Raw genomic sequence first — 44,717 nt, 5'->3', positions numbered from 1 at the left:
AACTAAAAAATAGCGAGTGCGGAAAGCAGGAAATAACTCCTGATTAAATAAAGAATTTAAAAGAATAAAAATTAAGGAGAAATTTTCAATATCCACCAAAAAAAAGCCTCCCGAAACCGGAAGGCTTTTATTCTTATTTATTGTAGTATAAGTTATTTTGAAGCAAGTACTTCTTTGTTGGTTGTTGATTTACCATGTACTTCATCTTCTTTTCCTGTTTTCAGGAAGTCGTAGGCAATTGCGGATGCCACGAAGATGGATGAATACGTACCGAAACCAATACCGATTAACATTGCAAACATAAATCCTCTAAGGTTATCTCCACCGAAAATGAAGATTGCCAGAATTACAAGAATTGTTGTAAATGAGGTGTTGAACGTTCTACCCAAAGTACTTGAAATAGAATCATCAAATAATCCTGCCAATGTTAACGATTTCTTCTCTCTTAAATATTCTCTGATTCTGTCGAAGATAATTACGGTATCGTTAATTGAGTATCCCAATACAGTAAGGATCGCAGCGATGAAATCCTGATTGATCTCCATATTGAACGGCATATATTTGTGAAGCAAGGAATACGCTCCCAAAATAATGATCGCATCGTGGAATAATGCAGCAACCGCTCCCAAAGAGAACTGCCATTTTCTGAATCTTAATAAGATGTAGATAAAGATAATTCCTAAAGCTCCTAAAACGGCGTAGATCCCGTGAATTTTGATATCATCTGCAACCGAAGGCCCTACTTTCTCAGAAGAAATAATTCCTGCATGCTCTTTATCTGCTGATTTGAAATCTTTCAATGTTGTTCCTGCAGGTAAGTTTGATTTTAGACCTTCGTATAATTTTTGCTCAATTACCTGATCCGCTTTTAAAGATTCGTCTTCGATAAGGTAATCTGTAGAGATCTTTACCTGGTTGTTGCTTCCGAAAGTTTTAGCTTCAACAGAAGAGTTCTTTCCATCTTCCGTTTTGAATAAAGCGACTAATTTGTCTTCAACATCTTCCGCTTTTACATCTTTATCAAATCTTACCACGTAGTTTCTACCACCTGTAAAGTCGATACCGTATTTGAAACCGTGTGTTGCGATTGAAATAATACAGATAACCGTTAAAACAGCCGAGAAAATGTATGCATATTTTCTTTTCCCGATAAAATCGATCCAAGTGTTTCTGAATAGATTTTTCGTTGCCGGAGTCCATACAGAAAGTCCTTTTCCTTTTGATAATCTTGAGAAGATCATTACTCTTGAAAGCAATACGGAAGTAAATAAGGTCATTGCAACCCCGATCATCAACGTCAATGCGAAACCTTTGATAGGTCCTGTTCCGAAGAAGAACAATACAACCGCCGTTAAGAATGTGGTTGTGTGACCATCGATAATCGCATTCAATGCATGTTTGAAACCATCTTTATATGCTTCAAGAATACTTTTTCCTGCGAATAATTCTTCTTTTGTTCTTTCGTAAATGATAACGTTTGTATCAACAGCAACTGCCATTGTTAAAACGATACCCGCGATACCCGGAAGCGTAAGCGTAAAGTCGCCCGAATCCATAATCCCGAAAATATAGAATAAGTTGATGATCATGGCAATTACTGCATAAACACCTGCTCCACCGTAGTAGAAAATGATGTAAACGATAATGATCGCAAAGGCAATCATGAACGACATTAACCCTGCATCAATAGATTCCTGACCTAAAGACGGCCCTACAACAGTAGCCTGAACTACTTTTGCTCCTGCAGGTAATTTACCCGCTCCTAAAACGTCAACCAGTTCTTTTGCTTCCTCCTGAGAGAAGTTTCCAGAAATCTGAGTTCTACCGTTTGGAATAGCACCTACAACGTTCGGCGCAGTGTAAACTCTGCCATCAAGCGTTACAGCAACAGGTTTTCCAACGTTTTTCTCCGTTAATGTTTTCCATTCTTTAGCACCTTTAGAATCCATCTGCATATCTACCACTACTCTGCTCAACTCATCATAGCTGATGTTGGCACTTTCTACAGCACCGTCTACCGGAGCTTTCTGGTTGATATTTCCTCTGATGGCATATAATACCAAGCTTTCTGCATCGGAAGCTTCCGGCTTGTATCCCCACATAAACTGGGTATATTTAATATTTGCAGGACGTAAAGACTTTGCAACTTTGCTGTTTAAAATTTTGTTTACAACAGCAGTATCAGACAATTTTACGCTTCCTACAGCACTTTGGCTCATAGATTTTCCACCCTGCATGATATTCATGAAGTTAACATTTTTTGCAACTCCCATAGAATCTCCTTTTGCAGCGATCATGGTAGCTAATGTCTGGAAATAAGGATAAACCTCAGGAGATTGCTGCACTTCCCAGAACTGAAGTTTTGCAGAAGTCTGAAGCATTTTCTTTACTTTATCGATATCCTTCATCCCCGGCATTTCAACAGAAATTCTTGCGGTTCCCGGAACTCTCTGAACGTTCGGCTGGATGGCTCCAAGCTTATCAATTCTGGTTCTGATTACCTCAAAAGCGGTTCCTACAGATGCATCGATCTTTCTTTTAACAATTGCTTTTACCTGATCATCAGGCGTGTTGTACTTTACTTCTGTAAGCGTTGTATTTCCGAAAAGTTCCGGATCTGCCAACTTCAGGTTTGTACCTTTTGCTTTGTTAATTGCATCGAACTGATCGAAGAAATTGTCGATGTAAGCTTTTGTAGAATTCTTCTGAACTTCATCTGTTTTGTTTAAAGCCTCAATAAGGATCGGGTTTGTAGAATACCCTGTAAGATCATTCACAAGATCTCTCTGGTTGATTTCCAAAAGAACGTTGATCCCTCCTTTAAGGTCAAGACCAAGTTTCATTTCCTTGTCTTTGGCTTTTGTGTAATAAAGTTTAGTGAATCCCAGATTCAGAGTATCCTTAGAAAGTTTTGCAATTTCTTTCTGATACTTCTCCGGATTGTCTCCTGCAATAGCAGTCGCCTGCTTTTCAATTTTGCTGGCGTACCATGTTGGTAATAGCTCATTTAAGCAAATTAACCCTAGTACAATAGCAACAATTGTAATAAGTCCTTTTCCTTGCATTTTGTTATAACTACGTTAAATTAAGTCGGCAAATATAATCATTTTCTTGTATTTTATGAATTTTTAACAACAGAAATCGTTTATTTTCAGATATATCGGCATTCTTATTTTCATTTAAGATTTAATAATTATTTCGTGGTATTTTAATGAATTTTTCAATGGTTCATTGGTATGGAATTTTCATTCAGATTTAATACACTAAATATCAAAATATTATGAAAAAACTACTTTTTTACGCAGGTATTTTTTCTTCCCTCATCCTGAATGCCCAAAGCATTACTCTGGAAGAATTTGCGACCGGGTTTACAGCACCCGTAGAAATTGCCCACGCGAACGACAGCCGGATGTTTGTTGTTCAGCAAAACGGAATCATTAAAATCTTACAATCGGACGGAACAGTAAACTCTGCTAATTTTTTAAACATCAGCTCAAAAATCACGTATGGAGGCGAAAGAGGGCTTCTCGGACTGGCTTTTCACCCGCAATACCCTTCAAACGGGTATTTTTTTGTGTATTACAATGATACCGGCGGCAATATTACCGTAGCCAGATATACCAGAAGTTCTGCCAATCCTGATGTTGCAGATCCTGCAACTGAAAAAATTATTCTGAATCTCCCTAAACCTTTCGATAACCATAATGGCGGAAGTATTCATTTTGCACCAGATGGTTATTTGTGGGTTGTTACAGGCGATGGCGGAAGCGGCGGCGATCCGAACAATAATGCCCAGAATAAGAATTCTCTTTTGGGTAAATTACTGAGGTTGGATATCAATTCCACAGAAGCCTACAATATTCCTCCAGGAAATCCTTTTGTGGGAATTGACGGAGCCGATGAAGTCTGGGCTTACGGATTAAGAAATGCATGGAAGTTTAATTTTGATACCGTTTCCGGAAATGTAATGATTGCTGATGTGGGACAGGGGCAGATTGAAGAAATCAACAGAATGCCGTTAACACAGGCAGGAATTAATTACGGATGGCGGTGTTACGAAGGCAACAATACCTACAATACGACAGGATGCGCTGCACAATCAACGATGACTTTTCCAGTTGCAGCTTATGATCATTCCGGAGGAAAATGTTCGATTACGGGAGGTTATGTTTACAGAGGGACACAGTTTCCGGCGCTACAGGGAAGGTATTTTTTTGCAGATTACTGCTCCACGCAGATCGGCAGTCTGAATTCCGATGATTCGATCACTTGGACTTCTGCTTTTTCAGGCAATAATTTTTCAACGTTCGGAGTGAATAATCAAAATGAACTTTTTGTAGCTGCCGTCAACAGCGGTAAGATTTTCAGAATTACGACTACAACTTTAGGAGTTCAGGAAAATGAACTTTCAAATCCAATCAAGGTTTATCCGAATCCTGCTTCGAAAAAGATTTTCATCGAGGGTGTGAAAGATAAAAATACAACAGTTGAGATCATCAGCTTTGAAGGAAGAAAGGTTTTGGAACAGGGAAAAATTGAAAATGACAACAGTATAAATATTTCAGGAATTCCTGCGGGAGTTTATTTCATCAACTTAAATTCAGGAAATGAAAAATCTTACAGCAAAAAAATAATCATTAAATAAATTTTCAAACAGTTTTTTAATAGGCTTCAGTCGGTTTTCTGATTGAAGCTTTTTTTTAAAAAATAAAGAATTGAAAGAATCGGAAGGATTAAAATGAGTCTCATCCATAAAGAAAACCTTTCTGTTTCTTCATCAAATAAAAAATTGGGAATCAGGGTTACAAAAAAGAAGCAACCATAAAAAATACAATTTCGGGAACTGATATTGGCTTTATCTCATGTTCATTCTTTTCAGATCTTGAGCTTAAAATCCAGAAAATCAGGAATAAAATCATAAATGGGAAACTCCAGATTCTGTAGGTATCATAAGCAATGGCATGCAACAGCAACGGAATGAAAGAAACTGATGCCAAAAGTATGAACAACTGAATATTCTTCTGTAATTTGAATTCCTTAAACATCATCCATAAAGAAAAAAGAAACGGAATTCCGTAAAATATCGTCGCTTTAGATATAAACAGCCTTTGTATAAAATGCACATACTGATCTTTAAGATAATACGAAAAGCTTTTTGTATAGGCTCCGGAAACAGAATCTGCAACTTTTGGTGAAATTGATGAGCCTTTCAGATAGCTGAAAATTTCAGAATAATAATTTCCTCCATAAATTTCCTGAAAAAAAGAAATTGAAAACACAGCAAAAAGAGGCAGAATAATAAATACACCTAATTTCTTTAAAAGATGTTTCGAAAAAATATCTCTGAAGGAAAATCGCTGTATTGAAGTTTCATTCATAATAATGGAAAAACAACAGACAGGAAGCATCAGAAAAAGAGAAATCTCGTGAATAAAAATGCTGAAAACCGCCACCAACGAAGATAAAAATAACTTTCCCCGACCGATCAGGTAAACTGCTAAAATGGTCAATAGGAAAATAACATGATCGAAATAGCCGATTAAATGAGCAGAAAAAACGATGTATTGGGAAAGCAGAAAAATGACAAAGAATAAGATCCTGTAAAAACTTTTCTGAAAACTTAAGGTGGTTTTTAATGCAATTTTTAAAATTAAAAAGTACAGTAAACATAAGATCCCTGCTGAAAGAACGGTAATTGAAAACAGCTTCTTCTCACATAAAAAACCGAATAATTCTCCGGCTAAACCTCTTTTGATAAATCCAAATCTGTAATCCAGCAACCAATGAGATCTTGCCCATTCATTCGGAATCCTTATTGTTTTTGAAACGCTGAAAACCAGCGCATACAGATAAAGAAATATCAAAAGAAATTTTCTGTTCATGCCATTATATCGTCATCGAGAAAATTCTCGTTTCCGGCTTATTTCTCATCATTCTGAGATCGAAAACCATCGCTACATTTCTCGTAAAGGCTCTTCCTTTTTCTGTAATCTGGATATGATGACCGTTAATTTCCACCAGTTCATCATTTTCCATTTCTCTCAGCATTTCGAAAGCATTTTCAAGCTCCGGAAAAGAATTATTGATGTCAAAAGTGGTTTCCAACTGACACATCAGGTTCAGAATATGTCTTCTTACCGTAAGATCTTCATCATTCAGAATATGACCTTTCACGACAGGAATTTCTCCTTCTTCCACCATTTTCTGGTATTCTTCCACGGTTTTGATATTCTGGGCAAAAGCATACCAGGAATCTGAAATGGCAGACATTCCCAAACCAACCATTAACTGAGTTTTGCTTGAAGTATAGCCCATGAAATTTCTGTGTAATTTCTTCTGAATCAGAGATTGGTACAAATCGTCATGTTCCAGAGAAAAATGATCCATTCCTACTTCGATGTAGCCTAATTCTTCTAATAATTTTTTACCGTCTTCGTATAAACGGCGTTTTTCTTCACCACTTGGCAAATCATTTTCATCAAAACCTCTTTGTCCGACACCTTTCACCCACGGAACGTGCGCGTAAGAATAAAATGCCAATCGATCCGGTTTTAATTCCATCGTTTTGCGGATGGTACTTTCCATCGCTTCCCAAGTCTGATGCGGAAGTCCGAACACCAAATCGTGACTGATTCCTCTGTAACCGATCTCTTTCGCCCATTCCGTTACTTCTCTTACTTTTTCGAAAGACTGAATTCTGTTGATCGCTTTCTGCACTTTAGGATCGTAATCCTGAACGCCGAAACTCACTCTTCTGAATCCTAAATCGTACAAAGTCTGAAGATGCTCTTTCGTAGTATTATTCGGATGCCCTTCAAAAGAAAATTCCTGATGTTCGGCAATTTCTACCGTTTCAAAAATTCCTTCCAGTAAGGTTTTTAAGTTTTTCGGAGAGAAAAAAGTCGGAGTTCCGCCTCCCAAATGCAATTCCTTCAGTTTGGGCTTTTCGTTAAACAGTTTAAGGTAAAGCTGCCACTCTTTTAAAACACTTTCGAGATACGGAATTTCAACGCTGTGTTGTTTTGTGATCCTTTTATGACATGCGCAAAACGTACATAAAGCTTCGCAAAAAGGAAGGTGAATGTATATTGAAATCCCCTCTTCTGCGTTACTTTCTTTGAATGTTCGGATGACACTCTGCTTCCACAATTCCGGAGTGAAAGAATTTTCATCCCAATAAGGAACGGTAGGATAAGAAGTGTAACGAGGTCCGGGAATATTATATTTATCGATTAAAGAATTCATTTTCTGTTTACAATTTTAAGGTGAACCAATATCAGGTTTCACAATGCAAAATTAACTATATCTGATGAATTTTGTATCATGAAATATATTAGTCGTTTTTATGAAATTTATAATGAGTCTAAATATCGCGAATTTAAATATGTTTAATCTAATTTCGGAATTAACCACAAAAGTGGCAAAATACATCATACTGCATAATCAAAATATTCAAAGTGCTCAAAAGAATAAAAATCAAAGATTTTAAAAACTATTGTGAACTTTTTCATTTATAATCATCAGCTTTAAATAAAAGGTTAGTTATCTTTTGTACGTTTTGCGGTTAAATAAAAAGTTTAAACAGACTCCATATAAAAACATCAAAGATAAGTTCAAAAAAATAATCGTTTTTGGAATTTATGAAGTTAAATTCTATTCTTTAGATTCAGAATTTCAATTTCATGACAGAAATTTTACCATTTCCTGCAAAAACAACGGTGTCTTGATTTACCCATTCACAAACAAAAAAGCCTTTCTCCTCCGAAATTTTCTTCCATGTTTTTCCGAAATCCGAAGAATAACTGATGTGTCGATCTCCCACAGAAATAATCTCTTTTCCTTTGGAATTTGGTTTTATTTTCACGCAGGTTGTGTATCCTGCATTTTGTCCGGAAGCCTGAATTTGCCAAGTTTCTCCGCCGTCATTGGTTGTGGCGATATTGTTGATATTAGCTTCCTGTTTTGTGTAATCTCCGCCAACCGCAATCCCGAATGTATCATCTAAGAAATCGATGGAATAGATTCCCTGAGAAGATTCTCCCTGAATAACCGGAGTATTGAAAATTTTAAACTGATTATTTTTAAAATTTAATTTTAAAATTCTTGATGCTTTCCCTCCTGTTGCAATCCATAAATAGTTTTTAGTGGATGAAATATTGGTATTGCTTGCTGCAAAAGCTGCTTCTCCCTCATTCAGCACGAGATCATTTTTAAGCATAGTCCATTTTCCGTTATCAAATTTGGCAAGTTTTAATTTGCTGTCCTTATCTGCATCACTGAAAGTATAAGCCAGTTTATCATTCACAAAATGAAGCGCATCATAAAAAGCCGTTTTCACAGTATCTCTAAATACCACTTCATATTTCAAGCTTTTTTTATCGATCTTAAAAAATTCAGCGGGACTTTCGATATTGATGGCATAAAAAGCCTTTTTATCCTGTCCCAGAGTACGAAACTGCAATTTTTTTTCAGATAATTTAATCTGTTTCTGAATGTCTGTATTTTTCAGATCAACATAACCAAACTTGGAGTCCGTTCCGCTGTACCAGACTTTGTTGTCGTAGATTTCAATAGCTCTGATGCTGATTTTATCGTTTAAAATTGTTTCTGAACTTTCGATCTGTTGAGAAAAAGTAAAAATTCCGGAGAATGAAAGTAAAAGTGGCAAAAGCTTTTTCATATTCACAAAAATAAAAAATCCACAGAATTCTGTGGATTTTATTTGATCTATTTATAAAATTTTAATCTAAATCAGGTTTTTCTAACGGCTCCTGCTCTGCTTTGAACGTTTCGCCATAACCCACTTTGTGAAGTTTACTGTTTCTTAAACTATAGGTAAAGTAAATGACTACACCAAGCGCTAACCAACCCATAGAAAGGTATTTTGCTTCGTGGCTTAAGTTCCAGATCAGATAAAGGTTGATGCAGATTCCTAATGTTGCGATTACAGGAAGTGCAGGAACTTTAAATGTTCTTGGCATATTCGGTTCTTTTTTTCTTAAGATCCAAACCGCAACACAAACCATTGTAAATGCGAATAAAGTACCGAAACTCGTCATATCCGCCAGTTTACTGATTGGTGTAAACGCTGCTACAGTAGCGATAATGATTCCTAAAAGCATTAAACTTTTAGCCGGTGTTTTTCTTACAGGATGAACATCGCTGAACATTTTAGGAATAAGACCGTCTTTAGACATTCCCAGGAAAATTCTGGATTGTCCCATGATCATTACCATCAATACAGAAATCAAACCTACAGTTGCTGCAATCGTGATGATGTATCCAGCCCAACCCTGTCCTGCAATTTCGAATGCATACGCTACAGGTGCTTTAATTGCGTCCGGATATTTTCCTTGTGGATTGAAGTCTGAGTAATGCATCATCCCTGTTAAAACAAGAGATACCAAAATATATAATCCTGTACAAACCAAAAGTGAAACAATGATCGCAAACGGAACATCTTTTTTCGGGTTGATCGCTTCTCCAGCCTGTGTAGAAACGGCATCGAAACCTACATACGCGAAGAAAATTGCTGCCGCTCCGGAAATAATCCCCTGAATTCCATACGCTTCTTTAAGATTTTCTCCTTCTTTTACCATTGTAGCAGCAGGAATGAAAGGATTCCAGTTATCTGCATTAATGAAGAATGCTCCTGCAATAATCACGAAAAGAACCGCAGAAACCTTCATGATTACGATAAGGTTATTTGCTTTAGCCGCTTCTTTAGTTCCCTTGATAAGAATAGAGATTACAAAAATTACGATAAGGAATGCCGGTAAATTCATTGAAAAACCTTCTCCTGAATAACTTGCTGGATCTGAGGTAAGGTAATCCGGAAGATGAAGACCGAACATTTTTAACAACTTATTAAAATATCCCGACCAGGAAACGGCTACTGTCATAGATCCCATCGCATACTCGAGGATGAGTCCCCAACCGATGATCCATGCAAATATTTCTCCCACAGTTCCGTACGCATACGCATACGCTGAACCTTCAACAGGCAGAATAGATGCAAATTCTGAGTAACACAACGCTGCAAATACACAAGCAATTCCGGCAATAATGAAGGAAAGAGCCAATGCAGGTCCCGCATGATAATACGCTCCGGTTCCTGTAAGTACGAAAATTCCTCCACCAATAATAGCCCCGATTCCGATAGCTGTAAGACTCCATTTACCGAGTACTCTTTTGAGCTGACTGCTTTTCATATCATTTTCGAAAGCACTCATCGGTTTTTTGGTCCAAATTTTAGACATATTTTATTATTTATTAAAGATTTACGAAAATATAAAAAATTTAGAAACATTAACGTTTATTAATAATTTTTCCTTGTTAATTTTAAATTATGAAACTTAAAAATCTGATTTTCATAATATTTAAATCATTGCAAAGTAAGTGTTTTTTTATTTATTTTTGACCGCATGAATGTATACGATCTTTTCATAAAACCCTATGAAACCGCCTCTCTCACGCAGATTTTGCTGGAATTCTCAGCTACGGTATTCGGAATTTTAAGTGTTTATTTTTCAATTAAAAAAAATATCTGGGTTTATCCTACAGGAATTGTTTCAACTTTAATTTATGTGTATATTCTTTTTAATTTCGGGTTGCTCGGAGACTGTATGATTAATGTTTATTATACTGTAATGAGTGTTTACGGATGGATTCTGTGGGGAAAAAGTTCCCAGGATCACGTTCATGTGGAAGTAAGCTGGGCATCCAAAAAAGAATGGCTGTACGGAATTTTACTTTTCGTCTTAAGTTTAATCTTAGTAACGGTAGTGTATTATTTCAAGCCTTATATTGACAATAAGTTTTCCATGAAAGGTGTAGATTTAGGCTTGGATCATTTGGACTGGGGAAACTGGATGGATGTGATTACGACTTCCATTTTTCTGGTGGGGATGTGGTTTATGGCGAAAAGACGCATAGAGAACTGGATTTTCTGGATCATAGGAGATTTTATCTGCATTCCGATGATGATTTATAAGGAACTCGGAATCACTTCGGTTCAATATTTGGTATTTACATTTATGGCGATCCAGGGATACGCCAGTTGGAAAAAAAGTTATAAAGAAAAAAAGTACATTTAAAAACATGAAAAATTTATTTAAAATAGCATTCAGCTTAATTACAATGGCAAGTTTAACTTCCTGCGCGATATATTCGGATCCTTATGCCAATAATTACGGAGATCCTTATTATGACAACGGATATTATTATGCGCCTCAAGGATATTACGGAAATGGCGGATATTGGGGAAATGACGGATATTATTACAGAAACGACTACACGTATTATTATGATAACGGAATGCCTTATTATTACCAGAATTATAATAACTCCAGAAGAAAAGTATATGTTGAAAGAAGATCGGGATCGAACGGAACGACTTCTGCAAGACCTAATAACGGTTTCAGAGGCGGTGTAAACGACGGAAGTTCGAACGGAAGTTTCAGACCGAACAACGGACAGAATACCAACCAGAGACCGAATAACGGATTCAGAAATCCACAGCAGAATACAACAACTCCACGACCTCAAAACAACGGCGGTTTCCGAAATAATTCGGGGAACAGCAATTCAAACAGTGGTTTCAGAAATAATTCCGGAAGCAATACGAGTTCAAACAGCGGAGGATTCAGAAACAGTTCGGGAGCTTCGACTCCTCAACCGCAGACAACTTCTCCTCAACCAACGAGAAGCGGAGGCGGATTCAGATAAAACCATTATAAATAAGGAAACGGACAGCTAACACTGTTCGTTTTCGTTTTAATTATAGTAATTTTGCAGTTTCAATTTTTAAAACAAACATTCTATTAAGAAATATGGAATTTTATAAATATCAGGGTACAGGAAACGATTTTGTAATGATAGACAATCGTTCCGGAGAATGGGATGATCTTTCCATTGAAAATATTCAGAAACTTTGCGACCGCCGTTTCGGGATCGGAGCAGACGGACTTATCAAAATAAACACCGCGAAAGGGTATGATTTTGAAGTCGATTATTACAACTCAGACGGTTCTAAGAGCTTTTGCGGAAACGGAGCGAGATGTTCCGTAGCTTTTGCTTTTTTCCTTGATATTTTTGAAGGCAACTGCAAATTTACCGCTATCGATGGGGAACATATTGCCGAAATCCACAATGGAATTGTAAAATTAAAAATGAGCGATGTTACTACCATTTCCAATGACGGAGAGGATACGGTGATGGATACAGGTTCGCCGCATTACGTAAAATATGTAGAAGATATCATTAACTACAACGTTTTTGCGGAAGGAAACAGCATCAGAAATTCTGAAAATTATAAAGAAAAAGGCATCAACGTGAATTTTATGGAAAAAATTTCGGATGATGAGATTTTCGTAAGAACCTATGAACGAGGCGTTGAGGACGAAACATACAGTTGCGGAACCGGAGTTACAGCTTCGGCTTTAACTTTTCTGCAAAATAACCATCTAATCTCTGTAAAAGTTAAAACTTTGGGCGGAAATCTGAAAGTATATGCTGAAAAAAACGGAAACATTTTTCAGAATATCTGGCTCGAAGGTCCTGCAAAGCAGGTTTTTAGAGGTAAAATAGACCTTATTTAAAAAAGCAAAACTTTTAATCACCATTTAAATGAAGAAAGCTATTCTTATCATCATCCTGCTTGTTTTTGTAGCAGGCGGATTTTTTGGATTTAAATTTTACAGAAAATATTACGGTAATAATATCGAAAAAGACGGATATGTTTTGATTCCTCACCAAGCGAATTTTAAACAAATCCTTGATTCTGCGGCGAAATATGTTGACAATAAAGAAGCTTTTGAAGCTGTTGCGAAAGAAAAGGATCTTGACAAGTATTTCAAACCGGGACGTTATCATTTTCAGAAAGGTTTAGGGAATGCGAATTTGGTTAATATGATCAAAGCCGGAAATCAAAGTGAGAACAGTTTCAGAATTGGTGATTTTGGGGATGTTTATCAGATGATTGGAAAAGTAACAAAAAAAACAGAAGTAGATTCTTTAAAATTTGTGAATGATTTCAATTCGATTGCTGCCAAAAAAGGATATAACAATGCGGAAGATTTAAAAAAGTATTTCTTTATTGATACGTACAATTTTTTCTGGACGGTAACTCCGAAAGAATTTTTCAAAAAATTTGATGATCAGTACAATGAATTCTGGAACAACGAAAGAAAATCTAAAGAACAGCAATCCGGTTTAACAAGAGATCAGATTTATGCTTTAGCTTCTATTGTGTACAAGGAATCGGGAGGAAAAAAGGACGAACAGAAAACGATTGCAGGATTGTATCTTAACCGTTATAAAAAAGGAATGAAGCTTCAATCTGATCCCACAGTAATTTATGCAATCAATAAGCAAACGAATTTTAAGGAGCAGATCAAAAGGGTTTTTTATAAGCATCTGTCTACTCCATCGCCATACAACACGTATGCTAATAAAGGAATTCCTCCGGGACCTATTTGTGTGGTAGATAAAAATTCTGTGGATGCCGTACTGAATGCAGAAAAAAACGATTATATTTTTATGTGTGCCGATCCTGCGAGATTCGGATACCACAAGTTTACAGCGAGTGCAGAGCAACATGCTATTAATGCCAAAGCTTATCAGGACTGGCTGAATTCAAAAAATATAAAATAATAATCATATTAACTTTTTTTTAACAATTCTATAACTAACATTTGGCTTTTTAATTCGACATATACCTTACAAATAATAAATTAAACTTAATATTCTGAAATTTAAACACATTAACAATTTCATAATATTAAGCAAAATCTTTCACGATTTTACACAAAAAATACCTTATGAATCAGACGGAAATCATTAACATTTTTACAAAGAAAACCTTAGGGCTTACTTTTGTACTTTCGGCAGCGGCATTGGCTTTTGCACAGGAGAAGGTCGGTATTTCCGGGTCGGTTGTCAGCAAGAACAACCAGCCCGTTCCTTATGCTTCTGTTACCTTCAGTAACAAGGCAAACAAACAGTTCAGTGATGCTACGCTTACCGACGAAAAAGGTCAGTACAAGTTTGATCTTGTTCCGGGAGCTTATGATATTACTATTGAAGCAATCGATTACCAGAAAAGTGTAGTTAACAAACAAATTACTGCGGCAGGAAACATCGGTGCTTTATCAATCGACCCTGAAAAGAGTGCTACCAATCTGAAAACCGGAGACATTCAGGGAGTTGTGATCACCGCTCAGGCTACAAAGCCTTACAAGGTGGAACTGGATAAAAGAACATATGATCCGTCTCAGGATATTGTAAGTAAAGGTGGAAATCTTCAGGATGTCCTTTCCAACGTTCCTTCGGTTTCTGTAGACACAGACGGAACAGTTTCTATGAGAGGAAGTTCTAACGTAAAATTTTTGATCAACGGAAAACCTTCTGCCCTTCTGGGGATTGATGACGGAGCTAATGCTTTGCAGAGTATTCCGGCAGATCAGATCGAGAAAATTGAAGTAATTACCAACCCTTCATCAAAATTTGAGGCAAGCGGAACAGCAGGTATCTTAAATATTATTCTTAAGAAAAATAAGAAAACAGGCTTCAACGGAAGTGTTACCGGAACTTTAGGATATTTACCACAAACAAACCTTAATACCAATTTAAGCTGGAGAAAGGGAAGATTTACCTGGTTTCTTAATGGAGGCGGTGGCTACAGAGAATCTAAAAATACCCAAAGAAACAATGCTTATCTTTCTACAGGAGATTTCAGAGAAACGCATAACGAATCGATTTCTAAAAGCAAAAATGATAACTATAACGCAACCGGAGGTTTAGTTGTAGATCTTACCGACAAAACTTCAATCAACGCTTCGGGAACCGTAAGAACTTTTGACGGAACCAATACCGGAAATATCGATTATACCAATTATTCTTTCAGTAACGCAATTACGACAAGAAACAGAACCAGTATTGGAACCAACGATAACCTTGCGTTTCAGGGAGATTTTGGATTAGATCATAAATTTAACGATAAGGGACATAATTTATCCTTATCATTGAGTTTACAGAGTAATCGCTCCAATAATGGAAGTTATATTTACCAGACTCAAAACAGCTTTTTTGATTTAGAAAATAATATTGATCAAAAAACAAAGAATAAAACATTAATCGGTAAAGCAGATTATGAACTTCCAATAGGTGAAAACTCGAAATTAGAAGCGGGTTACAGAATAGATGTTAATAACAACAACTATCAGAACCTTGTAATGCAGAAAACATCTACATTGCCATTCATGCTTTATCTTGATGATTACACATACAATGCAAAGTATGAAGAAATGTTCAATGCAGGTTATGTTCAGTTCAAAAGCAAAATTGGTAATCTTGGTTATCAGTTAGGTCTGAGAAATGAGTATTCTACTATTGATATTGATTATCTGAATATGTCGGACGATACACAGAAAACAAAGAAGAACTACAACAATCTTTTCCCAAGTGTATTTTTGAGTTATGAAATCGCAAAAGACAATCAGTTTTTGTTAAACTATTCCCGCAGAATAGACAGACCGAGATCTTTCTTTTTGATTCCTAACCCAAGCTATAGCGATAATCAGAATATTTTTGACGGAAATATCGATCTGAATCCTTCTTATGTAGATTCTTACGAGTTAGGATACAGCATTTCAAAAAGTAAATTTACGATCAATCCAACATTGTATTTCAGACATCAGACTGATGATGTAAAGATTGTAACATACAACAAACAGGAATTAATTAATAATGTTCCGACCACGGTTTTCCATACCAAGCCTGTAAACGTTGGAAGCGATGACAGATTCGGTTTAGATTTAAACTTCAACTGGGATACTACAAAATGGCTGAAATTCTTAGGAAATGTAGATATTTTCGGATATAATACGAAAGGTGTTTTCTTTGATCCGGCTTTAATAAGCGAACCTCTTTCTTTTGAAGGAAGTGGATTAGCCGTAAGAGCAAGACTTACTTCTACCATTAAAGTTGATAAAACATTAAGCTTTCAGCTTCAGGGTTTCTACAGAGGAGGACAAAAAACACAGAGTGTTGACAGAAAAGATATGTATGCTCTGAATTTTGGAGCTTCAAAAACCATCTGGAAAGGAGACGGAACGATTTCATTCAACATTCAGGATATTTTCAATACCAGAGCAATGCAATCTACATCTTACGGACCTGGATTCAGCAGAGATTCTTATATGCAATGGCAGCCAAGACAATTTGCTTTATCTTTGACCTACAGATTCAAGCAAGGAAACGAAAAAGTAGAGCAGCCGAAACGTAAAAAAGACATCAACTCCAATGCAACCGGAGACGATCAGCAAGGAGGACCAATGTAATCCGCCTTTCATACAAACAGAAAATCCCGAAATTAAATTCGGGATTTTTTTATTTTGCAGCTTCTGCTCTTTCCAGTTTCTGAAGTTCGGCTTCGTAAATTCTTTTTCTTAAATCGCTAGAAGAAAACCTGTGATCTCTTTTATTGTAAAAAATCTCAATTCTTTTTTCTTCACAATATTTTTTTCCGGTGAAATCTCTGTCTAAATAATCGTCCCCGATAATTCTTACATCAATTACGAAAGATTTTAAAATATCCAGAAGATCTTCCTCTGTGTAATAAGGAATAATCTCATCAACAGCATTTACTGCTTTCAACTGAATATATCTTTCTACGATGGTCTGAGTCGGTTTATTTTTGGTTGGACGATCATGAGAGGGATCAATCTGCAAACCTACTATAAGGTAGTCACATACTGTTTTTGCTTCTTCAAGCATTTTAATATGTCCTGCGTGAAGCAAGTCGAATGACGAAAACGTAATGCCTATTCTTTGTGTTTTCATATAAATAAATTCTTCTTTGTACAAATTGTTAAATGTTTCTTGTCTCTAAATATTTCTGCCATTGCCAAACTGTTCTTAATGCCTCTTCCAGAGACGTTTCAGACTTCCAGTTAAGCTCTTTTTGGGCTCTATCTACGTTTGCATATGCAATGGTAATATCTCCTTCTCTTCTGTCGCAGATCTGGTAAGGAACTTTCACGTCATTTGCTGTTTCGAAAGCTTTTACTACTTCCAGAACCGATGAACCTTTTCCTGTTCCTAAGTTAAAAATATCAATCACAGCATGATCAGAATCGTCTGCCATTAATTTTTTCAATGATGCAACATGGGCTTTAGCCAAATCTACAATATAAATATAATCACGAACTGCTGTTCCGTCTTCGGTAGGATAATCATTTCCCCAAACATTTAGTTTTTCACGGATTCCTGCCGCAGTTTGCATCACGTAAGGTACTAAATTATTCGGAACTCCAATAGGTAACTCCCCGATTTTTGCTGAAGGATGCGCTCCGATTGGATTGAAATATCTTAATAAAGAAATTTTGCGGTGATATGCTTTTGCAAAATCAATCAGGATCTCCTCTCCCATCTGTTTTGTCTTTCCGTAAACGCTTTCAGGCATTTTTAACGGAGTATTTTCGTGGATCGGCATTTCATCCGCCTGTCCGTAAACCGTACAGGAAGAGCTGAAAATAAAGTTTGAAATTCCTCTTTCTTTAAATTCCTGTAGAATATTGATTAACGAAAACAAATTGTTCTCATAGTAATCAACAGGTTTTACCTGACTTTCGCCCACCGCTTTGAATGCCGCAAAGTTGATACATCCGTCAATTTCATGAGCATCAAAAACCTGCGTTAAAAGTTCTTTTCTTTTTAGATCGAAAGGATAAAAAATAGGTTTTTTTCCTGTAATTTCCTCAATATTTTTTAATATAAATCTCTCGGAGTGAGATAAATCGTCTACAATAACAACCTCAAAATTGCTATTCAGAAGCTCAACAACTGTATGCGAGCCGATATATCCTAAACCTCCTGTTACGAGTATTGCCATTTAATTATTTTTTAATCTTGATTTTCTCCTATTTGATTAATTTCTAACTGAAGATAATCAATTTTGAATCTATATTTTATTATTAAGAACTGCAGCCCGAACAATATTGAGTAAACAATTGGAGTCATAATATAATCCATATCGTTATTTCCAAAATCTCCCAAAAAGATTTTTTTAGAAATACCAAAAGTGATAATTAAAAAAATCAAAATTAGTGATATCGAAAAAGTTAAAACTGATATTTTATTCTTCTTAACTAATAAAATCAATGATTGAAAAGAAAGTATTTCAATTATGAATATCAATGCTGTATATATATCAAAAAGCAAATTACTTATTATTTTATTGTAAAGACCAAATCCAAATGCAATACAAAAAATAATATTAGTTAAAATAGCGATCCAATAAACAAATTTATATTTAAAAACCTTCTTTTCCATTTATCTCATTCCCCCATAAACTCCAACACCGCATCCGTAATATACTTCAGCTGCTCATCATCCAGTTCCGTGTGCATGGGAAGAGAAATTACCTGATCTAATAATTTATCGGTATTTACAAAATCAGCGTCGTTACTTTCCTGAAAATAGGCTTTTTGCTTTCTTAATGCTACCGGATAATAGATCATTGCCGGAATTTCCTTTTCAGCTAAGAATTTTTGCAAATCATTACGCTTTCCGTTCAGAATTCTTAAAGTATACTGGTGGAAAACGTGAGTAGAATATTCCGCTCTTTTTGGTGTTAAAATATGTTCATGTCCGGCAAAAGCTTCATCATAATAATCTGCTGCTCTTCCTCTCGCTTCATTATAATTATCCAGATGCGGAAGTTTTTTTCTCAAAATAGCAGCCTGAACACTGTCTAATCTTGAATTTACGCCAACCTCATCATGATAATATCTTTGGTACATTCCGTGGTTTACAATTCCTCTTAAACGGTGCGCCAGATCATCATTATTCGTGAAAATTGCTCCACCGTCTCCATAGCATCCTAAATTTTTAGAAGGAAAGAAAGAAGTAGTTCCCACCGTAGACATGGTTCCTGCTTTTTTTACAGTTCCGTCCGAAAAAGTGAATTCGGAACCGATTGCCTGTGCATTGTCTTCAATTACATATAAATTATGCTCTTCAGCAATTTTTAAAATTTCTTCCATATTCGAGCACTGCCCAAAAATATGTACCGGAATAATCGCTTTTGTTTTCGGAGTAATGGCTTTTTTAATCGCCTCCGTTGAAATGGTGAAAGTATCATAATCCACATCTACCAAAACCGATTTAAGTTTAAGCAAATGAATAACTTCCACCGTTGCCGCAAAAGTAAAATCTGCCGTAATGATCTCATCACCTTCCTTCAGATCAAGACCCATCAAAGCAATCTGAAGTGCATCTGTACCGTTTGCACAAGGAATAACATGTTTTACGTCCAAATAAGACTCTAATTCATTCTGGAAAGACTTTACTTCAGGACCGTTAATGAAAGCCGCTGAATCCATTACATTTAAAACTGCATTATCCACATCATTTTTTATCTTGTAATACTGACTTTGTAAGTCAACCATTTGAATCTTTTTCATAAATAAATATTTCTGTAAAAATAAGGAATTTAAAATCCCTTCAAAAATTTTATTGATTTTGTTTTATCTTTATACAAAATAAATACATGAAAAAAACTTTACTTTTTTGTCTTTTAGCAGGTTACTCTGTCAGTTTTGCACAGACATCGCTTGTTTTTGTATTTTTTAAAGACAAACCGAACAAGGCTGCATTCTATGCAAATCCGTTATCAGAATTATCTCAAAAATCCCTTAACAGACGTACTTCGTTAGGAATTACGCTGAATGATCAGGATGCTCCGATAGAACCGGCTTACATTACCAATATTCAGAATTTAGGATTCACCGTAACCGATTATTCAAAATGGCTGAATGGTGTCGCCGTGAATGCAACACCGGCTCAGATCACCATGCTTCAGGCACAGAATTATGTACTGTCTGTAGAAAGTTTTGCAAGAAATTCGTCAGGAGGAACAAAAATGAGTCATCAGAATAAATGGGACAATCCAATCAACGAGGCGAATAAAAATTTAACCACTTTTGATTATGGTTCTGGTTCTGCACAGATCGACCAGATCAATCTTCGCCCCCTCCATCTAGCAGGCTACACAGGAACCGGAGTTACCATTGCGGTAATTGATTCTGGATTTCCTTACGTAAATACAGGTTCTGCCTATTCAAGATTATGGACGAACGGACACATCAAAGGCGGATATGATTTTGTGGCTAAAGGAACAGACATTTACAATACTTCACTCAATAATCACGGTTCTGCTATTTTGGGTGCAATGGGAGGTTACATTCAGGATACTTTTGTAGGTTCCGCACCGGATGCCGATTTTTATCTTTACCGAAGTGAAAATGCTGCAATCGAAATTCCTGAAGAAGAACTGTACTGGATTGAAGCTGCAGAAGAAGCCGACCGTAAAGGAGTGGATATGATTACAACATCTCTGGGCTATGCTACTTTTGATGATCCGAAATACAACTATACTTACGCCAATATGAACGGAACAACTTCATTTATCGCAAGAGGTGCAGAAATTGCCGTCAACAAAGGAATTTTAACTTTATTCGCGGCAGGAAATTCAGGAGCTCAGACATGGCATTACATTTTAACTCCGGCAGATAATGCAAAAGTCTTTACCATCGGAGCCGTAGATTCTTCAGGAGCTTCTTCCACGTTCTCATCTTTCGGTCCGAATTCTGCGGGCGTTGTAAAACCCGATGCAAGTGCAAGAGGAACCGCTGCAACAAGTGTTATCAATAATAATTCAACCATTTCAGTTAACGGAACATCCATTGCCACTCCCATTGCTGCGGGAGGAGTCGCCTGTCTTATTCAGGCTTTTCCTACCATGAACAGAGATTTAATGAGGGATAAATTAAGACAGAACGCATCACTTTATCCGAATCATACCGATCAGATGGGATTTGGAATTTTAAATTTCGGAGGTCTTTACAATAACGTTTTAAGCACTTCGGAACTGGTAAAAAGAAATAATATTGCCATTTTTCCGAATCCTGTTAAAAATATTCTGAATGTGGCTTCGGAAAGTGATGTTTTATCTTTGGAAGTTTACGATAACTTAGGAAGATTCATTACAAAAACCAATAATCAAAAGTCTGTAAAAGTCGAAGATTTTGCAAAAGGTGTTTATTACCTGAAAATCCAGACGAAGGATAAAATTTACTACGAAAAATTCATAAAAGAATAAACTGAAAAACCTCTCAATGCGAGAGGTTTTCTTATTATTCCCGAAGGCTGAGCGAAGCCGAAGCCTGATATCTAATTGCAAATCATCATTCAGTAAAATCTAAGCAAAATGTTTATAGATTCTGCATTCCGTTTCACTGCATTCAGAATGACACACGGATTATTTATTATTAAGCCGAATTTCTGCTTGCATTAATATTTCCGAATAAAGAACGCGTCACCAGTTTTCCATATGCTTCCAGATCGCCTTCTCCTTTCTGAATTTTCATTAATGCATATTGCTGAATGCTCAGCAAAGGCAAAACGATTCTCTCGCGGATTTTCACCGATTTTCTGGAAAGCGGATCTTCTTCCTGAAGCATTTTAAAGCCAGTTAATTCCAGCATGATATTTTTGGAAAGATTGTATTCATCAAACAGAACATTCCAGAAAGCACCGAATTTCGGGTTGTTTTTAATATAATACGTCAAAGGAAAATACGTCTTGTTCATACTCATCATCGAGTTTAAAACCAACGTTTTAAAGAAATCCGAACCTTTGTACAATTCTCTTACCTCATCAAATCGTCCCTGTTCTTTAAGCTGCTGCATTGCAAAACCGAATCCGAAGAATCCCGGAACATTCTGCTTCAACTGCGACCATGATCCAACAAAAGGAATCGCTCTTAAATCTTCAAATTTAAGCTCACTTCCGCCTCCTCTTTTCGACGGACGGCTTCCGATATTTGTTTTTCCGTAATATTCGAGCGTACTCATTTCCTGCAAATAAGGAACAAACATAGGATGCGCTTTCAGATCGGAATATTTTTGATAACTGATTTCAGCCAGTTCGATAATTAACGCCCTTTCTTTTTCTGTAAGTTCTTTTTTCGCATTTTTGAAAACATCATTCTCCACACCGGCTGTTAAAAGCTGTTCGAAGTTATATTTTGCCTGTTCTTTATTTCCGAAAATACTCGTAATCGTCTGTCCCTGAATCGTTAATTCAATTTTATTATTCGCAATGGTTTTCCCCTGTGAAGCATAGAAATCGTGGGTTTTTCCGCCTCCTCTTGCGGGAGGACCGCCTCGACCGTCGAAGAACACTACTTTAATTCCGTTTTGCTCGGAAAGTTTCGTTAACACTTCTTTGGCTTTATAAATTTCCCAGTTCGCTTTCAGGTAACCGCCATCTTTAGTTCCGTCCGAGAAACCTAACATAATGGTCTGCTGATTTCCTCTTCTTTCCAGATGCCTTTTGTAAACAGGATTCTGGTACAATTCGTTCATTACATTTTCTGCGTTAGCAAGACCTTCCATTGTTTCGAAAAGCGGAACGATATCCATATTGATTTTATCTTCCTGATAACCGCAGACTTTGAAAAACGCATACACATTCATTACATCTTTTACCGCATCGGAATTGGAAATAATATACCGGTTCATTCCTCTCAATCCGTTCAGTTGCTGGATTTCTGAAATTTGGGAAACCGTAAGCAAAGTATCTTTTACAATATCTTTAAAATCATCCGGATTTACTTTTTCAGTAACCTGAATTATCTTATTGAATTTTTCTTCGTGCGTCGCATCATTGGCTCCGAATACTTTAGCAAAAACCTCATCAATCACTTTCTGATGGATTCTGCTGTCCTGTCGAACGTCCAGAGTCGCAAAATGTGTCCCGAAAATCTTCACACGGTCTTTGAAATTCACCAACTGATCAAGGAACAATGAATTGTGCTGCTCCACGAGGATTTTTTGGGCTTCTTCCAGTCTTTTGATAATATCATCTACCGTAATTTTTTCATTTCTGAAAATCGCGGAATACAGTTCGTTGCTCAGTTTTGTTAAAACCTCCGAAACACCTCTGAAACTCAATCTTCTTCGAACCGATTTCAGGTTGTTGTAATAGGCTTTTAAAATTGCAGTATGCAGTTCTTCCGCCACTCTTTTCGTGACTTCTGCTGTTACAAAAGGATTTCCGTCACGGTCTCCTCCGGGCCAGAAACCAAGCTGGATCAGATCTTCATGCAAATGAAAATGGTCGTTTTCGAATGTCGTTTTTATTTTCGTGAAAAGTTCTCCGATGGTATCGTAATATACGTATCTCAGATAATAAATGATGCTCAACGCTTCATCAATCGGAGTCGGTTTTTCTTTATTGACAAACGGTGTTTTCCCCAACTGCTGCAAAAGCATATCGATATTCGTGATAGAATCGGTTGTAATGGCATTTCTGAGATCGTGAAGAATTCTCTGTACAGAATTCGGGTAAAACTGTGTAGGATGCGCCGTAAACACGATTTTGATGGCAAAATCTTTCAGTTTTTCACGCACTTTTTCGAGTTTATGATCCTGAAGCGAACGTTCGTACATATTGGTTACCGTTCCGTTATCACTTTCGGAATGCAGGTTCGGAAATGCAGCATCCTCAATACTATCAAACAAAACTACCTGTCTTTCAATATATTGGATAATTTTGAAAAGAAGTTCTGTTTTCTGTTCTTCAGTCTGCAGATCGGTATGATTTTTAAAGAATTCTTCAACGATTTCTTCAGGCGTTTTTCCGGCTTCGTAGCCGATTTTGCTTTCTTCACAAAGGAACGGAAGCAGCATCCCGATATTCGTCATTTTATCATAAGGCAGGCTCATAAACAATGAATTGTAGATCTGGAACTTATTTTCCACGATCTGCCTGAATTTTTCTGCGCGTTGGTCGTGTATCATAATAACAAATGTAGGGGATTTTGGGTGGAATTCAAATGGGATTTTGCTTAATTTTTATAAATATTTTTTACAAAATAAAAGAGATTTAGCTTTAAAATGTATCTTCGCAAGAATTAAAAAAACACATGATAAAACAAAAATTTGGGACTGCATTATTCTGTATTTTGACAATTATTTGTTTAATAGTTGCCATCTTTTTTTCTAAGCAAGATCTTTTTTTTACAATTATTCCTTCTCTTGGCTCTTTGATATGTGCATTATGTGCTGTTTCGGAAAATATTTATCATAAAAATAGAAATGTTTTTATGGATGATAATAGTCTTCTTAGTGAAGCCAATATTAATTATTCAAAACTATCTTTGGCAATTAGTGTCATTGGATATTTGGTATTTATTATTCTCGGAATGTATTTTATTAAACTTGCAGGGTTAGACTATACAAAATATAAAAGAGGTGATTATTTTATGATTGGTATTAGCGCTTTTTTTATTATTAGCTATAGTATCAAAATTATAAAAGTAATTAAAAAATATTCGGCGAAAAACATTTTAATAATTAGCAATAATGGAATTCAACTAAATCATGAATACATGATATGGAGTAATATCAAAAATGAAAAAATACTCATCAAAAAAGAAGTTACAGAATATTCGAAGTATGAAACTGAAGTGAAGTATCTTTCCCTTTATCATAAAAATAAGAAAATTGAATTTAAAATAGATAATTTAGACACTCCTGATTATTTTATTGAGCAATATTTGAAACTTTATAAAAATCGCTTTCTAAAACCAAATTTTGGAAGCAGTTTCAAAAAAATGCCTGAAAAAGACTTTTCAGCTTTTGAGAGTATTCCAAAAATTGATGATCTATTTTCTCTTGATGAAAAAGAACTTCAGAAAAATCTTGATAACATTGGAGTTTTAGCTAAAAATAATCCAGATGAATTGAAGTCTTATTGCGAAAGCATTACAAATTTTGAGGAAACCAATCTGGATTCTATTTATTATGCATTATCTGAAAACGCTGAAGACTGGAAAGACTTTCTTGATAATGAATTTATAAGACTTTTTGAAATCACTAAAAAAAGTCCTGCTTCTAATAGTATCTTCACTATTTTAGATGAGATATTATATGAGCTTGAACCATCTCAGTCTCCACGAAAAATAATCGATTATTTGTATAAAGAACTTAGTAACAAAAATGATAAAATCAGGCTGAAAGCACTTAATCTAATAAATGCGTGGCTGGAAGAAGAAGATATCAGTAGAAGTAATATAATTATTCAAAAAATTTTAACGATGACCAAAGATAACAACTGGAAAATCAGATGGTGCACTCATGATATTCTTTCCTCATATAATATTTTTAGTGATGATGAAATTGCGATTTCTTTTGTAGATAAGTTGAAAGCAAAAGTAAACAATCAGTATGAAATTGATTCAGAATAAGCTTCTAAAATAAATTAAACTTTTCACTCTGTAATAAATTTGTAATTTTACATTCTACACCAATTTGAATCCCATGAAAAAAATACTCCTATTTTTACTTCCCCTTCTCCTTTTCTCCGCCTGCGGTGAAGATTGCTACAATGCGCCACAACCGATTGCTTTTAAATTTGTGGATTCCAACGATGTGAATCTGATTACAGACGGAACGCTTACCAATTATTCGGTGAAGGAGAAAAACCAGACCAATATTCAGCTTACGAAAACCAATGATGATATGGTTATTCTGGAAAATGTGGGTGCTTACAACGGAACGAAAAATTATACCTTTACTTCCAATATTAAAAATTTCACTTTTACGATACAATCATCTGAATTTAAAGGAGGCTGCGATGGTTTTCAGATCAACAAACTCACCTTTACTGGCATTGGAATTGATGTGAAAGACGAGAACGGCTACTACAAAATTATTTTCCAGTAAATTTCTGTTCGCTACATTTGCAAAAACAAAAGAATGAAAGTATTATTTCCGGTTTTACTGCTTTGCTTAGGTTTGATATTCAGCCAGAAAACCGTTCCTTCAGACTTCAAAAAAATTCCGGAAATCCTTGATAATACAGAACTGCTCTACCCTTTTATCGTTCCGGATAAGAAATACGAATACTGGAGTGTTCTCAGAAACAATCCCGATCCCGATAAAGCCATTATTTACGAAAGCCAGATGCCTGATCTGATGACGTTGAATGATCCTGCACCCGAAAAAGGATTTTTTCAGAAATGTATCGGCGAAAATTGCTTTTCCTATATTTTAGCCTGTGAAAAAAGCCGGTCGAAATACTTTTCAAACGAACAGCAGTTAAGAGATTTTATCGGTTTTGTAGATAATCTTCCGGAAGCTATTTTAATTGCCAATACTTTCGGATATACGGTTGACAGTTCCAATCAGCTGGGAAGTTCATATAAAATTGAAGATCAGTACATTTCGCTGTATCTTTCAAAATCTAAAAACAATTCTGAAACTAAAGAATCTTTTTTCATTAAAATCAATAGAAAAACAGGAAAATTGGAGGTAAAAAGTAATGGAGCTTATTAAAGTTTTTTTGTTTTTTTGTCATTCTGAATGGAATTTTGCGAAACAATACGCAATAAATAATCTCTTGAAGATCAAATACATATCTTTTTTTAACCGCAAAAGCCACAAAAGATTCTTAGGCTTAATTAAAGCTAACAAGCATAATAGAAAAAGCACACAATAGTTTTTAAAAATCTCTGATTTTTATTCTTTTGAGAACTTTTATTATTCTGAAATTTGGCTTTATTATCATCTTTTGTGACTTTTGTGGTTAAATTCCTCTGTCATTCTGAATGGAATTTCGCGCAGCAATATGCAATGAAGAATCCCTTAGTCTGAAGTAATTTTAGATTTTTCGACTCCACTTTGTTTCGCTCAAAATGACAGTGTTACACATTAAATACAAGAATTTTATTAGTCACATAAGATTTTAAAATGATTCTAAGCTTTATATCAGAACACATTAGTTTTTGAAAATCTTTGATTTTCTTCTTATGTGATCTTTTAATGGGTAATCGACAAAATTCAATAGTTTTAATAAAAGAGAATCATTAAAATTTTAAAACTTTATTAACTCAGTTTTTATGTGGTATTGCGTAATTTTGAATTCAAATAAATTTAAGAACAATGCTTAATTTCGAACTAAAAAATCCAACCAAAATACTTTTCGGAAAAGGTGAAATTGCTAAAATTTCAAAAGAAATCCCCGCAGATGCCAAAGTTTTAATGATTTACGGAGGCGGAAGCATCAAAAACAATGGTGTTTACGATCAGGTAAAAGAAGCTTTAAAAGGTCATGAAGTGCATGAATTCGGCGGAGTTCCAGCCAATCCGGAATATGAAGTGTTGATTAATGCTTTAAACTTTATCAAAGAAAATAATATTACTTTTCTTTTGGCTGTCGGAGGCGGATCTGTGATCGATGGAACAAAGTTTCTTTCCGCTGCTGCAAATTATGATGGAGAACCGTGGGAAATTCTTACGAAACCTGTAAGAACTTTTGAAGGGGAAGGAATACCTTTCGGGAGTGTTCTTACGCTTCCTGCAACCGGGTCTGAGATGAATTCGGGGTACGTAATTTCGAGAAGAGAAACCAACGAAAAATTGTCTTCGGGAGGTCCTGGTTTATTTCCTCAGTTCTCGGTTCTGGATCCGGAAGTGGTGAGATCCATTCCGCAAAGACAGATCGTTAACGGTTTAACGGACGCTTATACTCACGTTTTGGAACAGTATATGACGGCTCCTTCTTCGGCAGATCTTCAGGAAAGAATTGCTGAAAGTATTCTGATCAGTATACAAGAAACTGCTCCGAAAGTTCTGGCGGAGGAATTTGATTATGACGCAGCCGGAAATTTCATGTGGTGTTGTACAATGGCTCTGAACGGACTGATTCAGAAAGGTGTGATTACAGACTGGGCGGTTCACGCGATGGGACACGAACTGACGGCTTATTTCGGGATCGATCACGCAAGAACTTTAGCCATTATTGCGCCATCGCATTACCGTTATAATTTTGAATCCAAGAAAGGTAAACTGGCTCAGTATGCGGAAAGAGTCTGGGGAATTAAAGACGGAACGGTTGATGAAAAAGCGGAACTGGGTATCAAAAAACTGGAAGAATTTTTCCACAGCCTGAATATTGACACGAAACTTTCTGAATATACGGAGGTTTATAAAGGAACGGCTGAAAGAGTGGAAAAAGCATTCACTGAGAGAAACTGGCTTGGTTTGGGAGAATATAAAAAACTGACTCCTCAAGATGCTTCTAAAATTGTGGAAATGAGCTATTAAAAGCCGAAAGTTCCAGATCCGAAGAGGGAAGTTTATTGCTATGCTGTAAAAAATAAACCAGACAGGGATAAACTTTCCTCTTACAATTTTTGTTCCAATTTGCTTTTTCTGTAATCAATCGTTTAAAAAACCTTAATTTCATTAGAGATATTTCAAATTTATTTATATTTTAGCATATTCTTAAATTTGTAAAAATGAAAAAACAATTACTTTTATTTGCCTTTTCAGCGTTAGCGCTTACTTCATGTAACGATGATGATATCCAGGGTTATGAAATGGATATGATGAAAGGTGATTGGAAGATCAGTAAAAAAGAAACAATATCAGGAAAAGACGATAAATTTGTAATCGGTACTACAACGCCTACAGGATGTTCTGTGAATGATAAACTTGAGTTCAGAACAGATTATTACACCTCTTTTACAACGTATGGAGGAACTGGTACAAACTGTAATGTTGTGGCAAAAGTAGAAGGAAAATATGAGTATAATTCTGAAACAAAAGATTTAACCGTTACCTACACAGGAAACAGTGCTGTGAAATACAGAATTGTAGTTCTTACGAGTTCTGAGATGAGAATAAAGCAAATGTCCGGCAATATAGATCAAGACGGCGATACGATACCGGATGCGGAATATATTACCTACAAAAGATAAAAAAGAAAACTCTCGAAAAATTCGGGAGTTTTTTCTTGAAAAGAAAATTTTAATATTCAACTAAAATTATTAAAACAATGAAGAAGATTTTTTCGGCATTTCTGATGCTGACTTTTGCCCTGTTTTTTGCACAGGAAAAACCGATGTTCTGGCAGGACATCCAAAATTTTAAGAAACTGGATCTGGAAAATCCTCCTGCTAAAAATGCAATTCTTTTGGTAGGAAGTTCGTCTTTTACCAAATGGACGGATGTCGCGAATTATTTTCCGGATAAAACCATCATCAACAGAGGTTTTGGAGGCTCAAGGTTAACGGATCTTAATAATTATGCAGAGGATCTTTTAAATCCTTATCAGCCCAAACAGATCATCATTTACTGTGGTGAGAACGATTTTGCCGACAACGATAAATTGAAAGCCGATGTTGTAGTGGAAAGATTTAAAACATTCTACAAAAAAATCCGTGCAAAATTCCCGAAAATTGAAGTAGATTATATTTCCATTAAATATTCTCCGAGCCGCGAAAAGCTGTGGCCACAAATGAAGGAAGCCAATAAAAAGATTGCCGATTTCATGAAAAAACAACCGAATGCAGATTTTATTGATATCACAAAGGTAATGCAGGATGAAAACGGAAACGTAAGAAAAGACCTATTTGTGGAAGATATGCTTCACATGACGCCGGAAGGCTACAGATTATGGACTTCTGTGATGAATCCTTATATGAAATAACTTTTTAACACTATACCATGATAAAGAAACAAATAACCATTTTAATTTCGATACTTTTTTGCATATCAATTTCTTCACAAGAAAAATCTACAAAACAAAAACTGATCGATGAACTCTCTGAAAACACTTGTAAATGCGTAGATTCAATAAGTCTTTTTGATAAAGAAAAAAAATCTATAATTAAAGATATTCATGAATGTATCGATAAAAATACACTTGCACTGCAACTTGGAATTTTACTATCTGAAGTGGAGGAATCTTCAAAAAAGAATAAAAATTCAGATACTAAAAAGAATATAACCCTTAATTTAGACACTAATAAGGATTCTGAGAAATATAGAGAAAACTATAACTCCATTGAAAGAAGCCTGATGAAAAACTGTTCAAGTCTGAAAAAGGCTATAAACATTGCAGAAAGTAAGTCTGAAAAACTATCAAAAAATGATAAAGCTTTGGAATTTTACAATATGGCAATTTCAGCGTCAAAAAAGGAGGATTGGAAAGAAACTATAAAGAATTATGAAAATGCTGTAAAAATTGATCCTGAATTTACTTATGCCTGGGATAATTTAGGTATTACGTACAGAAAAGTAGGCGATTATGACAAAGCTCTAGAAGCTTATAAAAAATCATTGGAAGTGGATCCTAAAGGAAAAATGGCTTTACAAAATATTCCTATAGCTTATATTTATAAAAAGGAATATCAGAAAGCTATTGACGCTTATAAAGATCTGGATAAGATGTATCCAGAAGATCCGGAAGTATATTACGGAATGGGTAACATCTATTTTAGTGCTTTAAAAGAAAATGAAAAAGCTTTAGATTATATGGCAAAAGCTCTTAGAATTTATGACAATCAAAAATCTCCTTACAGAACAGATGCAGAGACTATGATAAGTTATATCTATAAAAAAATGCAGGAAGAGGGTAAACTTGAAAAATTCAAGGAGATTTTAAATAAAAATAAGATCGAATTTAAGTAAAAAAAGAAACATCCTGAAATACATTATTATTGGTAAATTTTTTAATAATTTTTCGGTATAATAATTTTTTTCCTTTTCTTTGCAGCCTTAAAAATTAGTTTAAACCATGAAAAAAATCTTATTTCTTGCTATTTCGGCAGGTTTTCTTTTCACAGCCTGCAAAAGTGATGATGACGATGTTTATGCATCTGTTGTAGGAGTCTGGAAGCCTTCCAGAGAAATGGCAGTTTCCGGAAAAAACGGAAGTACTATTTATAATGATCCTTCTTCAAGCTGCTACAAAAAAAGTACATTTGATTTTAAATCGAACAATACAATGGTAAGCAACATTTTTGATGATGGAATGAGCGGAAATTGTGAAAATCTGGGAACAGATACTTCTTCTTATTCTTATGACCCGCTGAACAAACAAATCGTTATAGACGGCGAATCCAGTGAAGTTCTGAAGCTTACGACTAATGAAATGCATATTGTTTCGGATTACAGTGATGAAGACGGAGACGGAATCGATGACAAAATAGTTCTGGTTTTAAGCCGATAAAAAGCAAACTCCCGAAAAATTCGGGAGTTTTTTTTATTTCTTTCTTTTGGATTTAGATATTGATTTCTGCTGTGCTCTGTTCGTCCCAAACTTTTTAGGTGCTTTTCTTTTGGAAGGTCCGCCCCAGTTTTCTTTGGTATTTTTCGCTTTCTTTTCGTGAAAAGCTCCTCCTCCTTCATTTAATTTTACCTTTACAGGATTTTTCATGATCACAGTTTCCTCTTCAGAAGCAATCTTTTTAGGATTTATTTTCACTCCGTCTGGGAAATCAATGTATTTCAGTTCCTTGTCCATCAGTAATTCGATGTCAAGAGCTAAAGTTTCTTCTTTTTTGGTAACGAAAGTTATGGCTTTACCATCTTTGTCCGCTCTACCCGTTCTACCGATTCTGTGAATATACTGCTCCGGAATATCCGGCGTTTCAAAATTGATAACGTGGGTAATGTCTGAAATATCAAGACCTCTCGCCATAACATCTGTGGTAATCAACCCTTTAATCTCTTCATTTTCAAAGCTTTTCATTGCTTTTAGCCTGTAATTCTGAGATTTATTGGAGTGGATCACATCAAACTGCTCAGGGAAAAGCTCATCAATTTTTGTGAATAAAAGATCTGCATTTCTTTTATTGTTTGTGAAAATCAATACTTTCGACATATCCGTATCGGTTTTCAGCAAATGCTCCAGTAGATTGATCTTGGTATTGAAATTCTCTACTTTGTAGGCAGTCTGCTCAATTTTTTCAAGCGGCGTTCCGGATTTTGCCAGTGAAATTTCAACCGGACTCGCAAAGTACTCATCCAACATTTCGTCAACGGATTCCGTCATGGTTGCAGAAAAAAGAATATTCTGTCTTTTTTCCTTCATCATTTCGAAAATATGCGTCAACTGTGGTCTGAAACCAAGGTTCAGCATTTCGTCAAACTCATCAATAATCAGCTTCTGGACTTCTTTTAAAGAAATGGCATTATCGATTGCCAAATCCATTACTCTTCCGGGAGTTCCTACCAAAATATCACATCCGTTATCAAATAATAATTTCTGGGTATTGATATTTTTTCCTCCGTAAATCCCGATTACTCTTGCAGTAGTATTTTCCGTCAGTTTTTCTACGATTTCAGAAACCTGCACCACCAGTTCTCTGGTAGGAACAAGCACCAAAACGGTTGGATTTCCCGATTTATTGTATTTCCAAGTCTTAAGAACCGGTAAAAGATACGCCAGTGTTTTTCCTGTTCCCGTCTGTGCAATCCCCATTACATCACGTCCGGAAAGTATTGGTTTTAAGCTCTTTTCCTGAATAGGGGTAGGTTCAAATAAATTAAGATCCGCTAAAACATCAAGAATTTTAACCGGAAGGTCAAAATCTGCAAAAGTGAGTTTTTCCATTTTGCAAAGATAGACAATTAATTTTTGAGAAAAATAAGCCTAAACTTTCATGCTTAAATTATTTACAGATATTACCTTCTAATAATCTTAAAAGCCATATCTCTTCCATAACCCTGCATAATAGCGAGATTGATCCACGAAAGCGCAAATTTTTCCAAAAGTTCTACTTTATCAGATTTTCCAAAATCTATACAGGAACCGAAACCACAATCCAAAGCCAGTTTTTTGGCAATATCTTTTGCTTTTTCGCTGTCTCCTGCCATAAACATATCGATTCCTTCACCATTGTATATCGGATCAAGCATATTTTCAAAACCTGTTGTATTAAAACATTTTACGATTTCTGCGTTGGTTTTATCTGCCAAAGCCTGATACACTGTTTTGTAAGGTTCCGGAGACTTCATTACGGCGTTGGTAGCATCAATAATGACTTTTCCCGATACATCGCCTAACTGTTCAATTACTTCAAAAATAGCAGTCGGAGGTGTTGCAATAAGAATCACATCACATTGTTTTACTGCATTTTCGATCACGGCAAAGCGATCTTCCCCTATTTTCGTTGCAAGGGAAATATTTTTTTCACTCAAAGGAAATTGTGCACCTACCAAAACAGTATGCCCCGCTTTTATCCATTGTTGAGCCAAAGCTCCGCCAACATTTCCGGAGCCGATAATTGCTATATTCATTTTTTTTAGTTTAAAGTGAAATTTACCTCATTATCTATTTAATAGTTCTACAACCAGTTCTGCAACTGCTGCCCCTGAATTTTGCTGCTGTCCTGTAATTAAATTACCATCCTGAATAGCATACGAACTAAATGGAGCCGCCACTTTAAATGTTGTTTCCTGTAATTTTTTAGCTTCTTCTTCAATTCTGTACGGCTGAATTTTCATTCTGACTGCCTGATCTGCAAACTCTTCTTCAGCATCCGCAAAACCGGTCCAGGTTTTTCCTTTTACAAGCAATTCACCGTTTGATTTTTTAGCTTCCAGTAATAAAGTGGTTGAATGACAAACCGCTGCGCTTGGCTTTCCGCTTTCGTAAAAACTCACAAATAATTGTTCCAGATCTTTATTTCCTCTGAAAGTATACATTGGTCCCTGTCCGCCAACCAGAAAAACCGCATCATAGTTTTTTGCATCAACTTCGGTTAGTTTTTTTGTATTTTCAAGCATTGCTTTAAAGTCAGATTGCTGCATATATCCTAAAGAAATTACATCGTGTGCAGAATAACCGCTTTCATCCAAAGGATTGGAATAACCGTCCATTTCCAGTTTTCCGCCTTCTGTTGAAACCAGTTCCACTTCGTAACCTGCTTCCTGAAAAACTCTTAAAGGATGTGTAAGTTCTGCAGCCCAGAAACCGATTGGCCAATTGGTTTGTTTACTCACACTCGGCGAACTTGCAATCATCAGAATTTTACCTTTTACAGGAGCTCCGTGAAAATGAACATAGCTGTTTACTTCTTTTACTTTTTCCATTTTTTGTTTTTTTGATTTTAAAATTTCTAATTTTCATGAAACAAAGATAATTCTGAATAGAAAAGAAAATCAATAATGGCTATCTTTGTAAGAAACTAACAAAAATGTAAGTATGCCTGATTTTGTTTCGGATAAGCACCTTTTTCACAATCCTGTTGAATTTGCCCTGAGCAAAATAGGCGGAACCTATAAAATGCCTATTCTCTGGCGTCTGAAGGATAAGGCATGGCGTTATTCGGAATTGGCTAACAGTATTCCCCACATTTCAGACAGGATGCTTTCTAAAAGTTTAAAAGAACTGCTGGAAGACGGCTTTATTTCCAAGGAAATATTTCCGGAAGTTCCTCCAAGAACTGAATACAACATTACAGAACGCGGTAAAAAAGCTGTCGAAATTATTTCAACTTTAAGAAATTACGGATTTGAGCTGATGAAAGATTTCGGCATTGGAGAGAAATAAAGCCCAAGAAATTTCATTGCTCCGCCTTTGATACAACGTAAGTTTAAAGAGCTCAAAATGCTGCTTCTTGTAAATACAATTCATTATTTAAGAATACTTTGAGAATTACCAATTATCTCTGTTTATCTGCACTATCTCTGTAAGCAAATACATTTAAAGCATTTAAACTTTCTACATTTTCATAAATTAAATTGCTCTTCCACAAAATGTTACTTTATGAATATACCGAATTGTGAATTTGTCTATCGTAAATTCTTTATAATTCGGAGAGATACAGATTAACAATGTACTGTCATCAGGATGATGCATTAATCTTTTAATCATTCTCTGATCATAAGTAATAATTAAATAAATACAATCCGGATCGAGATTTTCCCATTTATCTATAAAATTAATTCCTATTATGTCTCCTGCTTTAATATAGGGCTCAAATGAAGCGCCAACAATAGGAAAAAATGCATCGCAGTGAACTCCGGGCAAATTGATATATCCGGTAGGTGTTTCCGTTAATTCCAGCAGTTCATTAAGCTTCCCTGCGCTTACCGGCAGGCTGTAAAAAGGAATTCCGTTTTCAACAATCTTTATTTCATCATCAAATTTCAGCTTACTAAAAACTTTATCATAATGCTTATCTCCGGAAATTTCTCCCATTTCAGGCTGGAGTTTTTTATCATCTTTAAAATCACCGATTTCAAACGTTTTTTCGATTTCTTTATTTTTAAGCATTTTTCCCTGATCTAAAAAAAGCCATGACAGATCAACTTCCGGCGCGTAAGCGATAAATTTCGCTATATTATCTTCGCTTATTCCGCTTTCTTTATCCAAAACCCCTCTTGTAATACCACTTTCCTGATAAAATTTATATTTACTAATAGCCTTATATTCAATGTATTGTAAAATTTTATTTTTTATAGGCGAAATTTGATGCATATTTATTTTTTTATACGAAATATATCGTTTATATTTGCTTTTTTAAAACAACCAAAATTATGGAACTAAGTTACAAGAAATTGCTGAAATTCTCACCAATTGTCAAAAAACAGCAAAAGATTTCTATTCGAAATCAAATTATAAGATCGATTTATCTGATGAACAAAATTATTATCCTGAGATCCGAAAGGACGATTACATGTTCCCGAAATTTAAAATCACTTACTAATATTATCACAAATTAAAATCTATCAACCAAATACTAACAAAATATAAAAAAAATGGCAACACCTTTAAATACAATTCTATATTGGTTTCAGACAGGAAAAACACCTACGGAAGAGGAATTTGCAGCATCCTGGTCTTCTTTTTTTCACAAAAGCGAATCTATTCCGCTTTCATCAATTGAAGGACTTTCTGCACTTTTTCATCAAACAGCAAGTTTAGAAGCGTTCAATAGTCACCTTAATTCTTCTAATGCTCATGAAAACAGTTTAGCCAAATTAGACGCTTCCAATTTAAGCAGTGAGAACGTCCAAAATTGGAAAAATAAATTAAATGTTAATCAGTTACCTTCAAATATTGCCACAATAGACAATTCTGAAAGTGGATTAACAGGAAATGTCTATTCAAAACAATACATCAACGATCATTATTTGCAGTATACAACAAACTCTGGCAGAAGAGTTATTACAAACAACAAAGATCATGAAAACAAAACAATGTATGATGCTTTTATTGCAGGATGGAATGTCTTACCGAATTATATTGGCAAAGATGAGAGCGAAAAATTATATTCTTCAAGATACATTTTACAGGGAACCGATATTCTTTCTGATTTTAAAGGAAATACAGAGTACAGACCTGAACACCCTGCGCATGATTCTTTAATTGCCTACGGTTCAAAATTGGGAAAAGGCTTTGTTGATGGAACAAACTATAGTTTATTCGGGACTGCATTGTATGAGTTGAATGATATTCCGATTGGTGATTCCATAACAGCCTTTGGGAATAATATTGCCAACGCTAAAGGAATTTACAATGATCCAAAAAGAACAGCAGTAGCATCAAATGGTTTTGATTTAAGGCAAATGATATCCAATAACATCACTGTTGGAAATCTAATCTGGGCAGGCGATATACATAGTTCTGTAATTACAGGATATAATGTAAGAAATTACCGTTATATATTTAACTCCCTGGTGATGGGAGGAAATATTTACGATGCAAGTGGAAAATATCCCGGCGAAACGCATGATTCCTATTTAGATAATGATGTCATGTTAGGTTTTGGATTTTATAAAGACCCGAAAAGACATCCTGCAAGTCATAACCTGTTAATCGGTTCTCATGAACATTACGGAAACGGAAGTCCAGACTTTAATTATAAACCTTTAGTAGAAGGTAATTTTAAAGAAAAATACTTTGGTATTCAGGGAAAATCTATCAATCATATTCAGGACGAAATAAATAAAGTTCCTGTTGAAAATGTAGATCTTTCTTTAGTTTCTTCACCGCCAAATTCCAATGCATCATATGATGTAAAAACAAAAAAGTTAATACTAAAAAATTCTCCCGCCGGAAATTACAGACTTTTTGAAGGTTTAACTGTAGGAGAATCTTATCTTTTTAGTATTAGCTCAAATATTGGCAATACAGGAACATGGGGATATAAAACAATCTATCTCATTGACAGTGGAAATGGTGACTGGTGGATATTAAATAATCAATTAGCTGAAATAACCGATAATGTCAATAACTTTTTAGAGATTTCTTTAGAGGGAACAAATATAACAGGAGAGATAAGCGTTTCTATGCAGCGTATAAAAAATGACGAAAAACAATCTCCTATCTATGAAATACGAGATTTTAATAATAATGTTACACTTGAATTAAGAACTGCAAATAGCAATGACAATCATATTGCTTTTGGTAAAAATTCTGCACCCAAATATGCAGTAGGAATTAATAATGCTATTTTTGGTACCAACACCTTATCAAATGCGAATTCTATTGCAACAACATTTGTTTTTGGTAATAATAATCTTGAAAATATAAGAAAAACAAGAATTAATACCATAGTTGGGTATAACAATTTAAAAAGCGCAAATAATATTGTGGACAGAATAACAGCAGTTGGACAGGATATTGCCCCAAATGCATCCAATCTTAGATCATCAGTTATACTAGGCTGCTATGCATTACAAAATTTCAAAGGAAATTTTTATGAAAACAACACATGGAACGAATTAATTGCTGTAGGAAATGGCGCAGGGATAAACGTAGAAGAAGCACAAAAAAGTATTTTTATAGGTGAGGCAACCGGAAATTCCAAAAATGTTTTTCAAGGTGTTGTTATAGGTAACAGAAGTGGCTTTAAAGATAAGAATACATCTACTAATGAAATCGTAATTGGAGCCGCAACAACAGGAAACGGGAACAATACCGCAACCATTGGTAATTCAAACATCAACTCTGTACATCTTTCAAATATTGCTAAAATAGACCGTAGAACAGGTATTTCAGGAATTAATGTATTTCCGGCCAATAGTGATACAGATTTTGTTCAGAGAAAGCATTTACAAGAGGTTAAACCATACAAAATTTATTCAGGATCTTTGGTATTTGATGAATCTACAGCACAGCCAAAATTCACCGTGTTTGAAAATACCGTTGGAGATATTGTGTGGAGCAAGAAAGGCACAGGAGAATTTATCGGTACTTTAAACGGAGCCTTTCCTTCCGGAAAAATTTGGTCGGTAAGTGTAATAAACCAAAAAACAGTAGGAAAAGATCAGAGATTTTGCTTAAGCGGTAGAATAGATAATGATACTATTTACGTAGATATTGTAGATTCTTACGGATCAAACTACGATGTTTACGGAGAAGCCGGATCATTTGAATTCAGAGTCTATAACTAATTTCAAAATTTAAATTATTAAAATCATATTATCCTGCAAGTCCATGCTAAAATCCTGAACTTGCAGGGTTTTTATTTTAGAATTGAAAGTTTTACTTCCTTGTAACCCTCAGTAAAATAACAATTACCAGAAATATTGAAAAGATAAATCCTAAAACTGCCACCAAAGACAATTCTCCTATTCTGGGTCCCGATTCTGAAGAAAATACAATAGCCGTTGCGATGATATTTGCGCCTAAAACCATTGCCAGAATAAGATTGATAATACTCGATTTTATCAGTTGATTCGTCTTTTCTATATTTTTGATTTCACTGGAAACGGTGAATTTGTTTTCGTCTAATTTCTGTAAAACAGAGCGTAGCTCTTTGGGAATTTCGTCTACACTGTCTGTAAACATCAACATTCTGTCTAATCCCGTTTTTACAAGGTTTTTAGGACTTATTTTTTTCGTAAATATTTTTTTGGTGTAAGGATGGAGACTTTTTACCACATCCAGATCCGGATTTATAGTTCTTCCCACTCCTTCAATCAAGCTGATTCCTTTAAACAAAAGATAAAAGTAATCCGGCATATGAAGACGGTTATCTTTCAACACATCTTTCATTTTATTGATGATAACCTGTGCATTAATTTCTTTCAGAGAGGTGCTGTGAACGAAATTCAGAATATCTTCCACATCATTTTCAAATCTTCTTTCATCCGGAATCTCATAACTGATCGCCATTTTTTTCAGGTAGCGGACAATTTTATGCGGATTTTTGGCAACAAAACTTACAATAAGATTTTCAAGGACTTCTTTATCATTCGGCGGAATTTTTCCGACCGCACCGAAATCGATAAAAACCACTTTTCCGTCTTTTTTCACCAAAATATTTCCCGCGTGAGGATCTGCGTGGAAAAATCCATAATCTAAAATCTGGGAAACAAAAAGCCGGAGACCTGTTTCGGAAATGATTACCGGATCGATATCGTATTGTAAAAGAGATGCAGTATCCGTTACTTTAATCCCATCAATAAATTCCATACAAAGAACATTATTGTTAGAAAATTCTTCATAAACCTTCGGAACGTAGGTTTCTTTGCTGTTTTTAAAATTTCTTCTGAACTGCAGGATGTTTTCCTTTTCATTAATCAGGGAAACCTCTTCCAGTAAAGATTTTTCAAAGGTGGAAATCGCCTGCTTCAGATTGAGCTTCTCTCCTATTTCGGAATAAGAAGAGACCAGTTTTTCCAGATCTTTGATAAGCAGCAGATCGTCTTCAATTACAGACTGAACCTCTGCTTTTTTAATTTTCAGAATAACTTCTGTACCATCAATTAATGTTGCTCTGTAAACCTGCGCAATAGATGCAGTTGCCAAAGGAAGTTTCTGAACCTGAGCAAAATGATCTTTTACCGAAATACTGAATTCGTTTTCCAATATTTCTTCCACGTTCATTTCAACCGTTTCCACTTTATCCTGAAGTTTTTGCAGTTCCTGAATAAGTTCCGGCGGAAGAAGGTCTTCCCTGTTGCTGAAGGACTGTCCGAGCTTCACAAAAGTAGGTCCCAGTTCTTCCAAAACGAGCCGGATTCTTTCGTAAACAGTTCCTTTTGAAACTACTTCGTCGGAATTGGAAGGAATTTCGTCTTTAGTTCCGCCATTCATTCTTGCCAACAGATCTTTGAAGCCGTATTTGCTTAACACAGAAATTAACCGGGCAGATCTTTTTAATTTTCTTTGCTGTTTATCGAACATAATCTGAAATGTAGTTGCAATTTAATTCAAAAATTGTTCCTATTGATAATAATTAATTTTCTATTTTAAATCGCTTTTTTATAACTTCCCTTTCAGTTTGTTCTGATCGAACCGCAACGCAGTGTACCATCTATTTCCAAAAACAAAGATCGCGAAGATTTTATTTAAAAAAATTGAAAATATTTTTCGTTCGCAATGGCGTTATACTCAGCAAATGATAGCAGTGTAATGCAAGTTTTTATTATCGCAAATTTTTGAATTAAATTTCTTTAAATACGATATGTTATCCTGAAAGAAAAGTAGCAGATTGAAGAATCTATTTCCTAAACAAAGATCACGGAGATTTTCTTTAAAATGATTGAAATATTTTTCGTTCGCAATGGCGTTTGACGACTTCGAATCTTCGATTTCATTCAGCAAATGATAATAAAGCTGTTCAATCTTTTCAATATAGTTTGTTTTTCTGTATGAATCTAAACGTAGGCATTAGAAATATAAAACTGAAAGGTTTGCGCTTAGATTTCTAAGGATTGACAAACTCTGTGGTTATTTCCTAATGTTAATGAAGCAACTTCCAACCATAGCCCCGATAGAAACGACATCCTTTTTTGTTGCGGCTGGAGCATAAACCGGAGGTTTACGAACGTAGTTCAGGAAGCCGTAACAAAAAAGATACAGTGGATAGCGGGGAAAAGCTCTAAATGAATATATTATATTTTTTTTCTTTAACTTTACCATAACAAAATATTAAAACCAACTCTAAAAATTATTAAAATGAAAAATTTAAAAAAAGTTTCAAGAGAACAAATGAAAAGTATCGCAGGTGGCGAATTAGTCAGAAACTGCTCAAACAAATGCTGTCCGGATGACGGAAGACCAAGATGTCCGGGATTGATCTGTCTGGCTGTTTTATGTCCAAACTAAAATTCTTTGTGAAAAAAAATAAAACGGGATGCTGTAGTAGCATCCCGTTTTTTTATTTAAGATAGGTTTCGTATAAATCTTTTCTCCGGTCTTTCATTACCTGAACTGAACCGTGATGGTGAAGATCTTTCAATAAATTGAGGTCTACGTCTACAATTAAAGTCATTTCTGTATTCGGGGTGGCTTCTCCTTTCACCGCATTGGATGGAAACGCAAAATCCGAAGGGGTAAAAACCGCCGCCTGACCAAACTGAATATCCATATTATTAACTCCGGGAAGGTTTCCTACGCAACCTGCAATTGCCACATAACATTCGTTCTCAATCGCTCTTGCCGCCGCGCAATGACGAACTCTCATATACGCATTTTGGGTGTCTGTAAGATAAGGTACAAATAGAATTTTCATTCCCTGATCGGCTAAAATTCTTGGAAGCTCCGGAAATTCAACATCATAGCAAATTACCAAACCTATTTTTCCGCAGTCGGTATCGAAAACCCGGATTTCGTTTCCGCCTTTCATTCCGTAATATTTTTTCTCGTTGGGTGTGATGTGGATTTTCCTGTATTCGTCTACTCTGCCGTCTCTATGGAGAAGGTAACTTACATTGTAGAGATCATTATTTTCGAAAACCGGCATGCTTCCGGAAATGATATTGACATTATAACTGATCGCCAAATCTGAGATTTTCATCTTGATCTCTTCGGTTAATTTCGCCAATTCAATCATACTGTCTCTTTCAGAAAGTTTGTTGAATGGAGCCAACAAAGGGGTATTGAATAGTTCAGGAAATAATACAAAATCCGACTTATAATCGCCCATTACGTTAACAAAGAACTCAACCTGCTCATAAAAAGCATTTACATCTTTAAAATGTCTCATCTGCCATTGAACCAATCCCAAGCGAATGATGCTGTCCTGCATGGTGTTTGGTTTTTTGCTGTAATAAATATTGTTCCATTGGAGTAAAACTGCGTTTTCTTTAGACGATTCGTCTTCCGGAAGATATTTTTTTAAAACTCTGATGGGTAAAAAGTTATTGGACAACTGAAAAGACAGAACCGGATCATAAATTTCTTTATCTCTTACTCTTCTGATGTATTCTCTTGGTGACAGATCACTGTGTTTATGGTAATTGGGAATTCTTCCACCTAAAACGATCGATTTCAGATTCAGAAGTTCACAAAGTTCTTTTCTTGCATCGTACAATCTTCTGCCTAAACGAAGTTCGCGGTATTCGGGATCTACAAAGACTTCAATTCCGTACAAAACATCGCCTGTCTCGGAATGGGTATTGAAGGTATAATTTCCTGTGATATCACTGTATGTATGATCATCACCAAATTCATTATAATTTACAACAATGGAAAGCGCCACCGCAGCTAATTTCCCATCCACTGTAATGCAGATCTGTCCTTTTGGAAATATTCTTGTGAGTTTTTCTATACTTTTTTTAGACCAGATTGACTCGGACATTTGTGGATATGCACGTTTCATTGTTATTACTAATTCATCGTAATCCTGTACCGTCAGTGGTCGTGTTTCTATTTGCATTTGATGTAATTTTACTTAAATTTAGTGAAAAAAGTTAGTATTAAAAAAATGAAGGAATTAATTTATAGCAAAATCCAAAAGTACGATTCAAAGATGAAAAATTTTGATATTTCATTTACCGATCATCTATTGCCTATAAATGAGCTGATTAGTTTATACGAACTTAGAAATCATATTGCGAAAAACGAAAATACCAAAAAAAATACAAAGCAGATTTTAAATGACTTTTAATTAATACAAAAACAATCTTACAAGTACATCAAGTTTGTAATAGCTAGATATGATGGAATAAGCAGAATGTTCTTTTTCAGTGAAGATTACTCTAAAATTTTTTCTGATTTTATATTTGAAAAATTAAACTAATGAAAACTATTTCTGTAGTTATTTTGTTGATATCATGGATCTATCTGATTTTATCAATATATATTCAAATTGAGTTTTTCCTTGAATTTATTCCCGTTATTTTACTAATTCTAATTATTAACTTTTACATTATTCATCAGCATCATCGGAAAGTTCTACTTTATATTTTAAATGGAATTGTTTTTCTTATCCTGATTTATCTTTTAAGCCTATTAATTTTCCTGAGACAGGATTGGTAGACAAAAAATCCCGCCAAAAGGCAGGATTTATATTTAAAATTTTATTCAAAATTATTCCCATTCGATCGTTGCAGGTGGTTTGCTTGAAATGTCGTACGCTACTCTGTTGATTCCTCTTACTTCGTTGATGATTCTGCTGGAAACGGTATCTAAAAACTCGTAAGGAAGTCTGCTCCATGTTGCGGTCATGAAGTCGATCGTGTTTGCGGAACGAACGACTGCTGTGTATTCGTATGTTCTCTCATCGCCCATTACTCCTACAGATTTTACCGGAAGAAGCACCACGAAAGCCTGAGAAACTTTTTCATACAAATCGTTTTTGTATAATTCTTCAATGAAAATATCATCTGCTTCCTGCAAAATTCTTACTTTTTCTGCATCAACTGCTCCTAAAACCCTGATTCCCAATCCCGGACCCGGGAAAGGATGTCTGTGAACCAGATGATGAGGAATTCCCAATTCTTCGCCCACTTTTCTTACTTCATCTTTGAATAATTCTCTCAGAGGCTCAAGCAATTCAAATTCCATATCTTCAGGAAGTCCGCCAACGTTATGGTGCGATTTAATTACCGCAGAAGGACCGTTTACCGACTGACTTTCAATTACATCCGGATAAATTGTTCCCTGTGCTAAGAATTTAGCGCCTTCAATTTTATGAGATTCTTCATCAAAAACGTGAATAAACTCGTTTCCGATGATTTTTCTTTTGGCTTCAGGATCATCTACTCCGGCTAATTTTGATAAAAATCTTTCGGAAGCATCCACTAATTTAATGTTCATATGGAAATGCTCTCCATAATTATCCATTACTTTTTTGCCTTCGTCTTTTCTCAGTAAACCTGTGTCTACGAAGATGCAAGTCAACTGGTCGCCAATGGCACGGTGAATTAACACTGCCGCTACAGAAGAATCTACTCCTCCAGAAAGTCCGAGAATTACTTTCTGATCTCCCACTTTTTCACGGATTTCCGCAACGGTTTTTTCGATATAATTGGTCAGTTTCCAGTTTTTCTCTGCATTACAGATTCCGAAAACGAAATTTTCCAGCATTTTTCCTCCTTCTTCGGTGTGGGAAACTTCCGGGTGGAACTGTACACAGTAGATTTTTTTATCTTCGTTGGAAATTGAAGCAATTACACCTGATTTTGCATTCAGTTCAAATCCTTCAGGCAATTCTCCCACTTCATCGAAATGGCTCATCCAAACTATAGAATTATTGGTAACGCCTTTTAATAAAGACGATTCTTTTACGATTTCAAGGTGTGCTTTTCCGTACTCACCTTTTACGCCTTTATGAACTTTTCCGCCTAAAAGGTGTGCCGTTAACTGCATTCCGTAGCAAATTCCCAGAACAGGAATTCCCTGCTCGTATAATTCTTTTTCAACCAAATGGGCATTTTCTGCATTTACAGAACTTGGTCCGCCGGAAAGGATAATTCCTCTCGGCTGTTTTTCTAAAATGGTTTCTAAAGGTGTATTGAATGGTAAAATTTCAGAATATACTCCCATCTCACGGATTCTTCTTCCGATAAGCTGGTTGTACTGTGATCCGAAATCTAATATAATAATACCGTTGTTCATTTTTTATAATTGATGAATAATAATTGATAAATGATTTTATAAAATTGTCTGAAATT

The 44,717-nt window shown here is 35.4% G+C and carries 36 protein-coding genes; 19 read left to right on the top strand and 17 right to left on the bottom strand.

The window, feature by feature from the left end; translation table 11 throughout:
• Positions 1 to 152 precede the first annotated feature (152 nt).
• Complete coding sequence (gene secD, locus QWT87_RS17510; RefSeq protein ID WP_087706389.1) at positions 153 to 3,065, bottom strand: protein translocase subunit SecD; 2,913 nt, start codon at positions 3,063 to 3,065, stop codon at positions 153 to 155.
• A gap of 215 nt (positions 3,066 to 3,280) precedes the next feature.
• Here secD and QWT87_RS17505 point away from each other — a divergent pair, with 215 nt between their 5' ends.
• Positions 3,281 to 4,645 carry a PQQ-dependent sugar dehydrogenase gene (locus tag QWT87_RS17505; protein ID WP_302717611.1) on the top strand — a complete coding sequence of 455 codons (1,365 nt, stop codon included), beginning with the start codon at positions 3,281 to 3,283 and terminating at the stop codon, positions 4,643 to 4,645.
• A gap of 157 nt (positions 4,646 to 4,802) precedes the next feature.
• On the opposite strand, the gene QWT87_RS17500 is transcribed toward QWT87_RS17505, so the two are convergent.
• The 4 genes from QWT87_RS17500 to QWT87_RS17485 all read right to left on the bottom strand — a co-directional run bounded on the left by QWT87_RS17500 (position 4,803) and on the right by QWT87_RS17485 (position 10,259).
• Complete coding sequence (locus tag QWT87_RS17500) at positions 4,803 to 5,882, bottom strand: hypothetical protein (RefSeq protein WP_302717609.1); 1,080 nt, start codon at positions 5,880 to 5,882, stop codon at positions 4,803 to 4,805.
• A 4-nt stretch (positions 5,883 to 5,886) separates the two neighbouring features.
• Positions 5,887 to 7,245, bottom strand: a complete 1,359-nt coding sequence (gene hemN, locus QWT87_RS17495) for an oxygen-independent coproporphyrinogen III oxidase (RefSeq protein ID WP_302717607.1) — start codon at positions 7,243 to 7,245, stop codon at positions 5,887 to 5,889.
• A gap of 421 nt (positions 7,246 to 7,666) precedes the next feature.
• Entirely contained in the window at positions 7,667 to 8,680 is a 1,014-nt protein-coding gene (locus QWT87_RS17490) for a WD40/YVTN/BNR-like repeat-containing protein (RefSeq protein WP_302717605.1), read from the bottom strand.
• A gap of 61 nt (positions 8,681 to 8,741) precedes the next feature.
• Complete coding sequence (locus QWT87_RS17485; protein ID WP_302717603.1) at positions 8,742 to 10,259, bottom strand: APC family permease; 1,518 nt, start codon at positions 10,257 to 10,259, stop codon at positions 8,742 to 8,744.
• Between the two features lie 165 nt (positions 10,260 to 10,424).
• On the opposite strand from QWT87_RS17485, the gene pnuC reads away from it, so the two are divergent.
• The 5 genes from pnuC (at position 10,425) to QWT87_RS17460 (ending at position 16,340) form a co-directional block, all read left to right on the top strand.
• Entirely contained in the window at positions 10,425 to 11,096 is a 672-nt protein-coding gene (gene pnuC / locus QWT87_RS17480; protein WP_302717602.1) for a nicotinamide riboside transporter PnuC, read from the top strand.
• 4 nt (positions 11,097 to 11,100) lie between these two features.
• Positions 11,101 to 11,727: a hypothetical protein gene (locus QWT87_RS17475; protein ID WP_302717600.1), complete on the top strand. Its 627-nt coding sequence runs from the start codon at positions 11,101 to 11,103 to the stop codon at positions 11,725 to 11,727.
• A gap of 104 nt (positions 11,728 to 11,831) precedes the next feature.
• The gene (gene dapF / locus QWT87_RS17470) at positions 11,832 to 12,599 is read left to right on the top strand and encodes a diaminopimelate epimerase (protein WP_302717598.1); all 768 of its coding nucleotides are present in this window, start codon (positions 11,832 to 11,834) and stop codon (positions 12,597 to 12,599) included.
• A 28-nt stretch (positions 12,600 to 12,627) separates the two neighbouring features.
• A complete protein-coding gene (mltG, locus tag QWT87_RS17465) occupies positions 12,628 to 13,653 on the top strand; it encodes an endolytic transglycosylase MltG (RefSeq protein ID WP_302717596.1) in 1,026 nt (341 codons plus the stop codon).
• A 167-nt stretch (positions 13,654 to 13,820) separates the two neighbouring features.
• Complete coding sequence (locus tag QWT87_RS17460; protein ID WP_302717594.1) at positions 13,821 to 16,340, top strand: TonB-dependent receptor domain-containing protein; 2,520 nt, start codon at positions 13,821 to 13,823, stop codon at positions 16,338 to 16,340.
• A gap of 49 nt (positions 16,341 to 16,389) precedes the next feature.
• Here QWT87_RS17460 and QWT87_RS17455 read toward each other — a convergent pair whose 3' ends face one another.
• From QWT87_RS17455 to QWT87_RS17440, 4 genes are read right to left on the bottom strand one after another with little or no spacing between them, the layout of a single operon-like run.
• Positions 16,390 to 16,842: an adenylyltransferase/cytidyltransferase family protein gene (locus QWT87_RS17455; protein ID WP_302717592.1), complete on the bottom strand. Its 453-nt coding sequence runs from the start codon at positions 16,840 to 16,842 to the stop codon at positions 16,390 to 16,392.
• A gap of 28 nt (positions 16,843 to 16,870) precedes the next feature.
• A complete protein-coding gene (galE, locus tag QWT87_RS17450) occupies positions 16,871 to 17,893 on the bottom strand; it encodes a UDP-glucose 4-epimerase GalE (protein WP_302717590.1) in 1,023 nt (340 codons plus the stop codon).
• An 11-nt stretch (positions 17,894 to 17,904) separates the two neighbouring features.
• Entirely contained in the window at positions 17,905 to 18,333 is a 429-nt protein-coding gene (locus QWT87_RS17445) for a hypothetical protein (protein WP_288458897.1), read from the bottom strand.
• 5 nt (positions 18,334 to 18,338) lie between these two features.
• A complete protein-coding gene (locus QWT87_RS17440) occupies positions 18,339 to 19,466 on the bottom strand; it encodes a DegT/DnrJ/EryC1/StrS family aminotransferase (protein ID WP_302717587.1) in 1,128 nt (375 codons plus the stop codon).
• 86 nt (positions 19,467 to 19,552) lie between these two features.
• Between QWT87_RS17440 and QWT87_RS17435 the strand changes: the two genes are divergently transcribed.
• Complete coding sequence (locus QWT87_RS17435) at positions 19,553 to 21,163, top strand: S8 family peptidase (protein ID WP_302717584.1); 1,611 nt, start codon at positions 19,553 to 19,555, stop codon at positions 21,161 to 21,163.
• 169 nt (positions 21,164 to 21,332) lie between these two features.
• Here QWT87_RS17435 and QWT87_RS17430 read toward each other — a convergent pair whose 3' ends face one another.
• Complete coding sequence (locus tag QWT87_RS17430; RefSeq protein ID WP_302717582.1) at positions 21,333 to 23,867, bottom strand: phosphoenolpyruvate carboxylase; 2,535 nt, start codon at positions 23,865 to 23,867, stop codon at positions 21,333 to 21,335.
• A gap of 125 nt (positions 23,868 to 23,992) precedes the next feature.
• On the opposite strand from QWT87_RS17430, the gene QWT87_RS17425 reads away from it, so the two are divergent.
• The 8 genes from QWT87_RS17425 (at position 23,993) to QWT87_RS17390 (ending at position 31,086) form a co-directional block, all read left to right on the top strand.
• On the top strand, positions 23,993 to 25,315 hold the full coding sequence (locus tag QWT87_RS17425) for a hypothetical protein (RefSeq protein WP_302717581.1): 1,323 nt from the start codon (positions 23,993 to 23,995) through the stop codon (positions 25,313 to 25,315).
• A gap of 73 nt (positions 25,316 to 25,388) precedes the next feature.
• A complete protein-coding gene (locus tag QWT87_RS17420; protein ID WP_302717579.1) occupies positions 25,389 to 25,793 on the top strand; it encodes a hypothetical protein in 405 nt (134 codons plus the stop codon).
• Between the two features lie 33 nt (positions 25,794 to 25,826).
• Complete coding sequence (locus QWT87_RS17415; RefSeq protein WP_302717577.1) at positions 25,827 to 26,405, top strand: hypothetical protein; 579 nt, start codon at positions 25,827 to 25,829, stop codon at positions 26,403 to 26,405.
• 606 nt (positions 26,406 to 27,011) lie between these two features.
• On the top strand, positions 27,012 to 28,175 hold the full coding sequence (locus tag QWT87_RS17410; RefSeq protein ID WP_302717575.1) for an iron-containing alcohol dehydrogenase: 1,164 nt from the start codon (positions 27,012 to 27,014) through the stop codon (positions 28,173 to 28,175).
• Between the two features lie 194 nt (positions 28,176 to 28,369).
• Positions 28,370 to 28,831 carry a lipocalin-like domain-containing protein gene (locus tag QWT87_RS17405; RefSeq protein WP_302717573.1) on the top strand — a complete coding sequence of 154 codons (462 nt, stop codon included), beginning with the start codon at positions 28,370 to 28,372 and terminating at the stop codon, positions 28,829 to 28,831.
• Between the two features lie 77 nt (positions 28,832 to 28,908).
• The gene (locus tag QWT87_RS17400; protein ID WP_302717571.1) at positions 28,909 to 29,562 is read left to right on the top strand and encodes a GDSL-type esterase/lipase family protein; all 654 of its coding nucleotides are present in this window, start codon (positions 28,909 to 28,911) and stop codon (positions 29,560 to 29,562) included.
• 17 nt (positions 29,563 to 29,579) lie between these two features.
• Positions 29,580 to 30,545: a tetratricopeptide repeat protein gene (locus QWT87_RS17395; protein WP_302717569.1), complete on the top strand. Its 966-nt coding sequence runs from the start codon at positions 29,580 to 29,582 to the stop codon at positions 30,543 to 30,545.
• Between the two features lie 106 nt (positions 30,546 to 30,651).
• Entirely contained in the window at positions 30,652 to 31,086 is a 435-nt protein-coding gene (locus QWT87_RS17390; protein WP_302717567.1) for a lipocalin family protein, read from the top strand.
• Between the two features lie 33 nt (positions 31,087 to 31,119).
• Here QWT87_RS17390 and QWT87_RS17385 read toward each other — a convergent pair whose 3' ends face one another.
• From QWT87_RS17385 to QWT87_RS17375, 3 genes are all read right to left on the bottom strand, one after another.
• A complete protein-coding gene (locus tag QWT87_RS17385; RefSeq protein WP_302717565.1) occupies positions 31,120 to 32,472 on the bottom strand; it encodes a DEAD/DEAH box helicase in 1,353 nt (450 codons plus the stop codon).
• 71 nt (positions 32,473 to 32,543) lie between these two features.
• Positions 32,544 to 33,158: an NADPH-dependent F420 reductase gene (locus QWT87_RS17380; protein ID WP_302717563.1), complete on the bottom strand. Its 615-nt coding sequence runs from the start codon at positions 33,156 to 33,158 to the stop codon at positions 32,544 to 32,546.
• A gap of 30 nt (positions 33,159 to 33,188) precedes the next feature.
• Positions 33,189 to 33,953 carry a type 1 glutamine amidotransferase domain-containing protein gene (locus QWT87_RS17375; RefSeq protein WP_302717560.1) on the bottom strand — a complete coding sequence of 255 codons (765 nt, stop codon included), beginning with the start codon at positions 33,951 to 33,953 and terminating at the stop codon, positions 33,189 to 33,191.
• A gap of 112 nt (positions 33,954 to 34,065) precedes the next feature.
• Between QWT87_RS17375 and QWT87_RS17370 the strand changes: the two genes are divergently transcribed.
• Positions 34,066 to 34,413 (top strand): winged helix-turn-helix transcriptional regulator, encoded by a 348-nt coding sequence (locus tag QWT87_RS17370; protein ID WP_302717558.1) that lies wholly within the window; start codon positions 34,066 to 34,068, stop codon positions 34,411 to 34,413.
• A 186-nt stretch (positions 34,414 to 34,599) separates the two neighbouring features.
• Here the strand turns inward: QWT87_RS17370 and QWT87_RS17365 are convergent, their stop codons facing one another.
• Positions 34,600 to 35,343: a S24 family peptidase gene (locus QWT87_RS17365; protein ID WP_302717555.1), complete on the bottom strand. Its 744-nt coding sequence runs from the start codon at positions 35,341 to 35,343 to the stop codon at positions 34,600 to 34,602.
• A 281-nt stretch (positions 35,344 to 35,624) separates the two neighbouring features.
• Between QWT87_RS17365 and QWT87_RS17360 the strand changes: the two genes are divergently transcribed.
• A complete protein-coding gene (locus QWT87_RS17360; protein WP_302717553.1) occupies positions 35,625 to 38,264 on the top strand; it encodes a hypothetical protein in 2,640 nt (879 codons plus the stop codon).
• Between the two features lie 91 nt (positions 38,265 to 38,355).
• On the opposite strand, the gene QWT87_RS17355 is transcribed toward QWT87_RS17360, so the two are convergent.
• On the bottom strand, positions 38,356 to 40,002 hold the full coding sequence (locus QWT87_RS17355) for an ABC1 kinase family protein (RefSeq protein ID WP_302717551.1): 1,647 nt from the start codon (positions 40,000 to 40,002) through the stop codon (positions 38,356 to 38,358).
• A gap of 774 nt (positions 40,003 to 40,776) precedes the next feature.
• Here QWT87_RS17355 and QWT87_RS17350 point away from each other — a divergent pair.
• Positions 40,777 to 40,926, top strand: a complete 150-nt coding sequence (locus QWT87_RS17350) for a bacteriocin-like protein (RefSeq protein ID WP_165763002.1) — start codon at positions 40,777 to 40,779, stop codon at positions 40,924 to 40,926.
• Positions 40,927 to 40,978: 52 nt separating this feature from the next.
• Here QWT87_RS17350 and QWT87_RS17345 read toward each other — a convergent pair whose 3' ends face one another.
• Entirely contained in the window at positions 40,979 to 42,478 is a 1,500-nt protein-coding gene (locus QWT87_RS17345) for a carbon-nitrogen hydrolase family protein (RefSeq protein ID WP_116098138.1), read from the bottom strand.
• 48 nt (positions 42,479 to 42,526) lie between these two features.
• On the opposite strand from QWT87_RS17345, the gene QWT87_RS17340 reads away from it, so the two are divergent.
• Positions 42,527 to 42,709: a hypothetical protein gene (locus QWT87_RS17340; RefSeq protein ID WP_302717547.1), complete on the top strand. Its 183-nt coding sequence runs from the start codon at positions 42,527 to 42,529 to the stop codon at positions 42,707 to 42,709.
• Positions 42,710 to 43,131: 422 nt separating this feature from the next.
• On the opposite strand, the gene guaA is transcribed toward QWT87_RS17340, so the two are convergent.
• Positions 43,132 to 44,661 (bottom strand): glutamine-hydrolyzing GMP synthase, encoded by a 1,530-nt coding sequence (gene guaA / locus QWT87_RS17335; RefSeq protein ID WP_108410599.1) that lies wholly within the window; start codon positions 44,659 to 44,661, stop codon positions 43,132 to 43,134.
• Positions 44,662 to 44,717: the final 56 nt, after the last annotated feature.

Source organism: Chryseobacterium urinae (genome assembly GCF_030518295.1).
Lineage (GTDB): Bacteria > Bacteroidota > Bacteroidia > Flavobacteriales > Weeksellaceae > Chryseobacterium > Chryseobacterium mucoviscidosis.
This window is presented reverse-complemented; position numbering and strand designations above follow the sequence as displayed.

Bases quoted from the DNA above. Each gene is read 5' to 3' on its own strand.
- secD (WP_087706389.1), bottom strand. From the start codon at position 3,065: ATGCAAGGAAAAGGACTTATTACAATTGTTGCTATTGTACTAGGGTTA.
- QWT87_RS17505 (WP_302717611.1), top strand. From the start codon at position 3,281: ATGAAAAAACTACTTTTTTACGCAGGTATTTTTTCTTCCCTCATCCTG.
- QWT87_RS17500 (WP_302717609.1), bottom strand. From the start codon at position 5,882: ATGAACAGAAAATTTCTTTTGATATTTCTTTATCTGTATGCGCTGGTT.
- hemN (WP_302717607.1), bottom strand. From the start codon at position 7,245: ATGAATTCTTTAATCGATAAATATAATATTCCCGGACCTCGTTACACT.
- QWT87_RS17490 (WP_302717605.1), bottom strand. From the start codon at position 8,680: ATGAAAAAGCTTTTGCCACTTTTACTTTCATTCTCCGGAATTTTTACT.
- QWT87_RS17485 (WP_302717603.1), bottom strand. From the start codon at position 10,259: ATGTCTAAAATTTGGACCAAAAAACCGATGAGTGCTTTCGAAAATGAT.
- pnuC (WP_302717602.1), top strand. From the start codon at position 10,425: ATGAATGTATACGATCTTTTCATAAAACCCTATGAAACCGCCTCTCTC.
- QWT87_RS17475 (WP_302717600.1), top strand. From the start codon at position 11,101: ATGAAAAATTTATTTAAAATAGCATTCAGCTTAATTACAATGGCAAGT.
- dapF (WP_302717598.1), top strand. From the start codon at position 11,832: ATGGAATTTTATAAATATCAGGGTACAGGAAACGATTTTGTAATGATA.
- mltG (WP_302717596.1), top strand. From the start codon at position 12,628: ATGAAGAAAGCTATTCTTATCATCATCCTGCTTGTTTTTGTAGCAGGC.
- QWT87_RS17460 (WP_302717594.1), top strand. From the start codon at position 13,821: ATGAATCAGACGGAAATCATTAACATTTTTACAAAGAAAACCTTAGGG.
- QWT87_RS17455 (WP_302717592.1), bottom strand. From the start codon at position 16,842: ATGAAAACACAAAGAATAGGCATTACGTTTTCGTCATTCGACTTGCTT.
- galE (WP_302717590.1), bottom strand. From the start codon at position 17,893: ATGGCAATACTCGTAACAGGAGGTTTAGGATATATCGGCTCGCATACA.
- QWT87_RS17445 (WP_288458897.1), bottom strand. From the start codon at position 18,333: ATGGAAAAGAAGGTTTTTAAATATAAATTTGTTTATTGGATCGCTATT.
- QWT87_RS17440 (WP_302717587.1), bottom strand. From the start codon at position 19,466: ATGAAAAAGATTCAAATGGTTGACTTACAAAGTCAGTATTACAAGATA.
- QWT87_RS17435 (WP_302717584.1), top strand. From the start codon at position 19,553: ATGAAAAAAACTTTACTTTTTTGTCTTTTAGCAGGTTACTCTGTCAGT.
- QWT87_RS17430 (WP_302717582.1), bottom strand. From the start codon at position 23,867: ATGATACACGACCAACGCGCAGAAAAATTCAGGCAGATCGTGGAAAAT.
- QWT87_RS17425 (WP_302717581.1), top strand. From the start codon at position 23,993: ATGATAAAACAAAAATTTGGGACTGCATTATTCTGTATTTTGACAATT.
- QWT87_RS17420 (WP_302717579.1), top strand. From the start codon at position 25,389: ATGAAAAAAATACTCCTATTTTTACTTCCCCTTCTCCTTTTCTCCGCC.
- QWT87_RS17415 (WP_302717577.1), top strand. From the start codon at position 25,827: ATGAAAGTATTATTTCCGGTTTTACTGCTTTGCTTAGGTTTGATATTC.
- QWT87_RS17410 (WP_302717575.1), top strand. From the start codon at position 27,012: ATGCTTAATTTCGAACTAAAAAATCCAACCAAAATACTTTTCGGAAAA.
- QWT87_RS17405 (WP_302717573.1), top strand. From the start codon at position 28,370: ATGAAAAAACAATTACTTTTATTTGCCTTTTCAGCGTTAGCGCTTACT.
- QWT87_RS17400 (WP_302717571.1), top strand. From the start codon at position 28,909: ATGAAGAAGATTTTTTCGGCATTTCTGATGCTGACTTTTGCCCTGTTT.
- QWT87_RS17395 (WP_302717569.1), top strand. From the start codon at position 29,580: ATGATAAAGAAACAAATAACCATTTTAATTTCGATACTTTTTTGCATA.
- QWT87_RS17390 (WP_302717567.1), top strand. From the start codon at position 30,652: ATGAAAAAAATCTTATTTCTTGCTATTTCGGCAGGTTTTCTTTTCACA.
- QWT87_RS17385 (WP_302717565.1), bottom strand. From the start codon at position 32,472: ATGGAAAAACTCACTTTTGCAGATTTTGACCTTCCGGTTAAAATTCTT.
- QWT87_RS17380 (WP_302717563.1), bottom strand. From the start codon at position 33,158: ATGAATATAGCAATTATCGGCTCCGGAAATGTTGGCGGAGCTTTGGCT.
- QWT87_RS17375 (WP_302717560.1), bottom strand. From the start codon at position 33,953: ATGGAAAAAGTAAAAGAAGTAAACAGCTATGTTCATTTTCACGGAGCT.
- QWT87_RS17370 (WP_302717558.1), top strand. From the start codon at position 34,066: ATGCCTGATTTTGTTTCGGATAAGCACCTTTTTCACAATCCTGTTGAA.
- QWT87_RS17365 (WP_302717555.1), bottom strand. From the start codon at position 35,343: ATGCATCAAATTTCGCCTATAAAAAATAAAATTTTACAATACATTGAA.
- QWT87_RS17360 (WP_302717553.1), top strand. From the start codon at position 35,625: ATGGCAACACCTTTAAATACAATTCTATATTGGTTTCAGACAGGAAAA.
- QWT87_RS17355 (WP_302717551.1), bottom strand. From the start codon at position 40,002: ATGTTCGATAAACAGCAAAGAAAATTAAAAAGATCTGCCCGGTTAATT.
- QWT87_RS17350 (WP_165763002.1), top strand. From the start codon at position 40,777: ATGAAAAATTTAAAAAAAGTTTCAAGAGAACAAATGAAAAGTATCGCA.
- QWT87_RS17345 (WP_116098138.1), bottom strand. From the start codon at position 42,478: ATGCAAATAGAAACACGACCACTGACGGTACAGGATTACGATGAATTA.
- QWT87_RS17340 (WP_302717547.1), top strand. From the start codon at position 42,527: ATGAAGGAATTAATTTATAGCAAAATCCAAAAGTACGATTCAAAGATG.
- guaA (WP_108410599.1), bottom strand. From the start codon at position 44,661: ATGAACAACGGTATTATTATATTAGATTTCGGATCACAGTACAACCAG.